Consider the following 57,671-nt stretch of genomic DNA (forward strand, 5'->3'; position numbering starts at 1 on the left):
CCGTGAATTTACTCCTTCTGCTTCCGCAGTCCCTATAGATTTGCAGGAAAAACAAGGAATTTTACTCTATGATGTATCCATAAAAAATAAGGAATCCTACTTTTTATATTCCCAAAATTATTTAACGGACAATCGCTTAATATTAAAATCTATAAGTTCCTCTTGACTCTTCCCTGTAACAGAAAAACCCCCGTAAACAAGCCATTTACGGGGGTAAAAATTTCATTAAGCTAATTTGGATTTAGCAAGTTCTGCTAAAGAAGCAAATCCCTGAGCATCGTTGATAGCCATATCAGCTAATACTTTTCTGTTCAGGTCAACATTCGCTAATTTTAATCCGTACATAAATTTGCTGTAGGATAATCCGTTCATTCTTGCAGCAGCGTTGATACGAGCAATCCATAACTGTCTGAACTGACGTTTTCTCTGTTTTCTGCCTGCGTAAGAACTTGTTAAAGCTCTCATAACAGACTGTTTTGCTACTCTGTACTGTTTGGAACGGGCTCCTCTGTAACCTTTAGCCAGTTTTAATACTCTATTGTGTTTTTTCTTAGCGTTTAATCCGCCTTTAATTCTTGCCATTCTTAATTTCCTCCTATATTAAACATACTTACACACAAACGATTAGATGTAAGGTAAGATTTTCTTCATGTTCTTTACATTAGTTGCATCTGTGATAGCTGCTTTTCTGAGATTTCTTTTTCTCTTCTGAGATTTCTTTGTTAAGATATGGCTCTTATAAGCTTTATTTCTTTTTAATTTTCCTGTACCTGTTGATTTGAAGCGCTTTGCGGCTGCTTTCGTTGTTTTCATTTTTGGCATGTTTATGTCCTCCTTAAACTCTTTTTCTTATTAACGTTTTTCTGTCAAAAACATAGTCATGCTTCTGCCTTCTACCTTTGGTGCTTTTTCCACAACGGCAATGTCAGACAGAACCTGCGCAAACTCTTCCAAGATGTGTTTGCTGCTTTGCATATGTGCCATTTCTCTCCCCCGGAAACGCAGAGTAACTTTTACCTTATTTCCCTTGGTCAGGAATTTTCTGGCATTATTGACTTTCGTGTTCAAATCGTTTTCCTCAATATTAGGGGATAAACGCACTTCTTTGATTTCTATGGTTTTCTGTTTCTTCTTAGCTTCTTTTTCTTTTCTCGCTAATTCGTACTTATACTTGCCATAATCGATAATTTTACAAACCGGCGGCTTTGCTGTAGGAGCAATTTTTACAAGGTCCAAGCCCGCTTCCATGGCATGTTTCTGCGCATCTCTTGCGGACATAATGCCCAGCTGTTCTCCGTCTGCGCCGATGAGACGTACCTCTCTGTCTCTGATTTGTTCGTTAATCATTAAATCGCTAATAGTAGTGCACCTCCATAATATTGATAAACCACATGTTTTGAACTTGTTTTAAAGAAAGAATAAGAATCTACAGAGCAGTTTCCTGCGCCTTCCTGCCATTACAGAAAGATATAAAAAAAGTGACTAATCTGCAACATCTGCATACTACCCACTGATTATCCGCATAAGAAAACGCTGTGCGCCTCATTATCTTCATATAAACCGTAGTCACTTACTCGTGCTAGGGTGAGAGTGGATACTCTGCTTTCTTTTTCTTCTTCAGACTTATACAGTATAACATAGAGCGCTCTGAAATGCAATAGTTTTTTTCTTTTTTATACATTTTATATTTTTTTTACTTTTTTCGCAGAAAATTCTTGTTTTTTTGCCTGTTCAATGGCATAATGAGTGTCATATACCGCAGGCGTTGTATTACGTTGAAGTGATACAGACTGCGACGCTTTATTCCAAAAAATCAAAAATATCTTAGTGAAAAAGGAGAGGTTTATGGACAAAAAAAGAGGAAGTTTTTCTAACAAAATGGGCTTTGTTCTTGCAGCAGCAGGCTCTGCCGTGGGACTTGGAAACCTCTGGCGTTTTCCCTATCTGGCAGCGAAATACGGCGGGGGAATTTTTCTGCTGGTGTATCTGATACTGGCAGTCACTTTGGGATTTACCCTCATGATTACCGAAATTGCTATTGGACGCAAGACAGGTCTCAGCGCCATCGGTGCTTTCAAAGCGCTGGATAAACGCTTTAACTTTGTAGGTTATCTCGCTTGTGTGGTACCTTTTATTATTACCCCTTACTACTGTGTTATCGGCTGCTGGGTAGTAAAATATTTTGCAGCTTTTCTCACAGGTCAGGGTTCCGCAGCAGCCGGAGACGAATATTTCAACGGCTTCATTTCACAGGCCACAGCGCCGGTATTCTGGTTTGCCCTGTATATTCTGCTCACTGCCGTTGTGGTTATTTTCGGTGTGGAAAAAGGAATCGAAAAAGCAAGCCGCATTATGATGCCCTTGTTAATTGTACTGATTATAGGCGTTTCTATTTTCTGTATTACCAGACCCGGCGCAGGGGCAGGCGTAAAATATTATCTGCTTCCTGATTTTTCCAGATTTTCAGCCACCACAGTACTGGCTGCCATGGGACAGTTATTCTATTCCATGTCACTGGCCATGGGCATTATGATTACCTATGGTTCTTATATGAAGAAAGACAGCAGCCTGGAACAGTCGGTACGCCAGATTGAGATTTTTGACACCGTCGTTGCTTTCCTGGCAGGTCTGATGATTATTCCTTCCGTCTTTGTCTTTTCCGGCGGAGACGAGGCAGCCCTTGGCAAAGGACCATCTCTGATGTTTGTCACACTGCCTAAGGTATTTGAAAGCATGTCCTTTGGCGGAGTTATCGGCGCGGCTTTCTTCCTGTTGGTACTGTTTGCTGCACTGACCTCCTCGATTTCTCTTATGGAAACCAACGTATCCATTGTAAGAGATAAGTTTGGCTGGAGCAGAAAAAAATCCACCCTTATAATAACCCTTTACGTCCTGATTCTGGGGTCCATCGTTTCCCTGGGCTTCGGACCTTTGAGTTTCATCAAGATTATCGGACTGGGACTTCTGGATTTCTTTGATTTCCTCAGCAACAGTGTTCTGATGCCCATTGTAGCGATTCTCACCTGTGTCTGCATCGGACATTTTATTGGTTCTAAGACTGTGGAGGATGAAGTAGAAATAAACGGTCCTTTCAAGGTAAAGAAATTTTACCGTATTATGCTCAAATGGATTGCCCCTATCTGCCTGGTGCTGATTCTGATTTTCGCAGTTTCCGAGGCGATGGGCTGGATTAAAGTCTGATGTAAAAAGAACGGTCACATGAAACACACAGCGAACCTTTTTCGTTCTGATTGCTGTTTCATGCAGCCGTTCTTTTTTTATTCTGCTGTCTTATATACCGTAAAAATTTTTATTTTGCTGTGAAGCTGCCGCATTTGGTATCATCACATCTGCAGGCCGAAGCACCGGCAATGGTGATTTTGTCCGCACTGCATTTTTCCTGCGTGTTAAAGGAACAGTCACAGGCCTTACAGTCCACTTCAATCGTTTTGCAGGCACAACCTGTTTCTGCCCGGTTCACAGTCCCATCCTTCTTTTCCACAAAACTTCTGCAGCAGGTTTCATCTGCTGTTTCCGCCGTAGTTCCCTCAACCAGAATATCTCCTTTGGAACAATATTCATCTTTATTATACATACAGTTTCTGGCTGTACAGTTTAATAATGGCATGCTGCTACCTCCTGAATAAATTTTCTTTTCAGAGATAGTATTTTCCGTTTTGTTATTTTTATTCTGTTTTTCGATTTTCCCTGATTTTTTTCAAAAGCAGGGGCAGTTCAAACAACAGCATGGCTATCCATCCCAAAAGGTACGCCACCGGAAGTGCACGAATTCCCATATGCAGGCTGTAAACCAGCGGCAAAGCAGACAACACCCGAAATCCCATGTTCATGATACTGCTCCACAAAGTAACCTTCAAGTCTCCGATTCCCCGGAAATATCCCTGTACTCCATTGGTTACCGCAGGCAAAATGTAAATAAAGGCAATCAAATGAAGGTAAGAACGTCCAAGCTGTATGACCTCCTGGTCATTGACAAAAAGCTTCATGAAAAAATCTGCTCCAAAAATGCAGGCTACGCCAATTAAAAGACCATAGAGAACTTCCATTACCATGCCCCAACGAAAGCCTTTCCAGATACGCTTCTTTTCTCCTGCCCCGTAATTCTGTGCCATAAAAGAAGTCATGGCCGAAGCAATGCTCTGCTGTGGTACAATAGCGAAATCATCAATTCGATTCACTGCGGCAAAGGCTGCAACCACAGAAACTCCCATGGTGTTGACAATGACCTGTATGCCAATTTTCCCAAGCTGTACTGACGCCTGCTGCATGGCGCTGGCCCAGCCGTACCGGATGGTTTCTGCAAACTGACTCTTATCAAAAAACAGCCAGTCCTTCCCCAGACACAAAATCTTTACTTTCTTCCTGATATACAGCCCGCAGAACAGACTGCAGCAGGCCTGGCTGATAACGGTTGCCAGAGCACAGCCTGCGCTGCCCATATGAAAGACCAGCACAAAGAACAAATCTCCAAAAACATTCAGCACAGAGGCAATCACCAGAAAGTAAACCGGCGTCGTGCTGTCTCCCAGAGCCCGCAGTGTATTGGCATAAAAGTTATAAATAAAGGTAAAAACCAGACCTGCAAACACAATCCGAAGATACTGGGACGCCAGCGGAATCAATTCTTCCTGTACCTGTATCAGCCGTAAAAGCCAGGGAGCCCCTGCAATACACAACATGGAAAGTACCAGAGAAAATACACAGCCTCCTATCATAGTAGTGCTGATTTGCTTTCGCAAACGCTCCATTCTCCCTGCTCCGAACTGCATTCCCATAAGAATGGAGGCGCCCATACACATACCGTTGATAAATAGAATCGCAAAGGTCATCAGGGGATTGCTGCTGCCTACTGCTGCCAGCGCCTCGGTTCCCACAAATTTGCCTACAATGATACTGTCTGCCGCATTGTAACAAAGCTGAAAAAGATTTCCCAGCACCAGCGGTACCGCAAAACCTGCTATCTGTGGAGCTATCTTTCCTTTTGTCATATCTTTCATACTGTTTCCGCCTTTTCTCCAAAGGAACCGGAACCACCGCATAACAGGCATATCCACATTCCATACCCTTCTGCGGCAGCACCGGTTCCCCCTTACATCTGTATGTTTCCTGCTGCTTTATGAATTCTCAATTCTTTTTCCTTCTGCGTCCACCTGGATTTTACGGATTTCCTTTGTACGGATTTCCCTGCAGACAGCGTCCATAAACGCATCTAAAGACTTCTGTCCTTCATCACCAAGGTAACGGCTTCTTACTGACACCACCTGTTCTTCCTCTTCCTTTGCACCCACTACTAACATATAAGGAATTTTCTGCAGACGGGCTTCTCTGATTTTATAACCGATTTTTTCGGAACGGTTGTCCACGCTGCTGCGGATTCCATTTTTCTTCAGCTGTGCCTGTACTTTTTCTGCATATTCACCGTATTTTTCAGAAATCGGCAGTACGCGAACTTGCTCCGGACACAACCAGGTAGGGAACAGACCGGCATATTTTTCAATGAGCCATGCCAGCGTTCTCTCGTAGCAGCCCATAGCGGTTCTGTGAATAATGCCGGGACGTTTCTTTTCCCCGTTTTCGTCAATATAATACATATCAAACTGCTCAGCCAGAAGCGCGTCCCACTGAATCGTTATCATGGTGTCTTCTTTTCCGTACACATTCTTAGCATTAATATCTACCTTTGGACCATAGAAAGCGGCCTCTCCCACATCTTCCACAAATGGAATGTTCAGTTCTGTCAGAATCTGACGGATGTGTTCCTGTGTTTCTTCCCAGACTTCCGGTTCTCCAATGTATTTTTCCTTATTATCCGGGTCCCATTTGGAAAGATGATAGGTTACATCCTCCTCTACCCCCAGAGTTTCCAGACAGTGTTTTGCCAACGCCATACAGCCTTTGAATTCTTCCACCATCTGGTCGGGACGCATAATCAGATGTCCCTCGGAAATGGTAAACTGGCGCACACGAGTCAGACCGTGCATTTCACCGGAATCCTCGTTTCTAAACAGAGTAGAGGTCTCGCCATAGCGGATTGGCAGGTCTCTGTAAGAATGTTGTGTTGCCTTGTATACATAATACTGGAATGGGCAGGTCATAGGACGCAGCGCATACACTTCTTTGTCCTTTTCTTCATCTCCCAGTACAAACATGCCTTCCTTATAATGATCCCAATGTCCGGAAATCTTATACAAATCACTTTTTGCCATAAGCGGTGTTTTGGTACGGACATAGCCCCATTCGTTATCCTCCAGGTCCTCAATCCATCTCTGGAGTTCTTTTAAAATAATCACGCCTTTTGGCATGAGCAGAGGCAGACCCTGTCCGATAACATCTACGGTTGTAAACAGTTCCATCTCTCTTCCCAGCTTGTTGTGGTCGCGTTTTTTTGCCTCTTCCATTTGAGCCAGGTACTCATTTAATTCATCTTTTTTGCTGAAAGCAGTTCCGTAAATACGGGAAAGCATTTTGTTCTTCTCGTCACCTCTCCAGTATGCACCAGAAGATGAGGTCAGTTTAAATGCCTTTACTCCCTTGGTATTCATTAAGTGAGGACCTGCGCATAAATCTACGAAGTCTCCCTGGGAATAAAAGGAAATCTCTTCCCCTTCCGGCAGGTCTTTTATCAGTTCTACTTTATACGGTTCACCCTTTTCTTCCATAAATTTAATGGCTTCTTCACGGGGAAGTGTGTAACGTTCAATTTTTGCACCCTTTTTGATGATTTTCTTCATCTCTTTTTCCAGTGCGTCCAGTTCCTCGCGACTGAAAGATTCATGGTCAAAATCATAGTAAAATCCGGTGTCAATAGAAGGTCCGATAGCCAGCTTTGCTTCCGGATATAAATTTTTTACCGCTTCTGCAAGAACATGGGACGCCGTATGGCGAAGGGCTGCCAGTCCCTTTTCATCATTTGCTGTAAGAATACTGACTTCACAATCCTTTTCCACTACTGTTCTTAAGTCTACAACTTCTCCGTCTACTTCTCCTGCACAGGCTGCCCGTGCCAGTCCTTCACTGATGTCCAGTGCGATTTCGTATACGGATTTGCTTTCTGCGTACTCTTTCTGTGAGCCGTCTTTCAATGTGATAATCATAATCGTCTTCTCCTTTCCTGATTCCTGCAGGAGTGGTCATACCCGAAGGCTTTGTTAAACAAAAAAATCCCGTCCCCTGCAGCCCTGTGTGACTGCAAGGGACGGGCGTAATCTTTGCCCGCGGTTCCACCCTTCTTGTTAAAAGCATTTGCTTTGGTAACCACTTCATTTGATGATAACGGAATCACCGGACCGGATTGGGGTCACTCAGAGGTAGTTTTCAAATGGTTCCGTAACAGAACGCTCTCAGCCTGCGCGCTCCTCTCTGTGTCCTTCCGCATTTTACTCGTCTCGTCAACGTATTGAATATTTCTTTTATGTTTTCATATTATAACCGTCTCTCTTGCTTTGTCAACCTCTTTTTCTGTGTTTTTTCTTTTTGATTTTTCCTTTTCTACAAATTTCCTGCCGCTTTATCCTTTAAGACACCCAGAAATTCCCGCACCAGGTAATTCACCATCAAAAATCCATTGCTTTTCGCCGCAAGCCCGTATATCTCACAATCCATCTTCTTTCTGGCTATAGCGGTTCCCCTGTAAAGATGAAAACTGCTGGTAACGATACCCACCCGTCCCGTTTTATCTGCCTTCTGCCATTTTTGCTTCCATATCCGGTAAGAGCAGGCAATATTCTGCTGGGTATTGACGGACTGGTCTTCTTTTATCAGCCTGGCCGCATCAATACCTCTCTTCGTCAGTTCCCGGTACATACATTCTGCCTCTGAAATCCCCTCATCCTCACCCTTGCCGCCGGAAAGAATGGCTTTTGTTTCGGGATTTTGTTTCAGATATTCCTCTGCTTTGCGAATCCGGTATTCCAAAGACAGACTGGGGTGAGTGCCCTTTACCTGGGCGCCAAGTACAATAAGACACTCTAGTCGTTTTTCTTCTTTTTGAAACATGGCTTTTACAATCTTTGCTTCCACAAACAAAAAGAGACCGAACAGCAAACAAAGACTGTAAAGTATTCCTTCCAAAAGTATCTGTGGGACTTGTATGCGAAAATGCAGAGCCGCCCCACCAGCCCAAAATCCCACTCCCAGCAAAATCCACAGTACAGGAAATTTTGAGGAAAGTCCTGCATACAGAGCAATGGCGGCGAAATACAACATACACACGATTCCTAAAAGCAAGAGCAGAAATTCTGCCATAGTCTTCCCGTTTCCTTTCTCTTTCTATCCAGCATACCACAAAGGGACGAGTGTTCTTTTCCCGAACTTCGTCCCTTCTTTTCACAATCTTATTTATTTCTTCCACAGCAGTGTTTATATTTTTTGCCGCTGCCGCATGGACATGGGTCATTACGTCCGATTTTCGGTCCTTTTACTACAGTACCGGATTTTTTCTGCTCCAGATACAGTTCTTTTCTCTTTTCTTCGGAGAAAATGCTGTTCCACTGCGGCAGCTCGTATAACCAGTCTGCTTTGGCGTCTACCATGTTTTTGTACAGAGTTTCCAGGTCAAATCCCAGATTTACCTCTGTGTTTTCATCCATTTCTTCGATAGGGTTCTGGATTTTCAAACTGTCATTGATACCATCCAGAAAACCAACCATCGTCATAACTTCTACGTCGTATTTTTCTGCCAGTTCTTTTACAGTTCCTTTTACTACTTCGTTAGGATTGCTGAGAAGTTTTTCATAGATTCCTTTTTCGATTAAGAAATAATTTGTCCAGAATTTCTCAAGCTGCACTCTGTCGGCCTGCTGAGAATATGCCATATCTCTCCAATCTTGTAATAATGCCATGTATCTTACCTGCCTTTTGTTTATTTTCCTGATTTACCATTTCGGTTTAACAGGTATAGTATATACGAAAACAGAGAGTTTTTCAATCTGTAAAATCAAATAATGTAAAATCCCATAAAATTTTTCTGTACTTTGTATAACTTTTGATTTTCTGCCCATACTACAGATAGTCCACAAAGAGATGGCTCAAATGCGAGACGCTCTTTGCAGACAACCAAAGAAAAAGTAGAAATACTTTATCCTCCCCTTTTTAGCCCCCGTACTTGCCGGTTCGGGGGCTGTTCTCTTTTTCCAAATCCAACAGCATCTCCTCCCAGACCCTCCTGTTTTCCCGGTATATCTCTTCAAAGCACCACCAGGGAAGCGGTGAATCCGGCTTTCCTATCTCTACCGTCAGACTGGGGATTTTCATACTTTGCAGCGCCCAGTCCTTATACCCCGCTGCATCCAGCTTTTCAAAATTCCCATCTGTTTTATATCCCGTCACCTCTGCAATTCTATCTGCAAAATTCTTTGTCCTTTCTTTCAGTACTCCTTCCTGCCCGAAATTCCAGTAAATCACCTGGCCGGATGAATGATAGGACAGCGTTCTCTGGAATTTTGCCTCTCTGGTCAGCTGTGTCAAAATCCGGGTTTCTTCCTCCGATTCCGGATATGCTCCCTTATACTTTTCCGAAGAGGCTTCCCCCCTCCCTTCCGTATATTTATCCCAGTCCGCCGGAAAATTCCTGTTTAAATCCACACCTCTGGCATTGGCCTTCCACTTTCTGAAATAGACCTCATAAGACAGATTTTTTCTTTCCTTCTCTGCAATTTGCAGTACTTTTCTGCGGAGCCCGGGATTTCGGATACTGTTCTCACCAAACTGGCTAATGCTTACCCCATCCGGATTTGCCATAGGAATGACATAAATCGCTCTGTTTTCCAATAATTTCTCATAACTGACTCCTTTATAAACACGGTTGTACTTAAGGTGCAGAAGAAATTTTGCCGCCTGCTCCATTAAAAGCTGACAGGTCATATATTCCCGTCCGTGAATTCCCCCAAAAATAAAAACCTTTTGTTGTGCATTTTGTTTTCCTATTCTCATACAATCTATCTTCCTCAAATCTGCTGACTTTCCCAAAGACTGTACTTGCAGATATTCCGGAAATATCCTTGCAAAAATACCCAAATCGTTCTGCATATTTTCGTAGGTATAACCTAAAAACCGTGGATAGTCCCAATTCCAATTATCCATTGACGGGTACCTCTAAAATTATTATAATAATAGATATTCTAAGCAAGGGAGATTAAGACGTGAAGAACTTAAAACGACTCCTCGCAGTCATAGGAATTATCCTGCTGGCAGGTATGTATGTCCTGACTTTTATTCTGGCTCTGACGGATAATTCTGCTGCCGGCAATATGATTATGGCCTCACTGTACGCAACTGTGATTATCCCCATTTTGCTGTACGCTTTTCTTCTGGTATATCATTGGACACACCAGAAAAATGACGTTATTCCGAAAATCCTTGGGGAAAATTCTGATGTTGATACTGTGATTTTTGATATCGGAAAAGTGCTTGTAAAATATGACTGGAAGAAACTTTTAAAAGAATTAAAATATGACGAAGACACCGCGCAGGCCGTTTCGGAAGCTGTATTTCTCAGCGAAGACTGGACAGAAAGCGACAGAGGCGTCCGCACAGAAGAGGAAATCCTTCAGTCTTTTATTACCAACAATCCTTCCTATGAGAAAGAAATAAGGGAAACCTTTGCACGAATGGGCGAAACCATTTCTGTGTGCTCTTACACAAAAGACTGGCTGTCCTATCTGAAAAAACGGGGCTACAAGCTCTATTTTCTTTCCAACTTTTCAGAGCCCCTGTACAAACGCTGTACAAAAGATTTAAAATTTCTGGAGTTTATGGACGGCGGATATATGTCCTGGCAGGTACACCTGCTGAAGCCGGAACCGGAAATGTACCAGAAACTTATTCAGGACTTCCAGATTGTTCCGGAAAAAGCCGTGTATATTGACGACTATATGGATAATGTGGCTGAGGCCAGAGCCCAGGGATTAAACGCCATTCACTTTACCGGAAGGAAAAGCGCAGTTCAGCAGCTTATGGACTTCGGAGTGAAATAATCTTTTATGTACATAATTGCATAAGGAAAAGAGGCAGCAGAGCGAATCTTACATTTTCCGATTCACTCTGCTGTCTCTTTTCTTCTTTCTGCTTTGTCAGACTTTACGACACTCTCAGCTTATGGATTCCTCCAGATGTGACAAATCTCTGGAGGCCATGGTCAGAAAAATGCACAGGACAAAGATTCCGATATTAAACAAAAACGGCAGCGCCGGATGTAAATCAAACATCCAGCCAACCAGACTTCCGAAAGGGGCTGAAATGCCAATCATCAGCACATTGTATAAAGCATAAATTCTGGAACGCTCCTTTGGCTCTACATAATGGGCCATGAGGGCGTCTTTTCTTGGAATAATCACTGCATACGCAGCAGCCTCTAAAATCGTGTATCCCATAACCAGCAGCAAATTTTTCTCCGGTGTAAGCAAAAGCAGCAAGTGACTGGCTATGTACATCAGAAATCCAATCTGAAGAGAAGCTTTCATTCTCAATTTCTGAAATAAATTTTGCAGTCCAATGACAAAGGCAATCATAACGATGGTACGAATAACCGGAAATACGGCTACCAACTCGTCCGATAAATGAATTTGCTCTGTTACATACAGAGAGAAAAAATTGGTGGTAGCAATCTGGATAATGTTGGTAAGCGCCATAAAATACACTACCAGACGCATTTTCCCGGATTTTATCATAGTGAGAAATACCCGGCCATACCCTTTCATCATAGAAAAATACGAAAGATTCCTTGTCTCTTCCATACGCTTTTTTCCAATCTGGGTTTCCCCGCCAAAATGATACAGCAAAAGAAATTTCGCAAGCATGGAAATTGCGGCAATCAAATACAGCCAGCGCATAACAGGAACCACGTCATGTTTGCCTACCAGAATAACGGCCAATGGTGAAAAAAATACAGAAAGCATACCGCACATCTGAATCAGAGTAAACGCGTTGGTAATATGCTTCGGCGGACAGTCCTCAATGAAAAGGCAGTTCCAGGAGGTATTGGTAATCTGGAAAGCTGCATTTACCGCCGCTGCCGCCAGGAACCACCAGAAATTCTGAGAAAAAGCCCAAATAAGACAGGGAACCGTCCACCCCAGAGTGTCAAAAATCACCGTTGCTTTTCGCCTGCCCATTTTGTCTGTAATGACTCCTCCGATGAGAGCAAAAAACATTTGCAAAAGAAACCCCACAGTAAGCGTTGTTCCGATTTCCAGACTGGTTAGCCCCAGCTTTCGCATATAAAGGGTCTGAAAAGGAACAAACAGGGAGTAAGGAATGAACCAGAGCGGTTCTGTGCAGATAGACCATTTGGGATTCCCCTTTAATTCCCGGAAGGTCTGTGCCAATACATGATTTTTTAGTTTTTGCAGCATGAAAAAATCTCCTTCTGTTACAAATTTTCCTTCAATGGCAACATTTTACAGGAAAGGGGAAAAAGATACAAGAGGAGCGGGCTTTTTTCATTTATTTTATTGAAAACACCTCTATATGATGCTTTACATTTTCATAGGTTCCTTTCACCATCGCTTCATTCAAAGCAAAATAATTGTGTTCACCTTCCGATTTTAAATACTCCTCTGCTCTCCTGGTCAAACAGTCAAAGCTGGCAGTCGCAATATTTACCTTCACGATTCCAAGGGCGATAGCCTTTTGAAAATCTGCATCTGTAATACCGCTTCCTCCATGCAGTACCAGTGGAATTTCTGTTTTCTCATGAATCTCTTCCAATACGTCAAATGCCAGTTTAGGCGCCACCGGATAATTACCATGTGCATTTCCAATCGCTACAGCCAGTGCATCGATTCCCGTGCGCTCACAAAATAGTTTTGCATCGTCAGTGTTTGTACAGCGGATTCCATGATTCTCACTTCCGTCTTCACTTCCGCCAACCAGTCCCAATTCTGCCTCAACGGTGGCGCCATATTTTTTTGCCAGTTCCACCACCCGTCTGGTTCGTTCTATATTCTCTTCCAAGATTGCCATATACAGTCACCTCTTTTTTCTATCTATGCAACGTTTCTTACCACAAATTTTTATACATCTGTTCGATGTCCGCCTGTGTAATTTCTCTCTGTGTATTCTGCGGACTTCCGCTATCCATGGCATCATAAGCCATCTTTTCGATTACATTGAAAAATGCTTCTTTATCAATTCCAAATTCTGCAAGTGTTGGCGTTTCCAATTCTTCGGTAAGTGCAACTACTGCAGCCTGAAATTTCGCACTGGCTGTCTCGTCAGAATCTGCCCCATCTGCTGCACCAATCGCTCTTCCAAGGTCCGCAAATCTGTCATAGGCGCCCTCTAAGGCAAAACCTAAACACTCTTTCATCAGCATTGCGTTGGAAAGCCCGTGTGCCACATGGAACAGCGCTCCGATTGGACGACTCATTCCGTGAATCAATGTTACAGAGGAATTATTGAACGCAATTCCTGCTTCCAGAGCAGCTACGGACATCTGCACTCTTGCTTCTTCGTTCTTCCCATCACGAAAAGCAATAGGAAGATATTGGAATATGCGTTTTACTGCTGACAGGGCAAACGTATCGGAAAGTGTCTGTGCTTTTCTGGATGTATAAGCCTCAACTGCATGGCATAATGCATCCAAACCTGTTGCGGCTGTAATCTTGGGCGGTGCGGTCATGGTAAACTGGGGGTCAATAATGGCCAGCGAAGGAATCAGCACCTTTCCTTTCAGAAGCATCTTAATGTCTTTCTTTGTATCTGTGATAATGGTAAACTGTGTTGCTTCTGAACCGGTTCCTGCCGTTGTGGGAATGGCTACCATGGGCGGCATCTCCACATCAATGACTTTTCCCATATAACCAGAGATGTTTCCACCGTTTTTTACCAGTGAACCGATGGCTTTCATAGAATCAATGGGACTTCCTCCGCCAAGTGCTACCAAAAAATCACAGCCTTCTTCTTTATACTGCGTCAGGCCCTTTTCAATCATCACATCCGTAGGTTCCCCTGCAATCTCGGAATAGATGGTATACTCTACCTTCTGGCTTTTCAGCACCTTCTCGACTTTCGCGCAATTACCAAGTTCCATCATTACTTTATCTGTTACAATCATTGCTTTCTTTCCAAGTTGTCCAAGTGTGTCCCGGGCCATCTCCAGGGCCCCTGCTCCTGTAATCATCTGTCCTGGTACAATAAATTCTCTTGCCATCCTCTATTCCTCTCTTTCTCAAAACCACTTATTTTATTCGCTTTTAAACTTCTGCATCATGAAGCCATGTATAACGTTCATCTTCACAACGGTCTGTCTGAAGCCATGATTTCCGACAAAACTTGCTCCAAAGCCTTCCGGGCGGTCGAATTTAAACAAATACGTCTCTGGCTGCGGATGTCTGTGAGGCAGATAACCTGACCAGTTTCCCCTGTCGTTTAAAACTTCCCCGAGAACCATATTGGATTCCGGGCAGATATCATGGTCAAAGATTGTATTCACACGACGCTTTGCCACATTGCCAAATTTTCCCACGCAGGAATATCCCCATGGCGCATCCTCCGGTGCGTACAATCTGCTGGCAAATGTTCTGTCATTCTGTGTGCATTGTACCAGAATTTCACTTTCTTCTTCTGCGGTAACCTGAATTTCTTTTTCTTTACATACATGTAATGCCCACGGACCTTCCGTAAATACGTCCTTACGGCTGACGGTTTCATTTTTCTCCTCCCAGGCAAAGGTTACTTTGCCTGAAAGAAGCAGTACTGCAGTCTCTTCCCCTGTTCTGATAAAGGACCTCTTTTCTCCGGTTTTCATACTGTATACGCGGATGTCCATCATCATTTCTTTATATTCATTATCATAAGTGGTAAGAATCATCTCGCCATTTTCATCGAATTTCGGATAACCAAATACTTTACTCATTTTATCTGCCTCCTAATAATCTCTTGCTTCGCTTCTTCCTTCCAGAACGCCTTCACAGGCTTTTCTCACAGATTCTTTTTCCTATGTAGTGGCAATTCCTACATTCCACCAGGATTCATATCCGTCTGTCATCGTCTTCGGAATCACCTTCAAATCAAAAAGGCATGCGATTTCCTGCTTCTTCGCGTCCTCCAGTGCTGCTTCCAGCTCTGCAATCGTCCTGCAGGTATAGGTTTTCAGGCCATATCCTTCCCCAATCTTGGCATAATCTACGGGAATCAAATCTCCGCAGGGCTTCTTTCCGTCTGTATAGCGAAATTCTGTTGCAATACTTCCGATTCCATGATTCATTTCCAGATTATTGATACATCCAAATCCACAGTTGTCAAACACCAGAATATTGACTTTCTTTCTCTCCTGCATAATCGTCATAATTTCGCTGTGAAGCATCTGGAAACTGGAATCACCGACTACACAGTATACCTCATTGTCCGGTTCTGCAAACTTAACCCCCAGTGTAGCGGCCACTTCATATCCCATACAGGAGTAACCATATTCTGCATGATATCCACCTCTTTTGTCTGTTGTCCACATTCTCTGCATACAGCTTGGAAGAGAACCGCCTGCTGTAATAATGGTGGCATCCTCATCAATTACTCTGCGGATGGCTGCAAGCGCTGCTGTCTGAGTAATCTTGCCCCGGGTCATTTTTACAAACTCCGGAATGGTTCTCGGGTCTCTGGCTTTTATAATCGGTTCAAAATCATCCCCTGTATATTCAATGCCTGCAAGACGTACCATTTCTCTATCCCAGGCCCTTTTTGCCTCCTGGATTTCATTGGTGTATGCAGATTTATAATTTTTTTCTCTTAATTTCTCTGCCAATGCCTCTACCGTTACTTTTGCATCTCCAACCGCTTTTACCGCATCCATTTTATAGGCATGATATCTGCAATTATTAATAGTCACAAACTGTACCCGTTCATTTTGAAAGAGCCACTTAGAACTGGTGGTAAAATCAGATAATCTGGAACCGATGGCAATGACTGCATCTGCGTTTTTCGCAATGACATTGGAAGCGTAGGTTCCTGTCACACCAATCCCCCCCAGACAATATTCATGGCTGGATTTACATGCGCTTTTTCCTGCCTGAGACTCGCCAAACGGAATCTTGAATTCTTCACAGAACCTCTCTACCGCTTCTCCTGCCCCTGAATATTTTACACCGCCGCCTACTACAACAAGCGGCTTCTTTGCTCCTGCAATCACCTCTGCAATATCATCCAGTTCTTCCTGTACCGCCACAGGTCTTGTAATTCTATGTACTCTTTTCTGAAAGAAATAATCCGGAAAATCATAAGATTCCCCCTCCACATCCTGACACAGAGCGATGCAGCAGGCGCCTGTCTCAGCCGGGTCTGTCAATACACGCATAGCATTGATTAATGCGGTCATAATCATTTCCGGTCTTGTGATTCTGTCCCAGTATTTGCATACCGGCTTAAAGGCATCATTTGTAGTAATGGCTAAACTGCTGCTTTGTTCCAACTGCTGAAGCACCGGGTCCGGCTGTCTGGAAGCAAAGGTGTCTGCCGGAAACACCAGAAGCGGGATATTATTTACCGTTGCTGTGGCACATGCCGTTACCATATTGGCTGCCCCAGGTCCCACAGAAGACGCACAGGGAATGATTTTCTTCCGATTGCTCTGCTTGGCAAAGGCTGTTGCCACATGGCACATTCCCTGCTCATTTCTTCCCTGAAGGACTCTTAAGTCTCCCGGGTCTGTATCCAGCGCTTCTCCAAGCCCCACTGCAATTCCATGTCCGAAGATGGTGAAAAATCCTTCTACAAATTTTGTTTCCTCCCCATCCATAGATACATACTGATTATCGAGAAATTTTACAATTGCCTGCGCAACTGTCATGCGGGTTGTCTTTGTCATGGTCTCTTCCTCCCTAACTTTTTGTTTTTATACTCTTGCAATCATTTCGCCAAATTTTTCTTTCTCTTCTTTTATGAATGCATGCACTGCATCCGGCCCCGGAAGGGAATCTGAACAATTGTTGCTTCTTACCATCATAGACGCCTCTGCGGAACCAAATTCCAGACAGTCAATCATTTCCCATCCCTGATACAGTCCATATAAGAAACCTGAGCCATATCCATCGCCCCCGCCAAACCCTTTTCTGGCATCTACCGGAAATGGCTTTATGCTGTATTTCTGTCCGTCGCAGGTGTAAGCGGCAGAGCCCTTCATTCCATCTGGAAACGCATGTTTCAGATTCTAATCTGACTTTAAAATGGATTGCGGAAAATCATCTGTACATGAATGTAAACTATGTCAGCCGCTGTTTTGTAAACGAAACGCATCAGAAATTTTCTGCCTATCTGATGAATCTGCGTGTGCAAAAAGCCAAAGAGATTCTGTCCGGACAAAATCCTGACAAAATACAAAATGTAGCGGAGCTGGTAGGGTGTGGGAATAATCCGTATTATTTTTCTAAGATTTTTAAGAAATGCACTGGTATGACGCCTTCTGCTTATATTCGGAAGGTACAGAGAGAACGGGAACTTTAAAAGCCGGAAACGAATGACTGCCGCATAAAATACAGTATCCATGACTGTTGTTTTATGCGGCAGATTCCCGCTTTTTTCTATCGATTTTTCCTTCTATATACTTCATATTTTTGCTTTCTTTCGCTTCAATATTTCTGCCACTTTTTCATCTGTTGCTTTCCTTTCAGCTACAGAATAGATTCTCATTTTCGACGCCTCAAAATCCCTCAAAATTGCCTTCGCTTCTTCTCCCTTTAATAATGGGACAACTGCCATAGATACTGCCATTTTCCTTTCCTCCTTATCCGAATTTTTCTTGCTGTCATTATAGCATACCCATTTTTCTCCTGTCGAATAGAAAAACCTCTCTCTTTCCCATGGTATTTTTATATACTTTTACAAACTCTCACTTATCATTCTATACAAAAATAAGACCTCTGCATCCTGGTATCTCTCAGTTTTCTCCCTGATTACCCTGACGCGGCGGTCTTATTTTGTATGAGGATTTGACATTACATATTACCGTCTATTCATCTATGCGGAGGATGTATGCGGTAACTGTAAATCTATCCTACCCCATTTCTCCTCTCCTTACAAGCCTCCCTGGGGGTTGATTTTTCAAAAAATCACACATTTTTGTTGATAAATTTCATTTCATAAAGCTGTCAATTCCCTTCTTCAGCTTTCCCAGCCCTTCGTTGTCCTGCTGCCGAAGCTCCTGGTCCACGCACTCTTCCATATACTGCTTTAAAATTTCCTTTCCTGCACCGTTTACCGCAGATTTCACCGCTGCAAGCTGAATCAGCACTTCGCTGCAGTCCCGCTCCTGCTCCACCATGTCCCGCACCATTTTCAGGTGTCCCGTGGCACGGGCAATTCTATTTACCATGGCTTTATCATACCTTGTCTGGTCTTTCTTTTCCATGCTTTTCCCCCGGTCTTTTTCAGCAGTAAATGTCTTCGTCTGCATTTTCATTCCACGAATATCCCATCTGGCCAGCCGCTTTCTCTGCTGCAGAAATGTCCAGAATATCCGCTGCGACCCAGAGGGCTGTATCGATTCCCGCCATACTGCTGCTACAGGAATAAAACTTTCCGTCAATGACCACCCTTGCATTCTCCACTCTTTCGATTCCTGCTGTAAACATACGGTTCCAGTTTGCGTCCATAGGAAAATCCGCTATTTTCCGCCGATACAGCATACCCGTCTGCGCTAGCAGAGCAGAACCGTTTTCAATCATCAGACAGTAATCTGCGTTTTCAGCCGCTTTTTTTATAAGATTCAAGGTTCTCTCGTCCTTCCACAGAAGTCTTCTGGCCCCTTTGCCTCCCGGAACCAGTAAAATTCCTTCGATTTCTTCCGGAATCAGAAAGTCTGTCCAGACCTTTCCCCCTTGTGTGCTGTTTATCACATCTCCCGACACAGACAAATACCGGAGGTGAAAATGTTCCGGCAATTTTCCGAATACTTCTGCCGGGCCAAAAGCGTCCAACGTTTCAAAATCATCAAACAAAACTATATTTACGTCCATTGTTATTCCTCCCTGGTATTGATTTCTTCCAGACGAATGGTTCTGGCGCAGATTTTCTCTGCCAGATAAGCATTGTGAGTCACCATGAGAAGCCCCAGCCTGCGCTCTTCTACCTCCTTTAGCATCAGATTCCATATCTGCGCCTGGGTAATCACGTCCAGCATGGTGCTCATTTCATCGGCAAAAAGAAAATGAGTGCCTTCAAAGAGAGAACGGGCCACACAGAACCGCTGCAGCTCCCCGCCGGAAAGTTCTCTTGGATAGCGCTCCAGCCAGTCTCTTTCAATTCCCAGCGCATCCATAACCTCATCCCGGAACATACCGGACTCCTGCAAAACTTTTTTCATCTTCCACCTGGGATTGATCGCTTTTTCCGGATGCTGGTAGATAAGCTGAACCGGACTGACTCCTTTTTTCGGCAGAGGCTTTCCGTCCAGAAGCACCTCCCCTTTTGTAGGCTTCAAATAACCGGCCAGAATTTTTACCAGCGTGCTTTTTCCGTATCCGCTGGGACCTACCAGGCCGACCCGCTCGCCCTCCTCTATTTTCAAACTGACATCCTTTAAAATCCAGGGTGTATTTTCCCTGTACTGGAAACTGATATTTCTTGCTTCAATCTGCATGTATACACCTCACATAGCCCCCACGGACTTCTCTCATAGGTATTTTTTCTTCACATTTCTCTGTCTTATACGGACATCTGGGCGAAAACAGACAGCCCTTGGGAAGATATTTCGCATAGGGCTGGAAACCGGAAATGGGTTCAAATCCATTCTGGGGCAGTGCTCTCCACAGGGCTTTGGAATAGGGATGGCGAAGCGCATGCTCACCCTGTCGGAAATCCTCTGCCTCTGCCATTTCCACCGTGGTTCCCGCATAAAACACGGCAATGCGGTCTGCCATATGAAAGGCCAAATCAATGTCATGGGTAATGAGAATCACCGCTTTCCCCTCATCCGCCAGTTCCCGGAATACTTTCAGGGCTTCCATAGCCATATCCAAATCCAGCCCCGGCGTAGGTTCATCGGCAATAATCACTTCTGCCCCGCTTAGCACGGCTGTAGACACCAATACCCGCCTGGCCATTCCTCCGGAAAGCTGAAACGGATACAGCTTCTCTGTTTTTTCGTCTAACTGAAATCGTTTGAAAATTTCTTTTTGGGCCTCTATCTTTGCCATATCCGGCTTCGGGCCTCTGACCTGGGCCTCCACTTTTATCAGCGGATCCAAAAAGGAAACGGACTGAGGTACCAGGGCAAACTCTTTTCCCCGAAGTTTTTCCTTATCTTTCTGACTCAAAACTTTTCCTTTATAGGAAATTTCACCGCTTATGGCCGCATTTTCCGGAAGCAGCCCCATCACCGCATGGGCCAGAAGACTTTTTCCGGAACCGCTGGAACCTGCAATCACCACAATCTCACCCGGACGCACGTCCAGCGTCATATTAGAAATGACTTTTAAATCATACTGCTCCAAACCTTTTTCATACATGTGAAAGGATACAGACAAATCCTTTACAGATAAAATACTCTCGTTTTTCATAATGTTCTCCTATTCATGGGCGCTGTACGGGTCCACGATTTTCTTTACGTTTTCTCCCAGCCTGTCAAAAAGCAGCACAATCATTACCAGCATGAGTCCTGGGAAAAAGGCCAGCCACCACATTCCTGTTGACAGATATTTCATAGATTCTGAAAGGATGATTCCGATAGCAGGCTGCTCCGGGGAAAGTCCGAATCCCAGAAAAGTCAGACTGGATTCATGCATAATGGCATGTGGAAACATCAAAATCAGTCCGATGACAAACTGTGGAATCATATGAGGAAGAATATGGTGTACGGTAATCCACCAACTGGAATGTCCCAGTTTCTTGGATACCTCTATGTACTGCTGGGAACGAATCTGCAGAACCTCACTTCGGATAATCCGGGCAAGCCCTGTCCAGTGGGTCACTGCCACGCCAATGAGCACGCCTTTCAGACCCTTTCCGCAGGCAAAGGAAATGAGAATCAGCAGTACTGTATGGGGAATTCCCATAACCAAATCAATCACCCAGTTGATAAAATGGTCCAGCCAGGAGGTTCCCGTTGCTGCCGCCACTCCTACAATCAACGCAATCACGGCGCTGACGGTAGAAGCCACTACACCGACCACAATGCTGACAGACAGCCCCTTAATAGTTCGCACCAGCATATCTCGTCCCAGCATATCCGTCCCAAAAGGATGTTCCAGGGAAGGCGGCAGCCCTTTTTTAGAAAAATCTGCCTGAATCAGGTCGTCACTGAGAAGCGCTCCTGCCAGATATACGGAAAATAATACGGCAAGAATCATGACTGCAAAAAAGATGGTTTTTGTCCGCCGGTTTATCTGCAGCTTTCTTGGTTTTGTTCCGGCGCTGACTGCTGCTGTATTACTCATGTCCATATCCCTCCCTTATCTGCGGGTCTACAATTCCATATATGATATTCGCCAGCATATTTCCTACAAATACAAACAATGCGCTGAACAGGGTAATGCCCAGAAGCAGCGGCACATCCGAGGCCATCCCCGCCGCTGAAGCCGCTGCCCCAAGCCCCGGATAGGAAAATACATTTTCTGCCAGAACAGAGCCGCCGAACAGTTCGCTGAAAGAGCCAAACTGCATGGTCACCGCAGGCAGCATAATGTTGCGGAAACCATGGCGTTTCAGCACACTCCATTTCGATTCTCCCCTGGCTTTGGCAAACAGCACATAGTCACTTTCCAGTACATCTACCAGCTTCTCCCTTGTGTGCAGCGCCACATTGGCAAAGGACAGAAAACTCAGGGTAAGTGCCGGTAAAATCAAATGGTGAATCCTCTGCAGAAGCGTCACCTGGTCTGCGGGAACACCTTTTGGCACACTCATGCCCATAGGGAACCAGCCAAGCTGTACGGAAAAAATCATCAGAAACACAATTCCAATCCAGAAAGTGGGAATGGAACACATAATCAGACACACCTTTTTCAAAATTTTATCCGGCCATTTTCCGTTCCAGACTCCCATCATACAACCAACCCCAAAGCCTATGACACCGGAAAACACCCACGCAGTCATCATAAGAGCCAGGGAAGCCGCAAATTTTTCCCTGATGATATCCAGTACCGGGCGGCGATACAAAAGGGATACCCCGAAATCTCCATGGAGAATGGATTTCCCCCATGCCAGAAACCGCTCAACAGGCGGGTCATTTAGCCCCCAGTATTCCGCTATTTTCGCTCTCTGCTCCACGCTGACATTGGGAACCGAGCCCACATACTGCTGTACCGGGTCTACAGGGGAAAGACTGACCAGTACAAAGCTGATGACGCTGACTGCAATCAGCAGCGTCACCATGCGCACAAGATATTTCCCTGTGAATTTCAGATAATATTTACTCTTCATTGTTTTTTCTCCATTTTCTCTTTTAAGCACAACGAGAGGGGCCGCCGCAAAAGCGCAGCAGCTCCCCTTCTTTTGTCAGACCCGATTTTATTCCCAGCTCCACTCTGCCAGGTTGGCAATCAGCGGCCATGCCTGTCCATGAGCATGGATTCTCTGGTTTCCGATATTTAATCCGTCTTTCACATAATAAAGGTGTGTCATATTTACAAAGAATGCCCAGGGCGCCTCCCCTTTCATGGAAGTACCGGTTTCACCGTCCCACTGTGCCTTCTGCCACCACTCATAGGAGTCTTCAATGGTCAGCGAATTCATGGCTTTATCCAGATACTCATCGGTCTTATCGCTCATATAAAATTCCGGATTGTACCAGTCTGTCTTTCCCGCATTGCTGCTGTGGAACAGCATATAAGAAGTCATGGGACTGTCGGAACCCCATCCCATAATCATAGGTTCAGAAAACATTCTCTTAATGGTATCATCCTCACTGACACCTTCTACCGTAATGTCAAAGCCCAGGTTTTCTTTTGCCTGATTTGCCACAGACATAGCCACAGCCTGGCGCATGGAATCTCCCGCAAAATACATCAGATGAAAGGCCAGCTTATTTCCGTCCTTTTCCCGGATGCCATCTCCGTCTGTATCCTTCCAGCCGGACTGTTCCAGAAGTTCCTTTGCATAATCCACATCCGTTTCAATAACGTCCTCCTCATTCCACCATGGCATACCGTCACACTCGGAATAAGCCGGTTTTGCAAGGCCGTTTAAGGCTTCGTCAATAATCTGCTGTCTGTCTACGCCGTAGCAGAGAGCCTTTCTCACATTCACATCACAGGTAATATTATTTCCGATTTTATATCCGTCTTCCGTCTTCTTTCCTTCATCGGGAACGGTTGGAAGTGTAATGCCTCTATTGTCTACGGATTCTACTTTTTCTACATGCATGCCTTCGATTTCTGTGGTTGCAAGAGTTGCAGAGGTCAGCGCAATGTCTACCTCTCCGGCTTTTGCCGCTACAAATCTAGCGTCCTCTTCCTGAATCAGAAATACAGCTCTTTCAATTTCCGGCTTGTCCCCGTAATAATCCTCATTTGCTTCCAGAATAAACTGCTGTCCCTTGTCCCACTGTATCATTTTGTACGGACCGGAACCGATAATCTGGTCTGCGGACATTCCGAATTTGTCGCTGTAAGCCTTCTCCGGTACAATGCCCATCTGCGCTACCGTATAAATAAAGGTTACACAGGGTTTTGTCAGCTTAAATTCTACGGTAGTGTCGTCTTTTGCCGTACAGCTTTCCATCATGGTTAAATCCATATAAGTGGCTTTTTCTTTTGCCGTGTTAAAAGTAAAGGCAACGTCTGAGGCTTTTAGTGCATCTCCGTTTGTAAACTTTACGTCATCCCGGATTTGAAACGTCCAGGTAAGGGCGTCATCACTGACTGTATAATCCGTTGCCAGGTCATTTTCCAGCTGGTCATCTCCGTTTACTTTTACCAGATTGGAATACAAAGGCGACCCGGTATAGCCAAATCCTGTACAAGGGTCAAAAGAATCTCCTTCACTGGAAAAACCAATGGTAACTTCTGATTTTTTTTCTTGGGATTCATCCGTCTTGGCAGAGCCTTCCTCCTTCTGTGTCTGTGTTTTGGCAGAAGATGTACCGGAATCCGATGCCCCGCTTCCACATCCTGTTACCATGGCCGTTACGCATAACAGCGCTGCCAGTGCTTTCATTCTCTTTTTCATCTGTTGTTTCCTCCTGGTTATTTTCGTCTGCCCTTACGGCTGAACTCTATTATAGACAAGAAAAAGCCCCGGGGTAAGCTACCCTGGGGGTTATTTCTTTTTTCTTTTTGTATTTTTTTCATTGCCTGTAAATACAGGATTTCAGGAGAACGCTTTCCTCTGCAAAAAGGCTTTTATCCCCATCCGGGGGTTTTCTTTTGCTATTTCTGCACCTCTGTATACTGTTTTATGGACGCAGGCAGAGCAGTGCGGAAAATAACAGAAATATAATTTATTACCTGCTGTTTGTCGTGCTCTTCTTTATGAACAATCCATTCCAGCAGTGTTCCGGCTATTGCCTCTGTATAAAAACTGCTTAAAAAGGTTTCAAAGTCTTTCGGAACTGTGGTTTCCGTGAGTTCTTCTACCTTTTTTATCATGGAAGTTGTAATTTCAATAAAGTCCCAATAGAAAAAACGTTTCAATTCATCTCTTCCCACAGAATCATAAATATTCTTCAAAAACACACTATTTTTTTCAATGTAATCCATGGCAAAGAGAATAACTTCCTCATAATCGATAATCAAATCGAATTTTTTCACAACCTCTATGGCTTCCTGTTCCAAAGTCCATTTCAGTAAATCGTATACATCGGTAAAGTGATAATAAAATGTTTTTCGATTGACATTGCAAACCCGAATCAATTCACTGACCGTTATTTTAGAAAATGATTTCTGTACCACAAGGTTCTTTAAGGCCTCTGCAAATAATTTCTTAGTATTTAAACTGGTCACTTCATATTTCATGTCAAAACCTCTTGCTGTTTTAGTATACAGTTGTCCCACAAAGAATTCAACAATCAAAATTCAGGCATTTGTTCCACAATGCCTGCACATTTGTCCGTATTTTACCCAATCCCGAAAATTTGACCATGTCTAAACAGAACTTTTCTTTTTATAATGGCTCTCGGCAGTAAAAAAGGAGGTGTGCTGCTCGATGTGCAAAGAAATACAGCAATACTTTTATAAGATTACTTTAGCTGCACCTGTCGGAACACGGTATGGACATTTGCAGATGGAAGTGAAACAGGGACTGATTTCCGGCTGCGTTGATATTTTAAATCATAAAAGCCCCTTAACCGGACAGGTACTGGATAACGGTACCTGCAGATTAACCGGAACACTGACATCTCTTATGCAGACCTTCACCTATACGGCAGTGGGCTGCTTCAATGCTCAGTTTATTGAACTGACGTTAAAACGAAGAAACAAGCATTATCATTTAACCGGAATCGCTGCAAGGAGGAATTAGATATGGGATATATTGAAATGCGAAACAGTTGTAAAACCTATAAGATGGGAGAAACAAAAATATATGCAAACAGAGATGTCAGCTTCTCCATTGAAAAAGGAGAACTTGCCATAATACTGGGTTCATCCGGCGCCGGAAAATCCACGGCGCTCAATATCTTAGGCGGAATGGACACCAATGACAGCGGCAAGGTCATCATAGACGGAAAAGATATTTCCAATTACAATGCAAGACAGCTTACGACTTACCGAAGAAATGATGTGGGCTTTGTATTTCAGTTCTATAATCTGGTACAGAACCTGACTTCCAAGGAAAATGTAGAACTTGCTTCTGAAATTGTAAAAGGCGCCCTGGATTATCAGACCGGCAAGCAGGTACTCCAGATTCTTCAGGATATGTGCCGGAAAAAGGGGGCAACGGTTGTAATCGTTACAAATAATGGCGCCATTGCTCCCATTGCGGACCGTGTCATCCACATGCATGACGCTACAGTAAAAAATATCGAAATCAACAAACATCCACGGAATATTGCAGAAATTGAATGGTAGGTGATACTCGTTGAAAAAGAAAAAATTATGGAAAGATATAAAAAAATGCTTTTTAAATTCCAAAGGACGTTTTATCTCTATTTTCTGTCTGATGATGTTAGGCTCTTTTGCACTGGTGGGGCTAAAAGTCACAGGCCCGGACATGCGAGAAACCGGCCTGCACTATTTTGAAGACTTAAATCTGTCTGACATAACAGTCATTGGAGATTACGGCATTGATGAAAATAACCAAGCCGCTATCAATCAGTTATCCGGAACCAGTAAAATAGAATATGGATATTTAAAAGATGTAGAAATCAAGGATACCACCGACAGTATTCGTCTGTTTTCAAATCCGGATACCATTTCCAAATATGAACTGACCGCCGGGAAACATGCAGAAAAAGATGACGAAATCGTTTTGTCCGATACTTATAAAAGTCAATACCACATTGGCGATACCTTAAAAGTCACGGAAAAGGAAAGCGCCGGAACCAAGGTGCTAAAAAAACACACTTTTAAAATTGTGGGATTTGCAAAGTCTCCGGAGTTTCTCTCTTCTATTAATATGGGACAGTCCACTTCCGGAACAGGCGAATTAAAGAGATACGGCTTTGTAAAGAAAGATGTCTTTGATTCTGATTTTTACATGATTGCAAGAGTGACCTTCCGCGATACGCAAAATGTCAATCCTTATTCCGATACCTATACCGATTTGATTCAGACCCATAAAAACCAACTGGACAAGCTGTTAGAGAGTCAGCCTGCCCTTCGTCTGGAGACTCTGAAGGATACGTATCAGAGCAATATTGACGATGGACAGAAACAGATTGACGAAGCCAAACAGAAACTTTCAGACACAAAGGAACAGCTGGCAGACGCTGACAAGCAGATTGAGGATGCAAAAACTGCCATTGCCTCTTCTGATTCTCAGCTCAAAGCTGCCAAAGAACAGTTATCTTCCGGCAAAGCCACCCTTACAAAAAAATGGGAGCAGCTGCAGTCTGCCAAACAATCCCTGGACAGTGCAAAAAATACCCTGCAGACAACAGAAAACCAGTTAAGTTCTGCCTACAGTTCTCTCCAGGACGGATGGGGCAAAATAAACACGGCGGACAGCCAGTTATCTGGGAAAGAGACGCAGCTGGCACAGGCAAAAGAAACGCTTGCCTCCAGTGAACAGGCATTTTCCTCAAAATCCGCAGAACTTCAGGAAAAACAACAGACCTACCAAAGCGCCTTTGACGAATTCACCCAAAAACAGCTGGCTTATCAAAGTGCTTCTGACGAACTGGCAGCGCAGCAGAATACCCTGGATTCCAATAAAAATACTTTGATAAGCGCCAAACAGGAATATGAAACTTCCATTGATTCCTGCACCCAGACCGTCAATGCGCTCAAAGAACAGCTGGCAAATCCTGACCTTTCCCAGGAGGAACAGGAAGCGCTCCATCAAAAGCTGGCTGCTGCCCAGGCAGAACTGGAAAAATGCCAGTCAGAATATGAAAGCTTTTTGTCCGGCACTTATACCCCTCAGATGGACAGCCTTGCCGCCATGCAGACGCAGCTTGACCAGAAAAAAGCGGAACTGGAACAATCCAAAACCCTGCTTGCTGAAAAAGAAACGGAATTAAAGAACGCAAAACAGCAGCTGGATTCCTCAGAACAGGAAATCGGGGCCGCTTCTGCACAGCTTACGGACGCAAAGAATCAAATTGCAGCCAATGAAGCACAGTTAAGTGAAGCAAGACAGTCTCTTGCAGAACAGAAAGCACTTTTGGAAACGAAGCAGGAGGAATACAATTCCGGCTATGCGCAGTATCAGTCAGGTGTTTCTTTATACAACCAGAATCTGAATACTTATTATTCGGGACTGTCCGCATGGAAGGAATCCTTTGAAACCCTGCATTCCAAAGAAAAAGAGTATCAGGAAAACGTTGATAAATTAGAAGCTGCCAAACAGGAATTATCCGATAAAGAGGCGGAATACGAAGGCGGTTTAAAGGAGTTTACTACCAAAGAGGCCGACGCCAATAAAGAAATTGCTGAAAATGAAGAAAAATTAGCAGACGCAAAAGAAGAAATGGACAGTCTGGAACTGCCGGTGTATACCTTAAGCACACGAAGGGAAGCTGCCGGTTCCGACGGTTATAAAATTTACGACTCCATTTCCACCATTATTGACGCCCTGGCAAATGTGTTTCCTATCTTTCTGTACTTTGTAGCCGCACTGGTAACCCTGACTACCATGACACGTTTTGTGGATGAAGAACGTATGAATGCAGGTACTTTAAAGGCCCTTGGCTATACAGACCGTGATGTTATGAAAAAGTTTACGGTCTATGGACTGATTGCAGGCGTGTCCGGCACGCTTGCCGGTATCCTCTCAGGTCATCTGCTGCTGCCGGAAATCATTTACAATGTCTACGGAAACGGCTTTGACGTACCGGTTATTGAAAAACACTTTTATCTCTCAACTTCTCTGGCCGCACTGGTTCTGTCCGTTTTCAGTGCGGTCCTTCCGGCCTGCATCGTTGCCTTAAGAGAACTGAAAGAAAAACCGGCAGCTTTGTTATTACCCAAAGCTCCCACAAAGGGGTCAAAGATTTTTCTGGAGCATTTGACACCACTCTGGAACAGAATAAGCTTTACCCACAAAGTAACAGCCAGAAATATCTTCCGATATAAGAAACGGATGTTTATGACTGTTTTCGGTGTGTGCGGTGCCGTTGCTCTGCTGTTTACAGGACTCAGCGTACAGAACTCCATCTCCAAAATCAATGACCGGCAGTTTGGCGAGCTTATCCAATATGATTTAATTGTAGCACAGAACAGCCTTTTAACAGACAAAGAACAGCAGGAACTGGATTCCCTTTTAAATGGCAGTTCCATCAAGGAACAGCTTCCTGTCCATTATGAATCCGTGACAAAAGTTGCGGGAAAGAAAAAAGACAAGCAGGAAATCACTATGATTGTGACGCAGAACGAACAGAAATTCCGTGATTATTTTAGTCTTGTTCATCGGGAAGATAACACACAAATCTCTCTGGATGATAACGGCGTTGTCATCTCTGAACGGCTGGCAAAATTATTGGATGTAAAAGCAGGCGACAGCTTTACCATTACGGATTCCAATGACAAGGAACACAAAGTAAAGGTTGCCTCCATTACAGAAATGTACACAGGACACTTTATGTTTATGAACGACAACTATTACGAAACTGCATTTTCTGATACTTACCAGGCAAATGCAAACTTAGTCAGCTTAAAAGACAGCTCCTTAGAGAATGCACAAACACAGGCCAGCCATTTTATGGAATCAGACGCTGTCAAAGGGGTCGTTCAGAATACAACCATGATTAACCAGATTAACACTATTGTAGATTCCCTGAATCAGATTATGCAGGTTTTAATCCTTGTTGCAGTTCTGCTTGGCATTGTCATTCTCTACAACCTTACCAACATCAATGTTGCAGAACGGATTCGTGAACTTTCCACAATCAAAGTTCTGGGATTCTATGACAAAGAAGTAACTCTCTATATTTACCGGGAAACCATACTTCTTTCCCTGCTTGGCATTTTAACAGGCTTTGGTGTGGGCGACCTGCTTTACCGATATATACTGGCTGTTGTGCCTCCGGATGAAGTTATGTTCAACCCCGCGCTTTCCGCCAGAGCCTTTCTCCTTCCTGCGGTTTTAATTGCGGCCATTACCTTTGTCTTAGGATATATGATGAATCGAAAACTGAAATATCTGGATATGCTCAGCGCATTAAAATCCGTGGAATAACAAAAAGCCCCGGTTCCTCTCACTCTTTTGGGAACAGGGGCTTTTCAATTGGGGACTTATCTTTCATTAGGAATTTTTTCCAGCGCTTCTTCTATCTGCTGCTTTTCTGCTTTTGTCATTCCTGTATGATTTAAAATCTCCCGAAAACTTCTGGAATCTGCCATAAAATACAGACCTTCCATGCCGTTTTTGCGTACCAGTTCCTGTGCGGCCGGGCCGATTTTCTCCGCCAGCATATCTTTATTTGCTTCCAGCCAGGCTAAAAACGGAGTCATAACCGTTTCTGCCCCGGCATAGTTCCTCAGGTATCCGAAGGTACAGTCCCAGGACAAAAAAGTATCGTAATCTCCGGAGACATGAGCCTTACATACTGGCTCTGTCATAGTATTTTCTCCGAAATCGCCCAGAACATCTTTCAGCCATCCGATACTGTCCTCCACCCAATCCGGCACCCGGCTGCAAAGTGGGATTTCCCGGTTCTGGACAGACGTATCTCCTGTAGAAAATCCATGAGGACCGTAGGCATAAATATGACTTTCAAAAGTAACTCCTTTTTGAGCCAAAGCCTGCAGAAAGTTCACCGAATTTTCCACGGCTACCAACTGGTCATTGCAGGTAGCAAAGACAAAACAAGGACATGTTTCCTCCGTCACTGCTGAGATTACATCCGGCGCTGTGCTCTCGCACATCTGCACGTCTTCCCCCCGGGTTACAGCATAGCCTAAAATTGCCGCATTCGGCTTGTTTTCTGCCATGGTTGCCGCACAGCCTGCCAGATGTCCGCCTGCCGAAAATCCCAGCACGGCAATTCTATCCCCATACACATTCCACTCCTCCCTCTTGCTGCGAATCAGCGTCATAGCCTGCTCATAGTCTTTTAATGGATTGGGCCACACTGCATCTTTCTTCACCGAATACCGCAAAATGAATACCTGATATCCTGCTTTTAAATAAGGCATAGCCACCGGGTCTGCTTCCCGGTCTGAACAATACTGGTATCCCCCGCCCGGAAGAATCAGGATAGCAGGTCTTTTTGATATATAGGAAAAAGCCCCACCTGTTTCCTGGAGATAAGCTGTCAATGTCACATTTCTTTCCTGATTTAAAGTAAGTAATTCTGTCCTCATGTATATTCCTCTCTTTCTCAGGTCAGTCCCGCCTGTTTTTTCTTATTCTTGATTATAGCATTTGCCGAAATATGCAACAATGGATTTTTCCCGAAAAAAACTGCTGCAGAAAGTACAAACGAAACGCCTTTCTGTTCCGTATGACTTTCTGCAGCAGTTTTTCTTAATCTGTAAATTCCATACCAATCAAATCAAATTTTTCACAGCTTATCACAATGGTAAAGCTGTCTTTGTCCGGTTTCGAGCATTTCATGCGGATAATTCGGTCGGACATGTCATAGTACCAGCCGCTTTCCGCTTCTTCAAAGCTCTCTTTTGTCAGGAATTGGGCAATCTTTTCTCCTTCTACTGTTACCCAGTAAGCACCTTTTTCCTTACTCACCAGATTCAGTTCCAGGTTATCCCAGGTTTCCTCATAAGAACCGTTCTTTGTAAAGGTAATGGTCTTTCTGTCTCCGGCCTTTACCTCGATTTTTGTAGATGCATACTCTCCGTCTTCAAACTTCTTAGACCAGCCGTCATCATCATAGTAAGTAAATGTCACGTCGTTTTCACAGCTAATGAGGAAGTTCAGAGTTTTCAGGGTATCTCTCTTAATCTGGGTCACATCTTCGCTGGTAACATACACGCCGCAGTCCCTGAAGAACATGGGCACAGAAGCCAGGGTAACCGGAATTTCTATGGTCTGTCCGCCCTCATAGGCCTTAAAATGGTCGTTCATATCATACCACACAGCGCCCTTTGGCAGATAGATTTTCCGTGTCTTCGCCCCTTTTTCCACCACGTTTGCCACCAGCACAGACGGTCCGAACAGAAAGGTCAGATGTTCGTCTGTGTAGCAGTTTTTATCCTCCGGAAACTCCAGAAACAGCGGCCTCATCACCGGCATACCGTTTTCGTGCGCTTCCCGCATAAGAGAATACAGATACGGTATCATGCGATATCTCTGGGCATATGCAGCCTGTACATAAGGCAGGGTTTCCTCGTACATAAAAGGCTGTGTTACCGTATTGTCGCTGTTTGCGGAATTGATACAGAATCTAGGCTGGAAAATACCGTTCTGAATCCAGCGAAGAAGAAGTTCTGCCTCCGGAGCAGGACCTGCAAAACCGCCGATATCACAGCCGGTATTGGCAATACCGGACATTCCCATGCCCATAATGGTGGCAATGTTAAATTTCACCGTACGCCAGTCTGTCAGATTATCTCCGTCCCAAACCTGAGCATAACGCTGGATTCCTGCGAATCCGGCCCGGTTAATAATGTAGGGACGTTCTTCCGGATATACCTCAGCCAGGGCTTCCTTTGCCGTATAAGCCATCATATTGGAATGAATAATTTTCAGCTCTGCCATGGTTCCGCCCATGCCCTCAAATTCACAGAACGCATTTCGGTCCTCAATGCCGTCATACTCACAGTTGTCGTTCCATACCGTCTTGGAACCTTTTTTCAACAGCGTTTCTTTTAAAAGTTCTTTCCAGGTGTTTCTTCCCTTTTCACCTGTAAAGTCCACAAAGCGTCCTTCTCCGCCCCACCAGCGTCCACGGTAGTCGCTCTTTTTATCCGGTGTTTTTACAAACACATCATTTTCTTCAAAAACTTCCCGGTAAGGGTGATTTTCCAGAATTCCCGGCTTCATGTTTGGAATCACGTTAATTCCCATACCTTCCATTTTTTCAAAGAAACCCTCCGGGTCGGGAAATCTCTTGTTGTTCCAGTTAAAGGTATAGCGCAGGTTGTCCTTCTCACCGGAAGAATAACCGCTGGCCAGCCAGAAGTTGTCCATGTAAATATGCTCGTCAAAGTGCTTCTGAATCACCTTGTAAATTTCCTTATCACAGTCTTTTTCCAGTTCCGCATAGTACATAGTGGAGGCTGTGTATCCCAGAGACTGCTTGGTAGGCATAGCCTGCCGTCCGGTCAGGAACGTGTAGCGGTTTAAAACGGAAGGCATATCCGGTCCGTTGATTAAAAACAAGTCAATGTCCCCGCCGTCCGCCTGGTAATAGCAGTAGCAATCCCAGTAGCCGCTCCGCTCATTTCCCATATCAAACACAGCGTCATAGGAATTGTTGTAAAACAGTCCCAGCGCATGGAGGCTGTCTTCATTGGTGCGAATGTAAAAAGGAATGTGCTTGTACAGTGGTTCTCCGAATTCCGGATCAAAGCCGATAGCATCCTTGGGAGACATACGCATACGTTTTCCTCTTTTATCCAGATGTCCCGTCTTTTCTCCAAAACCATAGAAATGGTCTTTGTCCATATCGGCTTCCGAATAATGAGTCACCCGGCCAAGCTGGTCTTTATCAAAGGCTCTTTCCTTCAAATCTGCGTAAACCAGTTTTCCCTCTTTGTCGTAAAGCCTGAAGCACAACGGTTTTTTCTGCATGACAAGCCGAAGGGTTTTCGTCTCAAATACCAGTTCTTTTTCCTTTTCTTCGTAAGGAAGAGAAAGAGCGGTAATCCGCTGTCTCTCCTCCTTTAAAAGTTCGTCCAAATCGTCTTCCCATGCAGTGGTTACCAGCGCATAGGACGCTTCTTTAAATACCCGGTCAAAGGAAACACGGATACGGATAATATCGTCGGTCATGAAAATCAGTTTGATATCTCCGTTTTCTCCTTTTACCAGATAACCATTTTCTGTCTTTTCGATTCCCTGATAGTTTCCAAAAAGCATGTTTCTTCTCCTTTTTTATACCAGACCAAGCAGTGTAGGAACAGCCATAGACAATGCCGGAATATAAGTAACGGCCAGCAGAATTCCCAGCAGCACTGCAAAATACGGAAGCAGTGTCTTCGTTACCTGCTCAATGGTAATCTTGCTGATTCCGCAGGATACAAAGAGTACGGAACCTACCGGAGGCGTCATACTTCCCATACACATGTTGAAAATCAGCATAACACCGAACTGAATGGAAGACATACCAAGGCTTTCTGCGATTGGCAGGAAAATCGGTGTAAAAATCAAAATCGCAGGTGTGATATCCATAAACATACCGACAATAAGAAGAATCACATTCATCAGCAGTAAAATCACATATTTATTGGTAGACACAGACATCAGACCTTCACTGATCGCCGCCGGAATACCGGAGTAAGCCATAACCCAGCTCATAGCAGAAGACGCAGAAATCAGGAACAGAATAATTCCGCTGGTTGCTGCGCTGTTTAAGAGAATTTTCATAAAGGATTTCATGTCAATGCTCTTGTAAATCACAGACAGAATCAGGCAGTACAGTACGCACACACCTGCTCCTTCCGTTGCAGTAAAGATACCGGCCACAATACCTCCGATAACAATGACAATAAGCAGCAGACTTGGAATAGCCTCAAAAGTGATTTTCAAAGCCTCTTTCACCGGCACACGTCCGGAAGTCGGGTATTTGCGTCTCTTTGCATAAATAAAAGCAACGATCATGGTGCCAAGTCCCATAAGGATTCCCGGTACATAACCTGCCATAAACAGTGCGGAAATAGACACGCCGCCTGCTACGGTAGAATACACAATAAACGCACTGGTTGGCGGAATCAGAAGACCTGTAGGCGCAGATGCAATATTTACCGCTGTGGCAAACGCAGGGTCATATCCCTCTTCCTTCTGAATCGGATAAATACATCCGCCCATAGCAGAACTTGCCGCTACAGCAGAACCGGAGAGTGCGCCAAAAAGCATATTTCCTAAAACATTGGCCTGGGCCAGAGAACCCGGAATCCAGCCGCAGAACAGTTTTGCAAAATTTACCAGACGTCTGGCAATACCGCCGTTGTTCATAATGTTACCGGCCAGAATAAACAGAGGCACTGCCAGAAGAGAGAAACTCTCCACACCACTGTTCATTTTCTGCATGGTAATAAAAGTAATCTGGTCCCAGGACAGTGTAGACACTGCCGTTACAATAGAAGAAATTACAATTCCTACGGAAATCGGACAGCCGATAAACAGCAGGATTCCAAATACTGCAAATAAAAGTATGGTTGTAAGTGCTATATTCATGCCTCTTCTCCCTCCTCAATCACATTTCCTGTCACATCTTCATACAGATTAATCACCTGTGCAAGCACGATAAACACACCGGATACAGGCGCCATGGCATACACCAGACCTCTGGAAATTCCTAAAAGTGCAGAATATTCATGCACGGCACTGAGCGCCAGTTTTGTTCCTCCGATAATGACAACGAAAATTGCAAAAAGCAGAATCAAGGCATCGACAAATACCATAAGTCCCTTTTTTGCATTTGGAGATACTTTATCCCTTACAATAACCAAGGCCATGTGCTGTCTGGTGCTGAAAGCATAAGCTGCACCGATAAATCCGGTCCAGATAAGCAGATAACGTACCACCTCTTCTGTAAAAGCTGCCGGACTGTTTAAAACGTATCTGGTAAAGACCTGATACAACACCAGCAGGGTCATGGCAGATAAAAGGACTGCCGCAATTCTGGATAATACAAAATTCATTCCTTTTTTAATCTTTGTCAACGTTTCCAGCATCACTCTTCACTCCCTTCCTGTACCTGGCGAATTGTAGTTAAAAGCTTATCTACGCCCGGATAACGCTGGCAGTATTCTTCCACCATACCTTCTGTAGCTGCGCGGAATGCCTCTTTGTCTACATCTTCTACAAAAGTAACTCCCATTTCCGTCTTCGCTTCTTCCACCGCCTCGTCAATGGCTTCTTCCCACATCACTTTGTGACTTTCTGTGGAGTCGTGAGCAGCCTGAAGAATGATTTCCTGGTCTTCCTTGCTTATCTGTTTCCAGATTTTAGAACTCATAACCATAACATCCGGTATCATCGCATGCTGGTCCAGGGAATAATATTTACAGATTTCTCCATGTTTTCCTGTCGTCAGAGCTGTTTCGTTATTTTCGGTTCCATCAATAATACCTGTCTGCAGGGATGTATAAACATCGCCGTAAGACATAGCCACCGGAGTTCCGCCAAGGGCTTTCATCATGTCTGTCTGTGATTCCATATCCTGCACACGGATTTTCAATCCTTTTAAGTCTTCCGGTGTACGAATGGGTGTGTTCTTGGTATAGAAAGAACGGGCACCGGAAGTATAATAAGTCAGAGTCACAAATCCCTCGTCTTCTGTGGATAAAAAGAAGTCCTCCATGGCATCAGAATCCATAACCTGATAGAAATCCTCTTCATCGTCAAAAATATAAGGAAGACCAAAGGTATTGTAACCTTCCTCAAAGGTTGCAAGGTTTGGAGCTGCTACCTTTGTCATGGCAATTACGCCTGCATTTAACTGTTCCATGGATTCCGTCTCAGAACCAAGCTGTCCGTTTGGGAAAATCTTAATCTGGATTCTTCCCTTTGTTTTTTCTTTTACTTCCTCGGCAAATTCTTCCATAGCGATATGTACAGTATGGGTTTCACTGAGTCCATGGGACAGCGTGAGCACCATAGGATTTTCAGCCGTTGCCTCCTGGCTGCTGGCTGCGCTTTCGTTTCCACAGCCGCTGAGCATGCTCAGAGAGAGACTCAATACAGCTGCGATTGCTGCTAACTTTTTCATTTTCCACTTTCCTTTCTTTCTGCTTACATTCCAATCAGGTCAAACTGTTCAAAGGAAACCACAGTTTCATAATCCTTCTTCGGATTCTTATATTTTATCTGCACAGATTTCAGCCTCTGGCTGTAATACCAGCCGCACTCCGCTTCCTCAAATTTTCTTCTGTGCAGGAAATGCGGAATCTCCCGTCCGTCTACTTTTACCCAGTAAGGCGCTTTTTCTCTGTGTATCATGTCGATATACATATCTTCCACCTTCGTTTCATAGCTGCCTTCATTGGCAAAAGTGAGCACGGTTCTCTCTCCTGCCTGCATGGAAATTCGGGTTTTTAAGTAAACACCCTTTTCGTAATCCATAGTTGCGCCGTCGTCTTCGTAGAGGGTAAAGCCCCCGTCCTTATCTGCAGCGCAGAGAAGAGAAATACCGGTAGCCTGCTGTTTCATCAGGTTATCCATTTTATTGAGCGCCATAGGAATCATGGCCCCACTCCTCACATAAAGAGGAATACTTCCCAAATCCACCGGAATTTCTATGGTCTGTCCGCCCGCGTAGGCTTCTCTGGTATAGAAGTCATAGAACGTTTCTCCCTTTGGCAGGTAAATCTTTCGTGTCTTCGCACCTTTTTCCACCACGTTTGCTACCAACAGGGAATCTCCGAACATGAAGTCCACACCCTCGTCATAACCGTTCTCATCATTCTGGAAAGCACTGCACATCGGTTCCATAATAGGAAGTCCTGTTTCATGAGCTCTTTCCATAAGAGAATACAGATAAGGAATCATCTGATAGCGGAAAGAAATCGCTTCCCGGATATATTCCTTGCAGTCGCTGTACATCCACGGCTCTGTTACCGTGTTGTCAATGTTGGTGGAATGAATGGAAAATCTGGGCTGGAAAATACCATTCTGAATCCAGCGCACAAACAGTTCCGCTTCCGGGGCCGGTCCGTAAAAACCGCCGATGTCACAGCCCTGGTTGGCTACACCGGACATACTCATGCCCAAAATAGTGGCAATGTTGTATTTCAGAGAATCCCAGCAAGTCAGATTATCCCCTGCCCAGGTCTGCGCATATCTCTGAATCCCGCAGTGACCGGAACGGCACACAATGTAAGGACGTGTGTTGTCAAAGGTTTCATGCACGGCTTCATCTGTAATGTGGCACATAATGTTGGACATAACGGATTTTAACTGCCCGATAGTACCGCCTTTTCCCTCAAAACTGCAGCGGCAGTCTTTATCCACCATACTGTCATATTCGCAGTTGTCGTTCCACACAGAACTGGTGCCATATTCCAGTACGTTTTCTTTCAGCATTTCTTTCCAGTTTTCTCTGGTAGCTTCTTTGGTAAAGTCTACAAACATCCCTTTTCCGCCCCACCAGGTTCCGATTCCCGGCTCATCACTCTGGCTGTCCTTGACAAACATGTCCTTTTCCTGCATTTCCTGCAGTTTCGGGTGTACCAAAAGCATACCCGGCTTCACATTAGGAGACACACAGACCCCTCTGTCTGTCATCTGTTTAAAAAAGTCTTTCGGGTCTTTAAACCGCTTTTTGTTCCAGGTGAATACACAGCGCTTGATGCCTTCCTCTGTTTCAATGGCACAGTATCCGGAAGAAAGCTGGAAACCGTCTACCGGAATCAGCTCTTCTTTTGTGGTATCAATGAATTCCAGAATCGCATCGTCGCAGTCTTTTTCCAATTCCGGATAGTACATGGAAGAACCCAGATAACCCAGGGCATACCGGGGCAGCATGGCAGATTTTCCGGTTAAATCCGTATATCTTTCCACTACCTGGCGCATAGACGGTCCTGCAATGAGGAATAAGTCAATGTCACCTCCGTCTGCCCGGTAGCGGCTGTGCATTTTCCAGTAATTGCTCTTTTCTTTTCCCATGTCAAAATCGCACTCATAAGTATTGTGGTAAAAATATCCCACAGCCTTTTTATGTTCGCGGTTCAGCTTAATGTAAAAAGGAATGTGCTTATAAAGGGAATCTGTCTCTTTTGGATTGTATCCCATAGCATCCTTAGGACTCATATTCATAAATTTCTGCGCTTTATTAAATTCTCCGCTCTTTTCTCCGAATCCATAGAAACAATCCTGCGGCGTAATCTCGCTGGTATGAATCCGGCGGTGATTGCTGTCCTCCATGTAAGCCAAATCCACAATGTCTGCATGTAAAAGAGTATTCTCTATATCATACACACAGATACGGAACGGTTCCTTTTCTACTTCCACCCGCAGTTCTTTCCCGCGGATAACAGCTTTCTCTTCTCCGTCCTCCAGAACAGCCTCGGCCATCTGCACTCTCTTTCGTCTGCCTTCTAAAAATCCGTCCATGCGGTCTTCCCAGCCTGTCATCACCAGACTGTAAGATTCCTCTGCAAAATCTCCGTCAAATCCGGCCCGGATTCGCACAATAGAATCAGTCAGAAAATACACCCTGATTTCCACGCAGTTTGTCCTGACAGAAACATAATTGTCTTCCTGTCTTACACTCTCCGCCCTTAAACATACTTTCATTGCTTCTCTCCTTTTCGCTTTCTATGGCCACATTATAAGAAAATCCTCCTGAAAATCATAGACAAAATTTGCTTGAAATCCCCTGTTTTTTACTTATCTTGCTCTAATTTTCCCTTTTTCCTCTTGCCATTCGGACTCCCCTATGCTATTCTGTACCAAAAAACCAAAGGAGATTCTTATGCTGGACACCGCCGCGATTCTCATGTCACATGGAGAAAAAGTTGCTTATGGATATGCCGAAGGTGTGAATGACAATATGTGTCAATCCCACTTTCATGAATTTTTTGAATTGTATTATTTAGAATCCGGGGAACGGCACCACATGATAGAGGGCGAGCTGTATCATCTGACCGCTCACGAATTTATCATCTTCCCTCCCAATGTGATGCACCATTCCTACGGGGACAAAAACGTGCCTTTTAAACGTATTGTCCTGTATTTCACACCGGATATGATAGTCTACCCCGAAGTCCGCAGCTACCTGCTGGAAACCGCCAGAGTATTCTCTTTAAAGAAAATTAAGAAATCTATGATTCATCTCCTCCTGTCCATGCTTCATACTGAGCTGGACAAAGAGGAGGGACTTTTCCAGAAAGAATATCTGGAAAATCTGTTAAATCAGCTTCTGCTGACCATTCTCCGGGCCGATTACACCCCTGTGGAAAGCACACCCAGAACAAGACCTGCACAGGCGGTCAATTACATTCACGAGCATTATGCCGAAGAAATTTCTGTCTCTGCCCTGGCTGACATGCTCTATGTCAGCCCCTACCACCTGTGCAGGGAATTTAAGAAAGTCACCGGAAAAACCATCATTCAATACCTCAACATGACACGGGTGCTTCACGCCCAGCGTATGCTTTTGGAAACGGATTACAACATTACCCGTATCAGCAAAGAAACAGGTTTTTCCAATCTGACCCATTTTAACCGGATTTTCAAAAGTATTACCGGCGTTTCACCCAGTGAAAAACGAAAGCAGTACCAATCCGTTTAATCACGGCTGCTGACAATACCATAATAAGACTTTGAAGTTATCACATACATGAGAATATAGAAAAGTGAAAACAAAAGATAACAGCCCGCCATAACGCCTATCAGCAATCCGGTGTTTGTCACTCCTAAAAGCAGCAGAATCTTCCGCATCATAGGAAAAGCAAAGGCCGTATGCACTCCTGCTGCCAGAAGCGGCAGGAAAAATACGGTGAGTACCTGGGAATTGATGCTTTTTCGGATTTCCCGTTTGGTCATGCCCACCTTCTGCATAATTTCAAAACGTTTCCGGTCTTCATAGCCTTCTGTTACCTGCTTGTAGTACATAATCAGTACCATACCCAGAATAAAGACACAGCCCAATAAAATTCCCAGAACAAACATACCACTGTACATGGCGTAAAAATCTGCCCGCTCTGACGCGCTGTCCTCTATGTCTATTCTTTCATAACCTTGCTGCAGAAGTCCGTCTCTTTTTTCCCTTAAACTGTTTGCTACGGCAATTTTTTCCTCATCACTTCCCTGCAAATCAAATCCGTAATAATCGTGCATTTTCACCAGGGATTCTCCCTGCAGCTCTTTCCATTTGCTGCACACCTGACTTACAGTATCCATATCCTTTACAAAAATAAAAACAGAAGGCATAATCTGCATGGAATCCACGCCGTTATCCACAAATTCACTGAGTTTTTTCTTCACCTTCCACTTTGTGCCATCGTCAAAAGCGATTTCATCATACTTGTAGGATGATTTTGTCTGATAAACCAGGACTTCATCCTCCTGCAGCGTTTCATCTGCCCCCATAATACGATTGTAATCTTCCAAAGGCACTACAAAAAGCTGCCGGATATTTTCCCCTGTAGACATAGCAAATTTTTCTATTTTTCCCGGGTCCAGACTGATTGTCTTTCCCTCTTCATAACCTGCTGCCACTGTAAAACGATAATGAAGCACATTTTCAGCTTGTTTTTTCTGTTCCTCTAAGGTCTCTGCCGCCAGACGGTGTACCATATCGATTACTTCCTGATTCTCCGAATACGTATCGATTACAATATTTCTGGGATAACGGGTACGCAGCTGGTCTTCCGAACCAATAAACATACAGGAGACTGCTGACACCATAACCAGCACCATAGTAGAAAGGATACAAATGGATGCCAGACCATAACCGTTTCTCTTCATGCGGTACATCATAGAGGATATGGAAACAAAATGTCCCGATTTATAATAATAGTTCTTATTTTTCTTCAGCACCTTGCAAAGCAGCACCGAACCTGTCCGAAAGAGAATATAGGTGCTGACAATTACCATAGCCACCGCCACGAAAAACCAGAATATAGCCGCCATAGGTTCTTCAATGGATACCGCAAGATAGTAAGCAGCTGCCAGTATCACAACACCCAGAATCCCTTCCAGCCAGTTGGCTTTCGGCGGTTTCTCTCCCACAGCTTCACTTCGGAGCAATTCAATGGGTTTTGAGAAAAAAATCTGCAGCAGAGATTTTATTAAAATCAGCAGAAAAATGCTGCCAAAGACTTTCAGAGTCCACAGCAATGCTTCTGTGCTTATCGTGAACGCATAACCTGCTTTCCCCTCCAGCATGGAAATCATGACAAGTTCTGCTGCCTTTGAAAACAAAATCCCCCCTAAAAGACCGCCCAGCAGGGAAATCACCGTCACCTGTACACCTTCCCAAACCATAACCTTTGCCAGGTTTTTCTTCCCCATCCCCAGCACATGATACATACCAAACTCCCGCTTTCTCCTTCGCATAAGAAAGGAATTGGTATAAAACAGAAAAATCAGCGCAAACCCTGCCATAATGAAAACCCCAAAGCCAAGTACCCCCTGCATGGTATTTCCGCCCTGCATTTCCCTGACTGTGGGACTGCTGGATAAAAATACAATGATGTAAAACATGAGAATCATGCCCACAGAAGCCAGAATATAGGGAAGATAAATCTTTTTATTGTTCTTTATCCCTGTCCAGGCAATTCTGAAATAAAATCCTCTTTTCACTGCGCCTCACCTCCTGATGCCAGCATGGTCAGGGTGCTGGAAATCTTCTCGTACATCTGCTGATTGGTATCGTTTCCTCGGTAAAGCTGATGGAACACCTCTCCATCCTTAATAAACAGCACCCTCTGGGCATGACTTGCAGCTTTAACCGAATGGGTTACCATTAAAATCGTCTGCCCCTCCTGGTTTACCGTTCCAAAAAGCCGTAAAAGTTCGTCTGTTGCCTTGGAATCCAGAGCCCCGGTTGGTTCATCTGCCAGAATCAGCCTCGGACTGGTAATCAGCGCTCTGGCTACAGCGGCTCTCTGCTTCTGTCCCCCCGAAATCTCGTAAGGGTATTTGTCTAATATTTCTTTAATTCCCAGCTTTGCGGCCAAAGGTTCTAAAAGCACCTCCATTTGTCTGTAATGCTTTCCTCCCAGCACCAGCGGCAGATAAATATTATCCCGGATTGAAAAGGTGTCCAGAAGATTAAATTCCTGAAATACAAAGCCCAGATGATTTCTTCGGAACACAGACAAATCTGCTTCTTTTATTCTGGAAATATCCCTTCCGTCCAGAAGCACAGTTCCGCCTGTGGGTCTGTCCAGCGCTGCCAGAATATTTAAAAGCGTGGTTTTTCCGGATCCGGACTCTCCCATAATGGCTGTATATTCTCCCTCTTCTATGGTGAAATTCACATTTTTCAATGCCTGTACCTGATTGCCTCCGAATCTGGTGGTATAGGTTTTTTTCAGATTTTTCACTTCCAAAATTACCATATTTATTTTGTCCTCCTTGCTTTTGTCCTCTCTTTTACCGTCTTATTGTAGCAAAACAGGGAAATGTCCTGCCATAGCTTTGGCTTACATTTCCCTGTGTTCTTCTTACATTTTTGTAAGACGCTCTGTCATTCGATTTCCAAATGGGCCTTTCTCACATCCAGATACACCCGGGTTCCCGCTCCTACTGCGGAGGATACCCAAATTCTGTGCCCCAGGCGGTTACAAATACGGCTGCAAAGATACAGCCCGATTCCACTGGCTTTTTTCTGACATCTGCCGTTGTATCCGGTATATCCCTTTTCAAAAATCCTGGGCAAATCCTCTGGTGCAATACCAATTCCCGTATCCCCGATACAGAGAATCCCCGGCTCTGCCTCCTCAATCCATATCCGACCCCCGGATTTTGTATACTTCAGCGCATTGGACAAAACCTGCTCAATAACAAACAACAGCCACTTTTCATCTGTCAGTACCCTGCTCTTTACAGGCTGATATTCCAGACGGATTTTCCCATTGATGAAAGAAGACGAAAATCTGTGCAGCGCCTGTCTGACAATTCCGTCCATCCCATATTCCTGAAACATATAATCCGTATCCTCGCTTTCCAGTCTGAGATAACACAATACCATGTCTACATACTGCTCAATCCTCATTAAATCTCCTTTTATGGCTCTGGAAAGGGCAGTATCCTCATTTTCCAGATTCAGGTACATAGAAGCAATGGGCGTCTTTATCTGGTGTACCCAGAGGGTATAATATTCCATCATATCCCTGTATTTTCTGCTATGCTCTTCTTCCATGCTTCTGTATCGTCTGTTCCATTCTTCCATCAGTTCCTGATAGTCCCTCTCCAGAATTCCCTCAGACTCTGGCAGATTGTTTACGGAAAACTCCTGCTGCCTGTAAAGACTCTGCAATTCTCTGCGTTTTTTCCGAAATGCGAGAAAGTGGGGAAATACAAGCAGCACCCCCAGCGCGCCGCAGACTGCTGCACTGTAAAGCGCCGCCTCCACAGGTATCTGATACAGAAAGAAGAACAGAATAAAAATGCCGGAACAAATACCGTAAAAGAACAGCACTCTCCCATGATGTTTCAAATAGCTTCCCAACTCTCTCATGATGTGGTCACCGCCGATTCTATCAAATATCCCATGCCTACTTTTGTTGTAATAAATCCCGTCAGTCCCTCTTTTTCCAGTTTTTTACGCAGGCGGTTCACATTGACGCTCAGGGTATTTTCATCTACAAAACTGTCATTTTCCCACAATTTTTCCATCAGCCTTTCCCTGCTGACGATTTTCCCCTTCTGCTCCATAAGCGTGAGAAGAATCCGGTATTCATTTTTCGTCAAATCAATTTTTCTTCCTTCGTAATGCAAAAGGGCGTCTTCCTTGGATAAAAGCGCCCCTCTGTGCTCCAGAACAGATACCTGGGTTCCGTAATCATAAGTTCTTCTCAGAACCGCCTGTATCTTTGCCATGAGTACGGAAAAATCAAAGGGCTTTGCAATAAAATCATCCGCTCCGGCCTGCAGCGCCATAACAATATTCAGGTTATCGGAAGCCGAGGAAATAAAAATCACCGGCACTTTAGACACCTCCCTGATTTTCTGACACCAGTAATAGCCATTGAAAAAAGGCAGTGAAATATCCATCAGCACCAACTGAGGCCTCCAGGCGGCAAATTCCGCCATGATGTCATGAAAATCCTCGGTGCACCTTGCCTCCATTCCCCAGCTTTCCGTCTGTTTTTGTATGGCACCGGCGATACCGCTATCATCTTCTACTATAAAAATGCGATACATATGATGTTTTCTCCCTTTAGCAAGTAAGCATACTCCCTATATAAAAGCATGAATTTATTATAGCACAGCCCTTTCTGAATTTGAATATTTTTCTGCTTTACAGCACCGATTCCACTAACAGCTTCGTATACGCTTCTTTTGGCTGCATAATCACTTCATCCGGAGTGCCCTCTTCCACGATTTTTCCGTCCTTCATGACCAGCACACGGTCACAAAACATCTGCACCAAAGCCAGATTATGGCATATAAACAGGTAAGAAAGATTCCTCTCTTCCTTTAATTTTTTCAAAAGTTCCAGGATTTGCTGCTGTACAGTCACGTCCAGCGAACTGGTTGCCTCATCACAAATCACGATCTTGGGCTGTACGGCCAGAGCTCTGGCAATGGCTGCTCTCTGACATTGACCGCCGCTGACTTCGTGGGGATATCGTCCATAAAATTCCTCTGAAAGTCCGCACTGGGAAAGCAGGCGTAAAACCTCTTTTTTAGCCTCTGCTTTAGAAGTTCCACTGTTTCGCAGACTTTCTCCGATTCCGTCCCCTAAGGTTCTTCTTGGGTCAAAAGAAGTAACGGGAGTCTGAAATACCATCTGGAGTTTCTTATAACACTGGCGCAGAGCCTTTCCTTTTATTCTCGTAATATCCTGTCCGTCCAGAAAGATACTGCCCTCCGTCACATCTGTCAGGCGGGACACAGCCCTTACCAGCGTGCTTTTGCCGCTTCCCGACTCCCCTACAATCCCCAGGATTTCTCCCGGATACAGCTGAAAATTTACATGGTCAACAGCTGTAAAATCAGACTTTCCCTCTGCGGCAAATATTTTAGTCAATTCTTTTGTTTCTAAAACCGGTTTCATCTATGCCCTCCGCAATTTTGGTACTGCTGCCAGCAGTCTCTGTGTGTATTCCTTTTCCGGATACTGCAGAATCTGCCGGGCAGATCCATATTCTGCCACCTGTCCATCTTTTAAAACCAGTATGGTATCTGCCAGCGCAGACACCACCCCGATATCATGGGTTACCAGTATCACGGCTGTGCCAAAAAGTTCTCTCAGCCGCAGTATTTCCTGTACCACCTGCCGCTGAACAGCCACATCCAGGGCGCTGGTTGGCTCATCTGCCAAAAGTACCGGCGGCTGCATAAGCATAGCAAGAACAATACCAACTCTCTGGTTCATTCCTCCCGACAGTTCAAAAGGATAGCTGTTCCAAATCCTCTCGCCGTCTTTAAAATAGAGCTTTTCAAATAAATCCAATGCCTTCCCTTTGGCCTCTGCCCTGGTGATTTTTTTATGTGCGGAAATACTCTCATAAATCTGCTCTCCAATGGTCCGGATAGGACACAGAGAGGCGCCTGCATCCTGAAAAATCATGCCGATTTTTTCACCTCGAATCTGCCGCAGTTCTTTTTCAGGCAAATCCGGAATATCCTTTTCCTGAAACCAGATATCACCCCTGGTTACCATTCCGTCGTTTCCCAGAAGTCCCATTGCCGCTTTTAAAAGAGTACTCTTCCCACTGCCGGATTCACCTACAATACCCAGAATTTCTCCCTCATGAAGGGTAAAACTGGTATCTCGTATCACAGCCGTGCCGTTGAAACAGATTTCTACAGACTGATAGGTCAATATTTCTTTCATACGCCCTTCTCCTTCCAATAGAAATCGTCTCATGATGCAGGTGCCAAATCTACCGTAATTTCATAAAAATCACAGGGGTGCGCAGTCAGTCCGGTAACACTGGCCTTGCTAATCATGCTCATCTTCAGATGCGAGCAGAATACAAAGGCATTATCATCCAAAATCGTCTGCTGCATTTCCACTGCCAACTCACTTCTGCGTTCTGTATCAAAAGTTTTTGCCATTTCCTTTTCTAACTGCTCCAGTTTATCACTGTGGTAATGTCCGTTGTTTACCGCCGAACTGTCCAGACAGTGTGTGGTAAAGAAATATTCCGGATCTCCGGTAGGCGCCGTTACCATGGCGCTGGCATACACATCCCAGGCAGAAGCATTCGTCCGTATGCTGTTATGGTCTGCAGTACTGTTAATCTTCACATCCATACCGATTTCTTTCAAAGTAGCCTGTGCAGATTCTGCGAGCAGAGGAAGCTCCTGACGGCTTGGGTACGTCAGCCAGCGGATTTCTAACTCCTGTCCGTCCTTTTCACGAATGCCGTCTCCGTCAGAGTCTATCCAGCCAGCCTCTTCCAGGACTTTTTTTGCCCCCTCTGTATCATATGTTTCTGCTGTAACTGCATCTCCTCCAAACGTAAAGTTATCCGGATACGCTCCCACAGCAGGGTAGCCATTTCCATCCAGCAAAGTATCTACAAATCCCTCTTTGTCAATCCCCATGGCAATGGCTTTCCGCACAGCCGAATCCTGAATCACCGGACTTTCAAAGTTCATATGAACAAAAAAAGCACGGCTGGTCGCACAGCTTGAGAACGTATACTCCTCGTTTTCAAACAGAGGATAGCTGGCATACGGCATACCGTAAGCAGCGTCAATCTCACCGGACTGCAGCGCCATGGTCAGGGTGTCCCCGTCTGAAATAGTGCGTACGGTAATTTCATCATATCCCGGCTCGCCGTCCCAGTAGTCTTCATTTTTTACCAGTTTCAGTTCTTCCCCTGACACCAGAGATTCTGCTTTGTATGGGCCTGTGCCTGCCACAATACCGTCTTCTGTCACTCCTGCGGATACGTCTACAATACAGCCATAGGGGTCGCTGAGGTAATTTAATAAGGTAGGTTTGGGTTCTGTTGTTTTTATGGTAACTGTTTGCCCCTCTGCTGTAATGGTATCAATCATTAAGTCCCCTTTTGCACGCTCATGTACTTTTACCAAATCTTCCAGACATTCTTTTACTGCTTCACCGTCCATGGCTCTGCCGCTGGTAAACTTCACATTGTCCTGCAGAGTGATTTTCCAGGTCAGTTCATCTATATTTTCATAACTCTTTGCCAGCCAGGGCTGGATTTCCATGGTATCGGAATACTTAAAAAGAGTTTCACCGATACCATACCGGATACAGGCCCAGCCGGAATAGGTATTATGAGGATTTACATCAGGTTCTTCGTTTTCAGGGTTAAACGTAGTATCTCCGAATACAAAAGTCTTTTTTCCCGTATCTTTTGCTTTTTCGTCATCTGCTTTTTTCTCTCCCCCGGAGGCACAGCCTGGCAGAAGTCCTGCTCCCAGACAGACGGCCATCAATAGTGCCGATATTTTTTTCATTTTTCCCATGTGTTTTCCTTCCTTTCACAAGACGTTTTTTTATTTTCTGCGGCTGTTGCGGGGATCTAAATAATCCCTCACTGTATCGCCTAAAAGATTAAAAATAACGACCACGATAAAAATCGCAATTCCCGGCCCCAGAATGACCCACGGATACGTCTGCAGCATGCTTCTTCCGCCGCTCATCATATTTCCCAGTTCCGCGGTAGGCGGCTGTGCTCCAAGTCCCAGAAAAGACAGTCCTGCCAGCTCCATCAGCATAGTTCCAATATCCAGCATAGCGGTAACCAAAATCGGTCCTGCACAGTTGGGAAGAATATGTTTTACTATAATCTGCCGGGAACTGCTTCCTGCCAGTTTTGCAGCAGCAATATAATTTGTACTTTTCTGTGCCAAAGTCTGACTTCTGGCAATTCTGGCATATTTAGGCCAGCTGATCACCGCCAAGGCCAGTACCGCATTATGCAATCCCCCATTTAACAGGGCTGCGATTGCTAAGGCAAAGACCAGCCCCGGAAACGCCAGACATACATCTGAAATCCGCATTACCACAGAGTCCAGAACCCCCTCATAATACCCGCACAAAACCCCCAGTACGGTTCCCACCAGGGTAATTATAACCACCAGAGAAAGGGTAGCCAGCACACTGGTCTGAAGACCTACCAAAATACGTGAAAACATATCCCGTCCGAAGCGGTCTGTTCCTGCCGGATGTGCCGCGCTGGGAGGCTGAAGCGAAATGCTGGTATCCTGGGCATTGGGGTCATAAGGGCAAATCTGCTGTGCAAAAACAGCAGTCAGCAGCAATCCTGCGGCAAGAATCAAAAAAACAACCAGCCTGGTTTTTGTATGATTCTTTCTGATTTTCTGCTTCCGCAAAGACGGCATTTTTTTCTCTTGACTCATGCCTTTTCACCCCCTAAACGAATTCTTGGGTCCAGAACACGGTAAGAAAGATCCGTTATGAGATTCACACAGACATAAATAATTGCCATCCACATAACATAGGCCTGAATCATGGGGTAATCTCTCATATTAATGGCGTCTACTGCCAGTTTTCCTACTCCATCCCACAAAAAGATAGATTCTACAATGGCCGTGCCGCCTAACAAACTTCCAATAGAGAGGGTAAGCAGCGTAATAATGGTCACCAGACAGGCTTTTAGCACACTTTTGTAGAGTGTCACAGAAAAACGGACCCCCCTGGCCTTTGCACCAACCACATAATCCTTACTCAGCTCATCCAAAACTGTGGCCCGTACCTGCCGGAGATACTTTGCAGACATGGCAATGGCAAGGGTGAGGCTGGGAAGCGCCACGCTTTCCATACTGACTTCCGAAGCAATAACCGGAAATATCTTTACACGAATAGCAAAAAAATACATCAGGAGCAGCGCTACAAAAAAATTAGGCATACTGTTTCCCAAAAAACTGGCAGCCCGGATAAGATAGTCTGTAAACCGGTTCTGTTTCACAGCAGCCAGAACCCCCAAAGGAATGGAAATGATAATGGTAAGGGCAATGGAAACCACTGTAAGCAGCAAAGTTGCCGGAAGTTTAGAGATAAAGGCAGGAAAAACTGCTTTCCCGGATATATAACTGGTTCCCATGTCTCCGTGAAGCAGATTTCCCAGCCATACAAAATACTGTGTCAGAAAGGGCTTATCCAGCCCCAGTTCCGCCCGCGCTTTGTCCATGACCTCCTGAGAAACTATCATTCCCGTATTTTCCATTTTCTGCAATACTGCGTCGCTTCCTGCCAGACGCATCATGCCAAAAGAGAGAAAGGTAATCACCAGCAGAATGGGAATCAACTGCAGCAGGCGCTTAAGGATATATTTTTTCATTTCATTCTCCTTTTCTGGCACTAATGACAAAAAGCGGGTCCGGATTATAAAATTCATCCTTTTCCATATAAATTCTTTTGCTGACACTAAAATCTAAAAACAGTTCTACAGTTCCCAGATTTCCAAGGACTCCCACATCCCAGGCAGGCCGCTGATAAGAACTGATAGGAAGCTGTCTCTTAATTTCTTCACATTCCTGCAAAAGCTCCTCTCCCAGCTTATTGTGTGCGTGATTTTGGGGCAAATGAGACGTATCTGCACAATCGCTTGCCCCGTAGTTGGCGTCAAAATTCAGCAGACAACCTCCCTTTTTCAGCACCCGCAGCCATTCCCGGTAGGCTCTGTTGGCATCCGGCAGCGTCCAGGTCAGATTTCTGGAAATAACCACATCAAAAGTTTCATCCGCAAAGGTGAGATTTTCCGCATCCATAACCTGGAAGATACAGTCTGCTCCCTCTTCCTCTGCCAGTTCTTTTGACCTCTCTATCATATCCGGAGTCAAATCCACCCCAAGCACTTCATGCCCCTGCTGTGCCAGTAAAATGGTAAAGAAGCCTGAGCCGCAGCCCACATCCAGAATTTTCAGTTTTTTCTTGGGCAGGTATTTCCCGATTTCCTTTAACCACCGGTCCGCCAGACTGCTGTGCAGTTCCGCACGTCTCTGTTCCTGAAAACTGGTACTGCGCTTTGTCCAGTATCCTGCAATTTTTTTCTTCCGGTTATCCGCCTCTCTGGAAATCTTTCCATAGGCAATCATAGGGCCGCTCTCTTTTACCTGCAGACTGCCTGTCTGATACAAGACCACACCGTCATATTCCGCCCTGCACACTTCCAGCACAGTTCCCTCATAATCCTTGACCACGCCCAGGACTTCTCCCTGCCGTATCATATCCCCCGGACTTTTATAAGGATACCAGATACCATTTTGGTTTGCCGCCTGATAGCTGACGTCTGTCACCTCCAGGGGATAATAATTTCTGTAATCCTTTTGTCCCAGATACACGCCCAGATGACACAAGATATTTCTCACATCCCGTCTGGTAGAATGCGCTTCTTCCTCTGTCCATGCTCCCATCTGTCCCCGTTCAATCAAAACCGACGGAATCCCAAGCTGCGCCGCATAATTATAGCAGCCGCCGCCTGCCACACAGGAACGCACCATATAGGGCACATCTGCCTGCTGCGCCATCTCTCTGGCTGCCTCTACCACCCGGGGCTCTGCTACACCTGCGTAATATATATAAGGTGTCAGCTGCTCATAGCTGTCACCGCTGTGCAAATCAATATAAAAATCCACTCCCGGAAACAGTTCCTTTTCAATGGCATAGGCCAGCCGTTCCATTTGGCTGCCCGTTTCTTTTCCGGGAAATACCCTGTTTAAATTCACCCCATCTTCAAACCCTTCGCTGCCGCTGCGCATTTCAAACGCCTGGCGGTTTACCACCTTTACAATGACAACCGTACCGGCAATCTTTTCCGGATGTAAATGCTCTGCCAGCTCCATAGCTGACTGAATTCCCACATATTCCGCTGCATGAACACCGGCTGTAATCAACACGGTTTTCCCCTGTTTTTCTCCGTTCAAAATAGTCACAGGCAGTTCAAATTCTCCGTTTCCCACGAAAAGATAACCGCTTTTTTTCTCTCCCGGTTCTGCCTGAAAATTTCCCAGGCAAAATACTTTGTTTTTTTCCATTTTAATCTGTCCTTTATATCCAAATAGGCTGTTTTTTGGAGTCATTTTATCAAATTTCACCTCTGCAAACAAGCCCCCTGGGGGGATTCTCCCCAGGGCAAAAACTTTTTTTCGGCAGAAATCGGGATTTTTTTGCAAAAACACAGGTTTCCCTTGCATACAGACGAATTTCAACGTATTATGAAATAGGCAGGATTTTTCTGCCCATAATTTTGTGAAAAACCAATGGAGGTATATAAATATGGAAAAGAAAGAACGCATGGTTGGAACCATTTCAAGAGGTGTCAGAGCCCCGATTATCCGCAAAGGTGACAATCTTTCCGAAATCGTAGTAGACTGCGTGCTGAAAGCTTCCGAAAGCGAAAACTTTGAAATTTGCGACAAAGATGTCATTGCTGTAACAGAGGCTGTTGTAGCCAGAGCACAGGGAAACTATGCTGGTGTAAAGGACATTGCTGCAGACGTAAAAGAAAAATTCGGCGATGATACCGTAGGCGTGATTTTCCCCATTTTAAGCCGCAACCGCTTCTCTATCTGTTTAAAAGGAATCGCCATGGGCTGCAAAAAAATCGTACTCATGCTCAGCTATCCTTCTGACGAAGTGGGTAATCATCTGGTAGACCTGGACCTTTTGGATGAGAAAAATATTAATCCCTGGTCTGATGTGCTCACAGAGGAAACTTACAGAGCATTATTCGGATACGAAAAACACGTTTTCACAGGCGTGGACTATGTAGAATATTACAAACAGCTGATTCAGGAAGCCGGTGCAGAAGTGGAAATCATTTTTGCAAATAATCCAAAGGCTATCCTCTCTTATACTAAAAGCGTACTGGCCTGCGATATCCACACACGCCAGAGAACAAAACGAATCTTAAAAGCCAACGGTGCAGAGAAAGTTTATTCTTTAGACGACATTATGACAAAGAGCATAAACGGCAGCGGCTACAATGACGCCTACGGTCTTCTGGGTTCCAACAAAGCCACAGAAGATACGGTAAAACTCTTCCCGATTAAATGTGAAGAAGTAGTCTCTGCTATTCACAAATCCATGCTGGAAAAAACAGGCAAAAACGTGGAAGTGATGGTTTACGGTGACGGCGCGTTTAAAGACCCGGTTGGAAAAATCTGGGAACTTGCTGACCCGGTAGTTTCTCCGGCTTACACCAATGGACTGGAAGGAACACCAAACGAAGTGAAACTGAAATATCTGGCTGACAACGATTTTGCTCAATTATCCGGCGTAGAATTAAAAGATGCCATTAAGAATTATATTACAGAAAAAGATGAGAAAGCTGCCAGCTTAAAGGGTACCATGGTGACACAGGGAACCACTCCGAGACGTCTGACCGACCTTTTGGGTTCTCTTGCAGACCTGACCTCCGGCTCCGGAGATAAGGGAACTCCGATTATTTACATTCAGGGGTATTTTGACAATTACGCGAAATAAATGCAACGGCAGAAAAAAGCGCCTCACCATATCCGGCAGGCGCTTTTTTCTACTAAATACAAGTTTTGTTCATCATCCAATCCAGTATTTTCTGAATCTCTTTATCCCAGTAATCCCAGTTGTGCATAGCCCCTTCGGTTTCTGACCAGGTAAGCTTTGCCCCCATCTTTTCCAAACGCCGTTTTGCGTCCAGGTTCATTTCATACAGAAAATCTTTTGTTCCGCATGCCTGATACAACTCCGGAATCACTCCGTTTTCCTGGCAGCGCCGATACAGTTCAAAAATATCTTTCTCTGTACCCGCAAGCTGCTCCGGATTGTCAAAAATATTTTCCCAGGCAAAGGGGCCCTCTACCTTTCCATCCCGGCACTGTTTTCCCAGTTCTGCAATATCCATGGCAGCAGACATCCCGGCAATCTTACTGTAGCGCTCCGGGCAGGACAGCCCCACATACCAAGCGCCATAGCCGCCCATGGAAAATCCGGCAACAAAAGTATCCTCCCGCTTTTCAGAAACCGGAAACAGAGCTGTGACAAATGCAGGAAGCTCCTCTGTAATATAGGTAAAATAAGGATTTCCATGATACATATTCTGGTAAAAACTGTTTTCCACAGAAGCCATCACCGCAACTATCTGATGAGACTGAGCATATCGTTCAATATTGCTGAAGCGTACCCAGCTGCTGCAGTCACCATAGGCTCCATGCAGCAGATAGACTACCGGAAGTCCTTTTTTATAATCATACCGCTTCTTTGTTTCTTCTCCGGTAATCTGTTCCTGTCCCTCAGGTGTGGGGATAATCACTTGAATCTGCGTATTGTGCTGCAATGCGGTACTATAATATTGACAGTTCAAAAACATGGCCATTCCACCTTATCTTTTTTCCAAAAGTTTCTTTGCATTTTCCTCTACCTTTTTCTTATTCAATGGATATAAAAATACCAGAGATAAGAACATCAGTACAAAAGCAATACCTGGAACCAGGCAGGTAATGTTATAGATTCCATTGACAACCGGTGTGTCAAAAGCGGTAGCCGTAGAGTATCCAACCATAGACAGCAGTACCCCTGTCAAACCGGAAGACAAAGCCTGGCCCAGTTTTCTGCAGAAAGAGTAAATAGAATATACAGTTCCGTCAGAACGGCTTCCTGTTTTCACTTCTGTATCATCGATAACATCGGTAATCATTGCCCAGCAAATCAGAATGAACATAGATACACCTACCCAGGTAATACAGTAGCACACCATCCACACAATGACATTTTTTGTGTGCAAAACAAAGGCTACCAGCATGGGAACCGCTCCCAAAACAGAAGCTACAATGGCAATTTCTTTCTTTCCGATTTTTTTTGCAAAAGTTTCAATGAATGGAGACATAGCCAGTGTAATCATATGTCCAATCAGAGAAATCACGGAAAGAATTGCAATATTTCTAAAATAGTTTGGATACAGATAAGCTCCCATGTTTCCAAGAGAAATCTGTGCCAGAATCAGGAATAAAGAAGTAACGGCAATTCCGATTAATGCTTTATTTTGAATCAGGCTGTTTACCAGGAACATCACAGAAAATTTCTCTGTTTTCTGTTCAATTTTCACACGTTCTGTAACCAGATTGTAGCACAGCAGATAACAGATTACGGCCAGAACCGAACAAATTACGGCTGCAATGCTCATTCTTGTTCCGGAAAGCCACTGCTTTCCTTCACTGTCTGTATAGTATACAAACAATGGCAGAATTACACCAATGGCAATGTTTCCAAGTGTTGCACCAATGGTTCTCCAATTAGAGAGAGACGTTCTGTCTTCCGGTTTTTCGGAAATTGCGGAAGCCATAGAACCATAAGGAATGTTAATTCCTGTATAGCAGACACTTCCCCACAGCAGATAAGAAAAGAACATCCAGAACACCTTAAAAGCCATAGGCATGTCCTGGAACCAGGTAGCATACAAAAGCACTGATGCCACTGCCACTGGACCGCACATGCGCTTAAGCCATGGCGCAAATTTTCCTTTTGCTGTAGGTCTGCTTCTGTCTACAATCTGTCCCATGGTGATATCCGTCACCGCATCCACAAATCTGGCTCCCATCATCATCATTCCGACGATAGCGGCAGAAACACCCATAATATCCGTATAAAACTTTAACAACATCATAGAGGACAATACGAAAGTAAGGTCATTTCCGAAATCACCAAACATATAGCCCACTTTATCCCGTATTCCAAACGGTTTTACATTCTTTTTCGTTGTGCTCATAGCAAACCTCCATTTTCTTTTTTACATTCCAATCATATCGAATTGTTCAAAAGACACGACTACTTTGTAATCCTTCTTTGGATTTTTATATTTAATCTGAACTGATTTCAGACTCTGGCTGTAGTACCATCCAAACTCTGCCTCTTCAAATTTTCTCCTATGCAGGAAATGCGGTACTTCCTGTCCGTCCACCTGCACCCAGTAAGGCGCTTTTTCCCGGTGAATCATATCAATGTACATATCTTCCACCGCAGTTTCGTAGGAACCTTCATGAACAAACGACAGCGCTGTCTGCTCGCCGGCCTGCATAGTAATCCGGGTTTTCAGGTATGCCCCTTTTGTATATTCCATTGTAGCGCCGTCATCTTCATACAGAGTAAAGGCTCCGTCCCGGCCTGCTTCACATATCATCCGGATTGCAGTTACTTTCTGCTGCATAAGGTTGTTCAATTGATGCGCTGCCATAGGAATAATAGCTCCGCTTCTGATAAACAGCGGAATGCTTCCCAGTTCTACCGGAAGTTCTACTGTCTGTCCGCCCTGATATTGGGTTCTGTTATAGAAATCATAGAAGATTTCACCTTCCGGAAGATATACTTTTCTGGTCTTTGCACCTTTTTCCACCACATTTGCTACCAACAGAGAGTCTCCGAACATAAAGTCCACACCCTCATCGTAACACTTGCTGTCATGCTGGAAAGCACTGCACATGGGCTCCATAATAGGAAGTCCAGTTTCATGGGCACGTTCCATGAGAGAATACAGATACGGAATCATCTGATACCGAAATTCAATGGCTTGGCGGATTTCCTCTTTGCAGCCACTGTACATCCACGGTTCTGTCACCGTATTGTCAATATTTGTAGAATGAATGGAAAATCTTGGCTGGAAAATTCCATTCTGAATCCACCTTACCAGCAGTTCCGCCTCTGGCGCTGGTCCGTAAAATCCTCCGATATCACATCCCTGGTTTGCCACACCGGACAGACTCATGCCCAGAATGGTGGCAATATTGTATTTTAACGAATCCCAGCAAGTCAGATTGTCTCCGGCCCAGGTCTGTGCATATTTCTGAATCCCACTGTGTCCGGAACGGCAGACAATGTAAGGTCTCTGGTTTCCAAACGTTTCCTGAATGGCCTCATCTGTCACATGACACATAATATTGGACATCACTGCTTTAAGCTGTCCAATCGTTCCGCCTTTTCCTTCAAAGGAACAGCGGCAATCCTTGTCTACCATACTGTCGTACTCACAGTTATCATTCCATACAGAATTGGTACCATAGTCCAGAACATTTTCTTTCAGAAGCTCTTTCCACTCTTCTCTGGTAGAAGCCTTAGTGAAATCCACAAACATTCCCTTTCCGCCCCACCAGGTTCCGATTCCCGGCTCATCCGTTTCACTGTCTTTGACAAACATGCCCTTTTCTTTCATCTCTTCCAGCATTGGATGTACCAGAAGAATTCCCGGCTTCACATTGGGAGAAACACAGATTCCTCGCTCCTTCATCTGGCTGAAAAACTCTTTTGGCTCTTTAAACCGTTTCTTATTCCAGGTAAATACGCAGCGTTTGATCCCCTCCTGTGTTTCAATGGCACAGTATCCGGAAGATAACTGAAATCCGTCTGCAGGAATTCCCTCTTCTCTGGTTGTATCAATAAATTCCAAAATAGCGTCATCGCAGTCTGCTTCCAGTTCGGGATAATACATAGAAGATCCCAGATATCCCAGAGCATAGACAGGAAGCATAGCAGATTTCCCGGTCAGGTCTGTATAACGCTCTACCACGTCCCGGACAGCCGGACCTGCAATCAGAAACAAATCAATATCCCCTCCGTCTGTACGGTAACGGCTGTGGCGCTTCCAGTAATTGCTCTTTTCTTTTCCCATATCAAAATCACATTCATACGTATTGTGGTAAAAATAACCCACGGCCTTCTGATGTTTCCGATTCAGTTTAATGTAAAACGGAATGTGTTTATAAAGAGAATCTGTTTCCTTTGGGTCATATCCCATTGCATCCTTGGGGCTCATTCCCATGAACTTCTGAGCCTTGTTGAACACTCCGCTCTTTTCTCCGAATCCGTAAAAACAGTCATCCTCAGAAATTTCGCTGGTATGAATTCTCCGGTGATTGCTGTCTTCCATATAAGCAAGGTCTACAATATCGGCATGCAGCAACGTGTTATCCCTATCGTATACGCAGATACGGAATGGATTTTTCTCCACCTCTACACGCAGCAGTTTTCCCTGCAGGATTGCTTTTTCTTCACCATCTGTTAATTCTGCTTTTGCCGGCTGTACCCGTGTCCGGTATTTCTTCATGAACACATCCATCCGGTCTTCCCAGGCTGTCATTACAAGACTGTAAGATTCCTCTGCAAACTCCCCATCAAAGCCTGCGCGGATTCTTAAAATAGAATCTGTCAAAAACAGAATACGGATTTCTACACTGTTCGTAGAAACAGAAAAATAATCTCCAATCTGTTTCACCTCTCCTGCCTGTAAACATAGTTTCATGATGTTCCTCCTCATGTCTTCTTACACAATTTGCGCTTTTATTATAATGACTTCTTTTCGAAAAAAGTAGACTAAAATTGCTTTAAACGCTTGATTTTTTTACTTATTTTGCTATTTTAAAAGATTAACAAAGCGCAAATACAGAATAATAACCACTTGAAATCATGGTATAGA

General features: G+C 44.5%; 48 protein-coding genes and 4 pseudogenes (1 of these 52 cut by a window edge). 9 read left to right on the top strand and 43 right to left on the bottom strand.

Annotated features, from left to right (window positions below):
- Window positions 1–166, top strand: partial view of a hypothetical protein gene (locus tag G5A70_RS02595; RefSeq protein WP_173747727.1) — the final stretch only. Its footprint begins 257 nt before the window's first position; 166 of the gene's 423 nt are visible here — the last part of the coding sequence; the start codon falls outside the window, past its left edge; it ends in the stop codon at window positions 164–166.
- Between the two features lie 59 nt (window positions 167–225).
- Here G5A70_RS02595 and rplT read toward each other — a convergent pair whose 3' ends face one another.
- The 3 genes from rplT to infC are packed head-to-tail and all read right to left on the bottom strand — an operon-like array spanning window position 226 to window position 1,347.
- On the bottom strand, window positions 226–582 hold the full coding sequence (gene rplT / locus G5A70_RS02600; protein WP_111918615.1) for a 50S ribosomal protein L20: 357 nt from the start codon (window positions 580–582) through the stop codon (window positions 226–228).
- A 42-nt stretch (window positions 583–624) separates the two neighbouring features.
- Window positions 625–822 (bottom strand): 50S ribosomal protein L35, encoded by a 198-nt coding sequence (gene rpmI, locus G5A70_RS02605; protein ID WP_004223312.1) that lies wholly within the window; start codon window positions 820–822, stop codon window positions 625–627.
- 30 nt (window positions 823–852) lie between these two features.
- A complete protein-coding gene (gene infC / locus G5A70_RS02610) occupies window positions 853–1,347 on the bottom strand; it encodes a translation initiation factor IF-3 (RefSeq protein ID WP_173747729.1) in 495 nt (164 codons plus the stop codon).
- A 498-nt stretch (window positions 1,348–1,845) separates the two neighbouring features.
- Here infC and G5A70_RS02615 point away from each other — a divergent pair, with 498 nt between their 5' ends.
- The gene (locus G5A70_RS02615) at window positions 1,846–3,201 is read left to right on the top strand and encodes a sodium-dependent transporter (RefSeq protein ID WP_173747731.1); all 1,356 of its coding nucleotides are present in this window, start codon (window positions 1,846–1,848) and stop codon (window positions 3,199–3,201) included.
- A gap of 109 nt (window positions 3,202–3,310) precedes the next feature.
- Here G5A70_RS02615 and G5A70_RS02620 read toward each other — a convergent pair whose 3' ends face one another.
- From G5A70_RS02620 to G5A70_RS02645, 6 genes are all read right to left on the bottom strand, one after another.
- Complete coding sequence (locus tag G5A70_RS02620; protein ID WP_173747733.1) at window positions 3,311–3,628, bottom strand: DUF1540 domain-containing protein; 318 nt, start codon at window positions 3,626–3,628, stop codon at window positions 3,311–3,313.
- A 58-nt stretch (window positions 3,629–3,686) separates the two neighbouring features.
- Window positions 3,687–5,018, bottom strand: coding sequence for an MATE family efflux transporter (locus G5A70_RS02625; RefSeq protein WP_173747735.1), 1,332 nt, complete (start codon window positions 5,016–5,018; stop codon window positions 3,687–3,689).
- A 117-nt stretch (window positions 5,019–5,135) separates the two neighbouring features.
- Window positions 5,136–7,115 carry a threonine--tRNA ligase gene (gene thrS / locus G5A70_RS02630; RefSeq protein ID WP_173747737.1) on the bottom strand — a complete coding sequence of 660 codons (1,980 nt, stop codon included), beginning with the start codon at window positions 7,113–7,115 and terminating at the stop codon, window positions 5,136–5,138.
- Between the two features lie 394 nt (window positions 7,116–7,509).
- Window positions 7,510–8,265: a YdcF family protein gene (locus G5A70_RS02635; protein WP_173747739.1), complete on the bottom strand. Its 756-nt coding sequence runs from the start codon at window positions 8,263–8,265 to the stop codon at window positions 7,510–7,512.
- Between the two features lie 89 nt (window positions 8,266–8,354).
- Entirely contained in the window at window positions 8,355–8,861 is a 507-nt protein-coding gene (locus G5A70_RS02640) for an SEC-C metal-binding domain-containing protein (RefSeq protein WP_111920284.1), read from the bottom strand.
- A gap of 250 nt (window positions 8,862–9,111) precedes the next feature.
- Entirely contained in the window at window positions 9,112–10,101 is a 990-nt protein-coding gene (locus G5A70_RS02645) for a M14 family zinc carboxypeptidase (protein ID WP_173747741.1), read from the bottom strand.
- Window positions 10,102–10,160: 59 nt separating this feature from the next.
- Here G5A70_RS02645 and G5A70_RS02650 point away from each other — a divergent pair, with 59 nt between their 5' ends.
- Complete coding sequence (locus tag G5A70_RS02650; RefSeq protein WP_173747743.1) at window positions 10,161–10,994, top strand: HAD family hydrolase; 834 nt, start codon at window positions 10,161–10,163, stop codon at window positions 10,992–10,994.
- Between the two features lie 114 nt (window positions 10,995–11,108).
- Here G5A70_RS02650 and G5A70_RS02655 read toward each other — a convergent pair whose 3' ends face one another.
- The 6 genes and pseudogenes from G5A70_RS02655 to G5A70_RS02680 form a co-directional block, all read right to left on the bottom strand.
- A complete protein-coding gene (locus tag G5A70_RS02655; RefSeq protein WP_173747746.1) occupies window positions 11,109–12,371 on the bottom strand; it encodes an MFS transporter in 1,263 nt (420 codons plus the stop codon).
- 91 nt (window positions 12,372–12,462) lie between these two features.
- Window positions 12,463–12,969, bottom strand: a pseudogene (locus G5A70_RS02660) (class II fructose-bisphosphate aldolase); the annotation flags it as partial.
- Between the two features lie 49 nt (window positions 12,970–13,018).
- Window positions 13,019–14,170, bottom strand: a complete 1,152-nt coding sequence (locus tag G5A70_RS02665) for an iron-containing alcohol dehydrogenase (protein ID WP_173747748.1) — start codon at window positions 14,168–14,170, stop codon at window positions 13,019–13,021.
- 43 nt (window positions 14,171–14,213) lie between these two features.
- Window positions 14,214–14,875, bottom strand: a pseudogene (locus tag G5A70_RS02670) (5-deoxy-glucuronate isomerase).
- A gap of 12 nt (window positions 14,876–14,887) precedes the next feature.
- Window positions 14,888–16,819: pseudogene (iolD, locus tag G5A70_RS02675) on the bottom strand (3D-(3,5/4)-trihydroxycyclohexane-1,2-dione acylhydrolase (decyclizing)).
- 27 nt (window positions 16,820–16,846) lie between these two features.
- Window positions 16,847–17,137 (bottom strand): annotated as a pseudogene (locus tag G5A70_RS02680) (PfkB family carbohydrate kinase); the annotation flags it as partial.
- Between the two features lie 65 nt (window positions 17,138–17,202).
- On the opposite strand from G5A70_RS02680, the gene G5A70_RS02685 reads away from it, so the two are divergent.
- Window positions 17,203–17,454, top strand: a complete 252-nt coding sequence (locus G5A70_RS02685; protein WP_173747750.1) for a helix-turn-helix domain-containing protein — start codon at window positions 17,203–17,205, stop codon at window positions 17,452–17,454.
- Window positions 17,455–17,556: 102 nt separating this feature from the next.
- On the opposite strand, the gene G5A70_RS02690 is transcribed toward G5A70_RS02685, so the two are convergent.
- The 9 genes from G5A70_RS02690 to G5A70_RS02730 all read right to left on the bottom strand — a co-directional run bounded on the left by G5A70_RS02690 (window position 17,557) and on the right by G5A70_RS02730 (window position 24,899).
- Entirely contained in the window at window positions 17,557–17,721 is a 165-nt protein-coding gene (locus G5A70_RS02690; protein WP_173747752.1) for a hypothetical protein, read from the bottom strand.
- 361 nt (window positions 17,722–18,082) lie between these two features.
- Complete coding sequence (locus G5A70_RS02695; protein ID WP_173747754.1) at window positions 18,083–18,358, bottom strand: metal-sensing transcriptional repressor; 276 nt, start codon at window positions 18,356–18,358, stop codon at window positions 18,083–18,085.
- Between the two features lie 19 nt (window positions 18,359–18,377).
- Window positions 18,378–18,965 carry a DJ-1/PfpI family protein gene (locus G5A70_RS02700; protein WP_173747756.1) on the bottom strand — a complete coding sequence of 196 codons (588 nt, stop codon included), beginning with the start codon at window positions 18,963–18,965 and terminating at the stop codon, window positions 18,378–18,380.
- Window positions 18,966–18,967: 2 nt separating this feature from the next.
- Window positions 18,968–19,588, bottom strand: coding sequence for an ABC transporter ATP-binding protein (locus G5A70_RS02705; RefSeq protein ID WP_173747758.1), 621 nt, complete (start codon window positions 19,586–19,588; stop codon window positions 18,968–18,970).
- Entirely contained in the window at window positions 19,578–20,507 is a 930-nt protein-coding gene (locus G5A70_RS02710; RefSeq protein WP_173747760.1) for an ABC transporter ATP-binding protein, read from the bottom strand. The genes G5A70_RS02705 and G5A70_RS02710 overlap by 11 nt, the downstream gene beginning before the upstream one ends.
- Window positions 20,508–20,516: 9 nt before the next feature.
- Window positions 20,517–21,383 (bottom strand): ABC transporter permease, encoded by an 867-nt coding sequence (locus G5A70_RS02715; RefSeq protein ID WP_173747762.1) that lies wholly within the window; start codon window positions 21,381–21,383, stop codon window positions 20,517–20,519.
- Entirely contained in the window at window positions 21,376–22,368 is a 993-nt protein-coding gene (locus G5A70_RS02720; RefSeq protein ID WP_173747765.1) for an ABC transporter permease, read from the bottom strand. The genes G5A70_RS02715 and G5A70_RS02720 overlap by 8 nt, the downstream gene beginning before the upstream one ends.
- A gap of 87 nt (window positions 22,369–22,455) precedes the next feature.
- Complete coding sequence (locus tag G5A70_RS02725) at window positions 22,456–24,114, bottom strand: ABC transporter substrate-binding protein (protein WP_173747768.1); 1,659 nt, start codon at window positions 24,112–24,114, stop codon at window positions 22,456–22,458.
- A gap of 200 nt (window positions 24,115–24,314) precedes the next feature.
- Window positions 24,315–24,899 carry a TetR/AcrR family transcriptional regulator C-terminal domain-containing protein gene (locus tag G5A70_RS02730; RefSeq protein WP_173747771.1) on the bottom strand — a complete coding sequence of 195 codons (585 nt, stop codon included), beginning with the start codon at window positions 24,897–24,899 and terminating at the stop codon, window positions 24,315–24,317.
- Window positions 24,900–25,089: 190 nt separating this feature from the next.
- Between G5A70_RS02730 and G5A70_RS02735 the strand changes: the two genes are divergently transcribed.
- The 3 genes from G5A70_RS02735 to G5A70_RS02745 are packed head-to-tail and all read left to right on the top strand — an operon-like array spanning window position 25,090 to window position 29,721.
- A complete protein-coding gene (locus G5A70_RS02735; protein WP_173747773.1) occupies window positions 25,090–25,404 on the top strand; it encodes a hypothetical protein in 315 nt (104 codons plus the stop codon).
- Window positions 25,405–25,406: 2 nt separating this feature from the next.
- The gene (locus G5A70_RS02740) at window positions 25,407–25,952 is read left to right on the top strand and encodes an ABC transporter ATP-binding protein (protein ID WP_173747775.1); all 546 of its coding nucleotides are present in this window, start codon (window positions 25,407–25,409) and stop codon (window positions 25,950–25,952) included.
- A 10-nt stretch (window positions 25,953–25,962) separates the two neighbouring features.
- Window positions 25,963–29,721, top strand: coding sequence for an ABC transporter permease (locus G5A70_RS02745; RefSeq protein WP_226853470.1), 3,759 nt, complete (start codon window positions 25,963–25,965; stop codon window positions 29,719–29,721).
- A 56-nt stretch (window positions 29,722–29,777) separates the two neighbouring features.
- Here the strand turns inward: G5A70_RS02745 and G5A70_RS02750 are convergent, their stop codons facing one another.
- From G5A70_RS02750 to G5A70_RS02775, 6 genes are all read right to left on the bottom strand, one after another.
- Window positions 29,778–30,848, bottom strand: coding sequence for an alpha/beta hydrolase (locus tag G5A70_RS02750; protein ID WP_173747779.1), 1,071 nt, complete (start codon window positions 30,846–30,848; stop codon window positions 29,778–29,780).
- 163 nt (window positions 30,849–31,011) lie between these two features.
- Window positions 31,012–33,525 carry a TIM-barrel domain-containing protein gene (locus G5A70_RS02755; RefSeq protein WP_173747781.1) on the bottom strand — a complete coding sequence of 838 codons (2,514 nt, stop codon included), beginning with the start codon at window positions 33,523–33,525 and terminating at the stop codon, window positions 31,012–31,014.
- Between the two features lie 15 nt (window positions 33,526–33,540).
- Window positions 33,541–34,842, bottom strand: a complete 1,302-nt coding sequence (locus G5A70_RS02760) for a TRAP transporter large permease (protein WP_173747783.1) — start codon at window positions 34,840–34,842, stop codon at window positions 33,541–33,543.
- The gene (locus G5A70_RS02765) at window positions 34,839–35,342 is read right to left on the bottom strand and encodes a TRAP transporter small permease (protein WP_173747785.1); all 504 of its coding nucleotides are present in this window, start codon (window positions 35,340–35,342) and stop codon (window positions 34,839–34,841) included. Before G5A70_RS02765 ends, G5A70_RS02760 begins: the two co-directional genes overlap by 4 nt.
- Window positions 35,342–36,379 carry a TRAP transporter substrate-binding protein gene (locus G5A70_RS02770; protein ID WP_173747787.1) on the bottom strand — a complete coding sequence of 346 codons (1,038 nt, stop codon included), beginning with the start codon at window positions 36,377–36,379 and terminating at the stop codon, window positions 35,342–35,344. The genes G5A70_RS02765 and G5A70_RS02770 overlap by 1 nt, the downstream gene beginning before the upstream one ends.
- 23 nt (window positions 36,380–36,402) lie before the next feature.
- Complete coding sequence (locus G5A70_RS02775) at window positions 36,403–38,904, bottom strand: TIM-barrel domain-containing protein (protein WP_173747789.1); 2,502 nt, start codon at window positions 38,902–38,904, stop codon at window positions 36,403–36,405.
- Between the two features lie 178 nt (window positions 38,905–39,082).
- Here G5A70_RS02775 and G5A70_RS02780 point away from each other — a divergent pair, with 178 nt between their 5' ends.
- Window positions 39,083–39,901 carry an AraC family transcriptional regulator gene (locus tag G5A70_RS02780; RefSeq protein WP_173747791.1) on the top strand — a complete coding sequence of 273 codons (819 nt, stop codon included), beginning with the start codon at window positions 39,083–39,085 and terminating at the stop codon, window positions 39,899–39,901.
- Here G5A70_RS02780 and G5A70_RS02785 read toward each other — a convergent pair.
- The 10 genes from G5A70_RS02785 to G5A70_RS02830 all read right to left on the bottom strand — a co-directional run bounded on the left by G5A70_RS02785 (window position 39,898) and on the right by G5A70_RS02830 (window position 51,267).
- Window positions 39,898–41,916 (bottom strand): ABC transporter permease, encoded by a 2,019-nt coding sequence (locus G5A70_RS02785; protein WP_173747793.1) that lies wholly within the window; start codon window positions 41,914–41,916, stop codon window positions 39,898–39,900. The two genes, G5A70_RS02780 and G5A70_RS02785, sit on opposite strands and share 4 nt — an antisense overlap.
- The gene (locus G5A70_RS02790) at window positions 41,913–42,677 is read right to left on the bottom strand and encodes an ABC transporter ATP-binding protein (protein WP_173747795.1); all 765 of its coding nucleotides are present in this window, start codon (window positions 42,675–42,677) and stop codon (window positions 41,913–41,915) included. Before G5A70_RS02790 ends, G5A70_RS02785 begins: the two co-directional genes overlap by 4 nt.
- A 128-nt stretch (window positions 42,678–42,805) precedes the next feature.
- The gene (locus G5A70_RS02795; protein WP_173747797.1) at window positions 42,806–43,798 is read right to left on the bottom strand and encodes a sensor histidine kinase; all 993 of its coding nucleotides are present in this window, start codon (window positions 43,796–43,798) and stop codon (window positions 42,806–42,808) included.
- Window positions 43,795–44,484, bottom strand: a complete 690-nt coding sequence (locus G5A70_RS02800; protein ID WP_173747799.1) for a response regulator transcription factor — start codon at window positions 44,482–44,484, stop codon at window positions 43,795–43,797. The genes G5A70_RS02795 and G5A70_RS02800 overlap by 4 nt, the downstream gene beginning before the upstream one ends.
- A gap of 97 nt (window positions 44,485–44,581) precedes the next feature.
- Window positions 44,582–45,340, bottom strand: a complete 759-nt coding sequence (locus G5A70_RS02805) for an ABC transporter ATP-binding protein (RefSeq protein WP_173747802.1) — start codon at window positions 45,338–45,340, stop codon at window positions 44,582–44,584.
- Window positions 45,341–46,123: an ABC transporter ATP-binding protein gene (locus G5A70_RS02810; protein WP_173747804.1), complete on the bottom strand. Its 783-nt coding sequence runs from the start codon at window positions 46,121–46,123 to the stop codon at window positions 45,341–45,343. It lies immediately after the preceding gene.
- A gap of 29 nt (window positions 46,124–46,152) precedes the next feature.
- Complete coding sequence (locus G5A70_RS02815) at window positions 46,153–47,733, bottom strand: ABC transporter substrate-binding protein (protein WP_173747806.1); 1,581 nt, start codon at window positions 47,731–47,733, stop codon at window positions 46,153–46,155.
- Between the two features lie 30 nt (window positions 47,734–47,763).
- Complete coding sequence (nikC, locus tag G5A70_RS02820) at window positions 47,764–48,630, bottom strand: nickel transporter permease (protein WP_173747808.1); 867 nt, start codon at window positions 48,628–48,630, stop codon at window positions 47,764–47,766.
- Window positions 48,627–49,571 (bottom strand): nickel ABC transporter permease, encoded by a 945-nt coding sequence (gene nikB, locus G5A70_RS02825; protein ID WP_173747810.1) that lies wholly within the window; start codon window positions 49,569–49,571, stop codon window positions 48,627–48,629. The genes nikC and nikB overlap by 4 nt, the downstream gene beginning before the upstream one ends.
- Before the next feature lies 1 nt (window position 49,572).
- A complete protein-coding gene (locus tag G5A70_RS02830; protein ID WP_173747812.1) occupies window positions 49,573–51,267 on the bottom strand; it encodes a M14 family metallopeptidase in 1,695 nt (564 codons plus the stop codon).
- Between the two features lie 241 nt (window positions 51,268–51,508).
- Between G5A70_RS02830 and G5A70_RS02835 the strand changes: the two genes are divergently transcribed.
- Window positions 51,509–52,717: a coenzyme F420-0:L-glutamate ligase gene (locus tag G5A70_RS02835; RefSeq protein WP_173747814.1), complete on the top strand. Its 1,209-nt coding sequence runs from the start codon at window positions 51,509–51,511 to the stop codon at window positions 52,715–52,717.
- Between the two features lie 52 nt (window positions 52,718–52,769).
- Here G5A70_RS02835 and G5A70_RS02840 read toward each other — a convergent pair whose 3' ends face one another.
- Genes G5A70_RS02840 through G5A70_RS02850 form a run of 3 tightly spaced genes read right to left on the bottom strand, consistent with a single transcriptional unit; the run spans window position 52,770 to window position 57,497 of the window.
- Window positions 52,770–53,579, bottom strand: a complete 810-nt coding sequence (locus G5A70_RS02840; RefSeq protein ID WP_226853472.1) for an alpha/beta hydrolase — start codon at window positions 53,577–53,579, stop codon at window positions 52,770–52,772.
- Between the two features lie 12 nt (window positions 53,580–53,591).
- A complete protein-coding gene (locus G5A70_RS02845; RefSeq protein ID WP_173747817.1) occupies window positions 53,592–54,974 on the bottom strand; it encodes an MFS transporter in 1,383 nt (460 codons plus the stop codon).
- A 21-nt stretch (window positions 54,975–54,995) separates the two neighbouring features.
- Window positions 54,996–57,497, bottom strand: a complete 2,502-nt coding sequence (locus tag G5A70_RS02850) for a TIM-barrel domain-containing protein (RefSeq protein ID WP_173747819.1) — start codon at window positions 57,495–57,497, stop codon at window positions 54,996–54,998.
- Between the last annotated feature and the right edge of the window lie 174 nt (window positions 57,498–57,671).

Source organism: Blautia hansenii, from assembly GCF_013304445.1.
In the GTDB taxonomy this organism is placed as follows: domain Bacteria; phylum Bacillota; class Clostridia; order Lachnospirales; family Lachnospiraceae; genus Blautia.

Excerpts from the sequence above, each read along its gene's own strand:
- G5A70_RS02730 (WP_173747771.1), bottom strand. The coding sequence starts at position 24,899 with ATGAAATATGAAGTGACCAGTTTAAATACTAAGAAATTATTTGCAGAG.
- G5A70_RS02640 (WP_111920284.1), bottom strand. The coding sequence starts at position 8,861 with ATGGCATTATTACAAGATTGGAGAGATATGGCATATTCTCAGCAGGCC.
- G5A70_RS02845 (WP_173747817.1), bottom strand. The coding sequence starts at position 54,974 with ATGAGCACAACGAAAAAGAATGTAAAACCGTTTGGAATACGGGATAAA.
- infC (WP_173747729.1), bottom strand. The coding sequence starts at position 1,347 with ATGATTAACGAACAAATCAGAGACAGAGAGGTACGTCTCATCGGCGCA.
- G5A70_RS02770 (WP_173747787.1), bottom strand. The coding sequence starts at position 36,379 with ATGAAAAAGTTAGCAGCAATCGCAGCTGTATTGAGTCTCTCTCTGAGC.
- nikB (WP_173747810.1), bottom strand. The coding sequence starts at position 49,571 with ATGAAAAAATATATCCTTAAGCGCCTGCTGCAGTTGATTCCCATTCTG.
- G5A70_RS02710 (WP_173747760.1), bottom strand. The coding sequence starts at position 20,507 with ATGAAAAACGAGAGTATTTTATCTGTAAAGGATTTGTCTGTATCCTTT.
- G5A70_RS02635 (WP_173747739.1), bottom strand. The coding sequence starts at position 8,265 with ATGGCAGAATTTCTGCTCTTGCTTTTAGGAATCGTGTGTATGTTGTAT.
- G5A70_RS02850 (WP_173747819.1), bottom strand. The coding sequence starts at position 57,497 with ATGAAACTATGTTTACAGGCAGGAGAGGTGAAACAGATTGGAGATTAT.
- nikC (WP_173747808.1), bottom strand. The coding sequence starts at position 48,630 with ATGAGTCAAGAGAAAAAAATGCCGTCTTTGCGGAAGCAGAAAATCAGA.
- G5A70_RS02815 (WP_173747806.1), bottom strand. The coding sequence starts at position 47,733 with ATGGGAAAAATGAAAAAAATATCGGCACTATTGATGGCCGTCTGTCTG.
- G5A70_RS02725 (WP_173747768.1), bottom strand. The coding sequence starts at position 24,114 with ATGAAAAAGAGAATGAAAGCACTGGCAGCGCTGTTATGCGTAACGGCC.
- G5A70_RS02750 (WP_173747779.1), bottom strand. The coding sequence starts at position 30,848 with ATGAGGACAGAATTACTTACTTTAAATCAGGAAAGAAATGTGACATTG.
- G5A70_RS02835 (WP_173747814.1), top strand. The coding sequence starts at position 51,509 with ATGGAAAAGAAAGAACGCATGGTTGGAACCATTTCAAGAGGTGTCAGA.
- G5A70_RS02800 (WP_173747799.1), bottom strand. The coding sequence starts at position 44,484 with ATGTATCGCATTTTTATAGTAGAAGATGATAGCGGTATCGCCGGTGCC.
- G5A70_RS02645 (WP_173747741.1), bottom strand. The coding sequence starts at position 10,101 with ATGGATAATTGGAATTGGGACTATCCACGGTTTTTAGGTTATACCTAC.
- G5A70_RS02780 (WP_173747791.1), top strand. The coding sequence starts at position 39,083 with ATGCTGGACACCGCCGCGATTCTCATGTCACATGGAGAAAAAGTTGCT.
- G5A70_RS02795 (WP_173747797.1), bottom strand. The coding sequence starts at position 43,798 with ATGAGAGAGTTGGGAAGCTATTTGAAACATCATGGGAGAGTGCTGTTC.
- thrS (WP_173747737.1), bottom strand. The coding sequence starts at position 7,115 with ATGATTATCACATTGAAAGACGGCTCACAGAAAGAGTACGCAGAAAGC.
- G5A70_RS02655 (WP_173747746.1), bottom strand. The coding sequence starts at position 12,371 with ATGCTGCAAAAACTAAAAAATCATGTATTGGCACAGACCTTCCGGGAA.
- G5A70_RS02715 (WP_173747762.1), bottom strand. The coding sequence starts at position 21,383 with ATGAGTAATACAGCAGCAGTCAGCGCCGGAACAAAACCAAGAAAGCTG.
- G5A70_RS02615 (WP_173747731.1), top strand. The coding sequence starts at position 1,846 with ATGGACAAAAAAAGAGGAAGTTTTTCTAACAAAATGGGCTTTGTTCTT.
- G5A70_RS02705 (WP_173747758.1), bottom strand. The coding sequence starts at position 19,588 with ATGCAGATTGAAGCAAGAAATATCAGTTTCCAGTACAGGGAAAATACA.
- G5A70_RS02760 (WP_173747783.1), bottom strand. The coding sequence starts at position 34,842 with ATGAATATAGCACTTACAACCATACTTTTATTTGCAGTATTTGGAATC.
- G5A70_RS02740 (WP_173747775.1), top strand. The coding sequence starts at position 25,407 with ATGGGATATATTGAAATGCGAAACAGTTGTAAAACCTATAAGATGGGA.
- G5A70_RS02695 (WP_173747754.1), bottom strand. The coding sequence starts at position 18,358 with ATGGAAAAGAAAGACCAGACAAGGTATGATAAAGCCATGGTAAATAGA.
- G5A70_RS02690 (WP_173747752.1), bottom strand. The coding sequence starts at position 17,721 with ATGGCAGTATCTATGGCAGTTGTCCCATTATTAAAGGGAGAAGAAGCG.
- rpmI (WP_004223312.1), bottom strand. The coding sequence starts at position 822 with ATGCCAAAAATGAAAACAACGAAAGCAGCCGCAAAGCGCTTCAAATCA.
- G5A70_RS02720 (WP_173747765.1), bottom strand. The coding sequence starts at position 22,368 with ATGAAGAGTAAATATTATCTGAAATTCACAGGGAAATATCTTGTGCGC.
- G5A70_RS02755 (WP_173747781.1), bottom strand. The coding sequence starts at position 33,525 with ATGCTTTTTGGAAACTATCAGGGAATCGAAAAGACAGAAAATGGTTAT.
- G5A70_RS02685 (WP_173747750.1), top strand. The coding sequence starts at position 17,203 with ATGAATGTAAACTATGTCAGCCGCTGTTTTGTAAACGAAACGCATCAG.
- G5A70_RS02765 (WP_173747785.1), bottom strand. The coding sequence starts at position 35,342 with ATGCTGGAAACGTTGACAAAGATTAAAAAAGGAATGAATTTTGTATTA.
- G5A70_RS02625 (WP_173747735.1), bottom strand. The coding sequence starts at position 5,018 with ATGAAAGATATGACAAAAGGAAAGATAGCTCCACAGATAGCAGGTTTT.
- G5A70_RS02735 (WP_173747773.1), top strand. The coding sequence starts at position 25,090 with ATGTGCAAAGAAATACAGCAATACTTTTATAAGATTACTTTAGCTGCA.
- G5A70_RS02840 (WP_226853472.1), bottom strand. The coding sequence starts at position 53,579 with ATGTTTTTGAACTGTCAATATTATAGTACCGCATTGCAGCACAATACG.
- G5A70_RS02620 (WP_173747733.1), bottom strand. The coding sequence starts at position 3,628 with ATGCCATTATTAAACTGTACAGCCAGAAACTGTATGTATAATAAAGAT.
- G5A70_RS02790 (WP_173747795.1), bottom strand. The coding sequence starts at position 42,677 with ATGGTAATTTTGGAAGTGAAAAATCTGAAAAAAACCTATACCACCAGA.
- G5A70_RS02805 (WP_173747802.1), bottom strand. The coding sequence starts at position 45,340 with ATGAAACCGGTTTTAGAAACAAAAGAATTGACTAAAATATTTGCCGCA.
- G5A70_RS02665 (WP_173747748.1), bottom strand. The coding sequence starts at position 14,170 with ATGGCAAGAGAATTTATTGTACCAGGACAGATGATTACAGGAGCAGGG.
- G5A70_RS02810 (WP_173747804.1), bottom strand. The coding sequence starts at position 46,123 with ATGAAAGAAATATTGACCTATCAGTCTGTAGAAATCTGTTTCAACGGC.
- G5A70_RS02775 (WP_173747789.1), bottom strand. The coding sequence starts at position 38,904 with ATGAAAGTATGTTTAAGGGCGGAGAGTGTAAGACAGGAAGACAATTAT.
- G5A70_RS02830 (WP_173747812.1), bottom strand. The coding sequence starts at position 51,267 with ATGGAAAAAAACAAAGTATTTTGCCTGGGAAATTTTCAGGCAGAACCG.
- G5A70_RS02700 (WP_173747756.1), bottom strand. The coding sequence starts at position 18,965 with ATGGACGTAAATATAGTTTTGTTTGATGATTTTGAAACGTTGGACGCT.
- rplT (WP_111918615.1), bottom strand. The coding sequence starts at position 582 with ATGGCAAGAATTAAAGGCGGATTAAACGCTAAGAAAAAACACAATAGA.